Here is a 57,671-nt window from a genome sequence, read left to right as displayed (position 1 = left end):
TGACATACTCCGCCACGGATTTTGCGGAATCCTCAAACCACAAGGAGGGGCATTCCAAAATCACCTTTTGGATGGAGTCCGGGTACCGGCGCGCGTATAGGACCGCAAGCATGCCTCCATAGGAATGCCCCAGGATACTCCACCGCTCTATGCCAAAGGATTTCCGCATTTCCTCTAACATCTCCACCTGATACTCCATACTGTAGTCTTCGTCCGCGCCGATGGCGTCTGAGCGGAGGACCCCCAACTGGTCAAAGGAAATGACCTTTATTTTTTTGCTCAAAGCTTTTGCTTGATTTACAAAATCAAGGCAGCTGGCCCCCGGACCGCCATGAAGATACAACAAAATATCTTTATGTTCCGCTCCATACAGTTCATAATAAATTTTATGAGAAAAAACATCCACAAACATTCCCGCATCCTCCTACAGTATAGAGTCCTTGCGAAAAGAATTATTTGAGTAATAGTGGGCCTTCGGACGCAAAGGCCGCGCCCTCCGCTAGCCCAAGCGCCAGTGGTTCCCCTGCCAGGCAAACGAGCTGTTATAAAAAGCCGTCATGGCCTTTACCATATGCTCCAGGTCCTCCCGGCCCGCCGTCTCGTAGGGGGAGTGCATGGCAAGCTGGGCCAGGCCAATGTCTACTGTAGGGATGGACACATGGGAGCCGGAGATCAGTCCCAGGGTGCCCCCGCCGGGGTTGGAGGAGTGGTTGTAGAAGTCCTGGGTGGGCACGCCGGCCTTTTCGCAGATACATTTGAACGCGGCGGCGGTCAGGCTGTCGGTGGCGTAGCGGGTGCTGTGCTTTACCACTACACCCTGGTTCAAGTAGCAGCGGCTGGTGGGGTCGGCTTTTTCGGGGTAGTTGGGGTGCACCGCGTGGGCGTTGTCCGCTGAAAGCATCATGCCGTTCTGAATGGCCCGCTGCCGCTCCTGCTCGTCCTTACCCGCCGCCAGACAGATGCGCCCCAGCACGTCCCAGAGGAAAGTGGCCCCCGCCCCGTGGCGGGTCATGCTGCCGGTCTCCTCGTTGTCAAACACCGCGCATACGGTGCAGTTCTCGGCATTTTCACTCTGCAAAAAGGCGGTGACGGCAGAGAAAGCGCACTCTAAATCATCCAGCCGGGGCGCGGCGATGAACTCCTCCCCCGCCCCGAACACCGTGCCCCGGGCCCGGTGGTACAGGTACAGGTCGTAGTCCAGCACATCTTCCTTAGCCACCCCGGCGCTTTTGGCGGCCAGCTCTAAAAGCTCCCCTTCCTTGCCGCCCAAAAGGGGCAGGGTGTCCTTTTGGGGGTCCACTTTGCTGCCGGAGTTGGCCTCCCGGTTCATGTGAATGGCCAGGCTTGGAATCATCAGCAGGTCCCGGGAGATGTCCGTCAGCCGCGGGGCAATGCCCTCCGGTGTACGCACCGCCAGCCGCCCCGCCACTGACAGGGGCCGGTCCAGCCAAAGGTTCAGGGCCATGCCCCCATAGACCTCGGTGTTCAGCTTGGTATAGTGGTCCTCCACCCGCATCTCCGGATGCCCCTTCACCTTAAAGCAGGGGGAGTCCCCGTGAGGCGCGACGATGGAAAAGGCCCGAAAGTCCCGCTTCGGGCAGCGGAACGCGATCACCGTGCCCATCCCCCGGGTGGTAAAGTATCCCTTGCCCGGTTCCAGAGACCAGGCCTCCCCCTCGTCCAGCTGGGTAAATCCCGCCTGCAACAGCATGGCCCCCACCGTGCGGGTGGTGTGCAAGGCGGTGGGGCTGCCCTCGATAAAATCAAAAAGCCGGTTGGTTAGTTGGTCTATCATGATTTTGTCCTCTTTTTCTATTAGACCTCTTGCGAAAATAATAATTGTTTGAGTACTAAAAGGCCTCCGGGCGCAAAGGACGCGCCCTACGGCAAGGCCATGGGGCTCTGCCCCACACCCTGCCAGGGGCCCAACGCCCCTGGACCGCGTACTCTGGTTGGCTTGCAGCTATTTCGCAAGAAGTCTATTGTTGATGTAAGGCAGGCGTATATATGGAAGCGTCCCGCCGCGCTATTCTACAAACGGACTTTTTGACCGCAGAACTGAAAAGACTTCGTTAGTCTCATCAGATCTCGTCCGTCGTCTCTTCCTCTTTCCACTCGATCCACTGGTCCATGGCCGGGCCGGCGTTCTCGTTGGGCCGGGGGACAAAGCCGAACCGCTGGTAAAAGCCCTCCCGGCCCTGGTTGGCCAGCAGGTGGACCTTAAACCGCCACCCGGGCCGCAGCTGGGCCCGCAAAAAGTCCATGCAGCGCTCCACCATCTTTGTACCAATGCCTAGCCCCTGATACTCTGGCAAAACCATTACATCCGTTAAGTAGACCGTGTAGCCGCCGTCCCACAAAAGCCGGGCACTGCCCACAGCCGTTTCTCCGTCATAACAGCCTACCACATACGCGGAGCCCACCAGCCCCGCCTGGGCCTGCTGGGGACAGATGGCGCTCCAGCCCAGCGCTTCCCGAAGCTGGCAGTAGCTTTCTGTGGTCACGGAATTTTTATAGCACAGCTCCTGGGTTCCCATAATCAGGAACTGGGATCCCGTGGTTTTCTGGGTCACTCGCCGGCTGGGGGAAAAACCGCAGCGCCCATAGACCGTTCTGGCCCGCTGGTTAAACTCCGCCACAGTCAGCCGGAAGCTCCTGGCCCCCAGCTCCTCCTGGGCAAACTTCATGCCTGCCAGCACAAAGGCCTTTCCCAGCCCCAGGCCGCACAGGTCTGGCCGCAGCCCAAAGCCAATGTCCAGTGGCCCCTCTCGGTAGGGACTGCCTCCCCAGGGGCCGTCCTCTTCCACTGGTACCCTTGCCCCCTGCCCAAACTGATAAAAGCCTACCAGATCCCCGGTAATGTTCAAAACCGCATAGGTGCTGCCATCCAACAGTTCATCCAGGGGGGTGCCTTCCCGCCAGTCATAGACCGCGTACTCCCCTGGATACTGCCAAGCGGCAATTTCCTCAGCCAATGGCTGGGTCATGGGCGTAATCCTCTGTTCGCTCATACCGCATCATCCTCCATAAACAAAGTTCTCCGGCAAGCTGATATAGCCCCGGATATGCCCGTCCTTAGGGCGCTCCACTACGCCAGATACATTGCCCAGGTTTCCCTCCGCCGTGAGAATGCTGGCGCCCCGGTCCCCTAAAACAATCCCAATATGATCATGCGCCTTATTTTCAAAGACCTTATCAAAGATCACAATATCTCCTGGCTGGGGCAGGCAGGTATTGGTGCGCCAGCCAATGCGGTTATCGGCCTTTGCCCACTCCTCCCAGCCTCCACAGCCCGCCAGGTTGCACGAAACGCACTCCTTGGGGCGAATCGGAATGCCATAGCCTGCGGTAACGCAGCAATAATAGACAAAAGCCGCGCACCAGCGGCCGTCAGCCTCTTTTAGGCTCCATCGGGGGAACAAACTGACCATGGGCTGAAGGTTCGACTCCAGTCCCATCACCATGCCGTGCCAGGTCTTTAGCGCCTCTGCCCGTGCCACATATGCCAACCCGTCTCGCGTTGCCATAATACCTCATCTCTCCTTTTTGGTCCCGAAATCCGGGATATATTTTGCGCCCTTGGCTTCTCTAGACTGGACAAAACCGTCCAGCCCCAGAGAAAACAAAGCGTCCTGCACTTTGTGAAGCTCCCGCCGGGTAATGGCCCGGGAGAGCTCTGGATATCCGGGAATGCCCCCGGGCTCTTTGGCTCTACCCCAAGGGGTATACTGGGCCATCAGGCTAACCGGGACCCCGGGAAACCGCTGGCCAATGGCTTCCAACACTTGAAGGGAGTTTTTGGTGTGCCCAGGCAGAATCAGGTGGCGGATCATTACGCCCTTTACCATCATCCCCTCCCCGTTGTACTGGGGCAGGCCCGTCTGACGCAGCATCTCTCCAATCGCCTCGAAAGCCCGCTGTGGATAATCCGGCGCGGCGGAAAGATCCCCGCTAAGCTTTTCCTGGGCATATTTGTAATCCGGCAGATAGATGTCCACCAGCCCTTCCAGGCTTTGCAGGGTTTCCACCCGCTCATAGCCGGAGGTATTGTATATCACAGGCACCGGCGGCTTTTTTAGCAGCAAAGCCCTTCGTATTTGGTGGGCGAAATGGGTGGGGGTCACCAAATTGATATTGTGGGCCCCGGCCTCTATCAGCTGGAAAAATATTTCGCTCAGTTCCTCTGGGTCCACCTCCCAGCCGGGGTTTTCCGCTGTACTGATCTCATAGTTCTGGCAATACAGGCACCCCAGAGGACAGCCTGTGAAAAACACGGCCCCGGAACCATTTTTTCCGCTGATGGGCGGCTCCTCCCAGTGATGCAGCGCTGCCCGGGCAATATGCATCTGCCCGCCGCTTTTGCAGGCTCCCAGGTTCTCAGGGGGCTCTCGGGACACGCCACAGCTTCTGGGGCAAAGGCGGCAGGCCAGGGGCTTCATGGGTTCAGGGCCAGCATCGCGCAGTTGCTGCCCCGCTGGCCCCGGGTCTTTCGGTGAGAGAACACCAGGCTGCTCTCTTCCATGGTGCACAGTCCGCCCAGGGTGATGTGTTCCTCTCTCACACCCGTCCCCAGCAGAGACCGGCGGCAGCACTCCCACAGGTCCACGTGGTATTTGCCCCCCTGGGGCCCAGTAACAAAGACCTCTGCTCCAGGCAGAGCCAGGAACTCCTGGGCTACGGGCTCATCCACCTCGAAGCAGTTCTGGCAGATGGAGGGGCCCACTGCCGCCAGCAAATCGCCGGGGCAGCTGCCGAACTCTTCCGCCATGCGGCGGACCATCACCCCCGGCATCCCTGCCGCAGCCCCCCGCCAGCCCGCATGGGCCAGGCCAATAGCTTTTTTCACTGGATCTACAAAGTAGATGGGCACACAGTCTGCTCCATAGACAACAAGAGTGACCCCCGGGGCGTCTGTGCACAGGCCGTCGGCGCTGTCTATATCATTTTTACGCCAAACGCCCAGTCCCCGGTGGCTCTCATCCACCCGGCGGATGTCTGTTTTATGCACTTGGCAGCCGCATACCAGGGAGTCTGGATCAAACCCGGCAGCCACACAGAAGCGGCGATAGTTCTCCGCCACGTTTTCTTCTGGGTCCCCCCGGCCAAAGCCCAGATTCATGGCAGCGAACTCCTTTTCACTGACGCCTCCCAGGCGAGTGGAAAAGGCGTGGGTTACCAGTCCAAGTCCTTTCCAGGCCGGAAAGCGCAACACTCCCACGCCGCCGGAGACCTCCAGCTCCATATTCCCCACCGGGCCCGGGACCGCCTGACGGGGCTTTTCTATAATGGGTACAGGGAAAGTTTTCTTATTCACAGTCAATCCCTCATATTTCTCTTTGATAATCACCCGGCCCGCAAAGGGCCAGCCACAGCTTTCGCAGGAGAACTCTGCCCGAAACCCCCTGTTGCGCAGCACCCACTGGGAGGCTCTGCGGGTCTTGCCACCACAGTGAGGACAGGGAAAGCTCAGGTCCGCCTCCTTGGCCTTGGGGTCCTCCATGTCCGTAATATAATGGGTGCGGAAGGTCATTTTTTTGTAAAATTCCCGGTCGCAGTGCTGAATATAGGGAACAATCGCTTTGGGGTCAAAGGTGCGCTCCAGCACCTTTAAAGTCACTAAGCTGTCGTCCAGCGCCCGGTGCTGCTCCATCTGGGAGATGTCCAGGCCCAGCAGCTCCGCCGCTTTGGAAAGACCGGTCTGGGTGGCCGGGTCCAGGCCCAGCACGTCCTGTACATAGCGCTGCAAATCGCAGTACCGGGTAAGAAACGGCACCTGCTGGTCGCCGCTGAAGTAGCGGCAGTTTTCAATGAGTGTAAGAATATCCCCAGTGCCCCAGGTCATCAGCACGCAGTCCCCCAGCCAGTGGCGGAAGCGGCTGACTGCCCGCATAAAAGGTATGCCACCGGTTAGACTCTCGTCGGTAAGGTTGGTCAGGTCCGTAACCACCGCGTTCAGATGCTTGCTGACTTGGGGACGGACAAAACAGGCAAAGGTCCCGGCAGGGGAAAAGTCCGGGCCGCATTTAACCGCGCCGAACTCGATGATTTCGTTGATATAGCCTTTTAGTTTGCGGCTGTAGGCGGCGTTCCATTCCAGGTCTAAGATAGCAAGATTGATAACGGGTTTCCCCCTTTCGAGAAATCGTGGACTATGCAAAAACGCGGGACACAAAGCCGGCGGCCCCCAAAACGGCTAGGCCTTTTTTATTTCTTCCTGCTGGCCTGCTTCATTCTCTGCTCATGAGACAGCGTGGCTTTTCGCATCCTTACGCTTTTGGGCGTTACCTCTACGTACTCGTCCTCGCCAATAAACTCTAGGCATTGTTCCAGGCTCAGCACTGAGTGGGGTGTCAGCTTCAGGGCTTCGTCCGCTCCAGAGGACCGGGTATTGGTGGCGTGCTTTTTCTTACAGATATTCACCACCAGGTCCTCGCTCTTAGGGCTCGCCCCCACGATCATCCCCTCGTATACCTCCACTCCGGGGCCAATAAACATCCGCCCCCGGTCTTGGGCATAAAACAGTCCGTAGGCTGTCGATTCGCCGGTCTCAAAGGCAATAATAGAGCCCTGCTGCCTTTGGGAAATATCTCCCTTATAGGGCTCGTAGCCCTCAAACACATGGTTCATGATTCCGTTGCCATTGGTGTCGGTCAAAAACTCCGAGCGGTAGCCCATCAGGCCCCGGGCGGGAATTCGAAACTCCATATGGGTTACGCCAGTCTCCCGGCTGCCCATATTCACCAGCTCCGCTTTACGCGAGCCAATTTTCTCCATTACCGCGCCCACATAGTTGTCCGGGGTCTCAATCATTAAAAGCTCCATGGGCTCAAGCCGCTGGCCATCCTTCATCTTATAGATTACCGTGGGAGGCGACACCTGGAATTCGTATCCTTGGCGGCGCATCTGCTCGATGAGAATGGACAAGTGCAGTTCGCCCCGGCCCGAGACCTTAAAGGTGTCCATGCTCTCGGTCTCTTCCACCCGCATGGCCACGTTGGTCTCCACCTCTTTAAAAAGCCGGTCCCTAAGGTTCCGGGAAGTGACGAATTTGCCCTCCCGCCCGGCAAAGGGGGAGTCGTTCACTTTGAACATCATAGAAACCGTGGGCTCGTCAATCTTTACAAAGGGCATGGGCTCTATAGTATCTGGGGCACAGGCCGTCTGGCCAATGTTCAGATCCGCGATGCCGGACACCGCAATGATGTCCCCCAGCTGGGCGCTCCCTGCTTCTACCCGCTTCAGCCCTTCAAACTGATAGAGTTTTGTGATCTTAGCCAGCTTGTGGCCCTCTTCTCCGCCGCCGCAGATGGCTACCTGCTGGCCTGCTTTAATAACGCCCCGCTCCACTCTGCCAATGCCGATACGGCCTACGTAGTCGTCATAATCAATATTGGAGAACAGCACCTGGGTGGGGCCCTCCAGGTCTCCCTGAGGAGCGGGCACCTCTTTCAAAATCATCTCAAACAGAGGGGTCATATCCTCTCCCGGAGTCTCAGGGTCCAACGTGGCATAGCCCTCTCGGGCGGAACAGTATGCCACCGGGAACTCCAGCTGGTCGTCGTTTGCCCCCAGCTCAATGAACAGGTCCAGCACCTCGTCTACCACCTGGGCGGGGCGGGCCCCGGGGCGGTCGATCTTATTCAACACCACCAGGGGCTTTTTGCCCAGAGCCAGGGCTTTTTTCAGCACAAACCGGGTCTGGGGCATACAGCCCTCAAAGGCGTCTACAAGAAGCAGCACGCCGTCCACCATCATCAGGACCCGTTCCACCTCGCCGCCAAAGTCCGCGTGGCCAGGGGTGTCCACAATGTTGATTTTTGTGTCCTTGTACATCACGGCGGTATTTTTCGAGAGGATGGTAATGCCCCGCTCCCGCTCCAGATCGCCGGAGTCCATCACCCGCTCGGCCACCGCCTCGTTACTTCTAAAAATGCCGCTCTGCCGCAGCAGCTGGTCCACCAGGGTGGTTTTTCCATGGTCTACGTGGGCAATAATGGCCACGTTGCGCAGGTCGTTTCTTGTTCCCATATAAATGCAACATTCCTTTCTTTTTGGGCCGCCCTAAAAAGCTGGATTATACGTTCCAGCCGGCCCGCTTCCGCCAGGGGGAATGTCCGCCTAGCTAAAGGTGGATTCTCAATATCCTATTCTTTCTAATCTATGTATTATATCATAAGCCCGCTTTCCGTGCAAGGCTTGTGTTTTTAAGGAAGTGTTCAAAAGAAGAGTTTATGACTATTGGGTGGAGTCTCACCTGCCGCCTCAGTCGGCTTGCGGCCTGCCGGCAGACGCTCACCCCAAGGCCTGACGTAGTCCAGTCTCCCAACCCCGCAGCCTTTGAAAAGGGCAAGAATCGCCATGTGGCAGAGGGTTGGCGCAAAGCATCCACTCTCGTCACGAGCCCACCGAGCCCAGCCGATTCCATTGCCTGGCGAGACGGCGAAACTTTTACCGTTTGTTCGTCGGAGCCTCTTCTTTAAACGCTTCCTTTTGTACACGCCCGTTTTTAAGGGCGTATCCCAACGCGTTGTTTTACGAACAACATCCCAAAACAGGCTTTTACTGCCTTAGCCGCCAGCGTTCTTACGCTTATGGGCATCCTTTGTTTCCTTCCACCGCAATCACCTCTTGCGCGGCCATCAATATTCCCATCTGGCCCGCCGGGTAGTTCAGCCCCCCCTGCATCCACACTGCGTAGGGCTCCCGCAGAGGCGCATCGCCCGAGAGTTCGATGGATGACCCCAGGGTAAAGGCCCCCGCCGCCATAATCACGTCGCTGTCATACCCCGGCATAGGGCTGGGCTCCGGTACCACAAAGGAGTCCACCGGCGAGCCCTTTTGCAGCCCCCGGCAAAAGGCCACCAGGGTTTCCCGGGCGCCCAGCTGAATGGCCTGGATAATATCACTCCGCGCCTCTTCCGGGGTGGGGGTTACCGTGTAGCCCATCAGGCTGAACAGCGACGCGGCAAACGCAGCGGTCTTTAAGGCCTCTCCTGTTACAAAGGGCGCGTGGAATGCCCCCATGAACAGCTCCCGGCTGTGGCCAAGGGTGCAGCCCAGCTCCCGGCCGGTGCCAGGGGTGGTTAGCCGGTAAGAGCACATCTCCACCAGGTCCCTACGCCCAGCAATATACCCGCCGGTGGGTGCAATGCCTCCGCCCGGGTTCTTAATCAGCGAACCCACTATTAGGTCCGCCCCACAGGCAGTAGGCTCCTCCCGCTCCACAAACTCGCCATAGCAGTTGTCCACCATTACCACGCAGCCAGGAGCCTTGCGCTTAGCCAAGGCCGCCAGACGGCCGATCTCCTTCACGCTCAGAGAGGGGCGCAGACTATAACCCCGAGAGCGCTGAATGTATACCATCCGGCAGTCGCTGCTAATTTCCCGCTCCAGCTCAGCATAGTCCGGGGTTCCGTCCGGCAGCAGGTCCACCTGTTCATACACCACGCCAAACTCCTTCAGGCTGCCGGGCTCTTCCCGTCCAGGCAAACCGAACACCCCCTGTATGGTGTCATAGGGGGTCCCGGTGGCGCACAGCACTGTATCACCGGGACGCAGGATACCAAACAGAGCCACGGTTAAAGCATGGGTCCCGCTGACAAAGTTATAGCGCACCAGAGCATCCTCGGCCCCAAAGGCGGCGGCATACACCTGGTCCAATAGCTCCCGGCCCCGGTCGCCGTAGCCATAGCCCGTGCTGGCTGTAAAGCTGCTCTCGCTGACCCCGGCTTTTTGAAAGGCCGCCAGCATTTTCTGTTGGTTCCAGCGCTGGGTAGCCTGAATCTTCTCAAACTGTCCGGCAGCCCGGCTGCTGGCCTGGTCTGCCAGGCGCATCACCGGTTCACTTATTTGAAAATAGGGATAATTCTCCATGATCGACACTCCTTGATAAATGATTTGGATCCAATAAAGCAGGGAAGCCGCAAGCCCAGAAGGACTGGCAAATCGTAAAAGTTCCCTGCCCGCCAGTCTTGCTCTGAAAAAGGAACTAACCCCCTCCCTCTAACCAGGACTCTCTCTCATCATAGCCCAATCTTTGGTAAAACCGCTGGTTCTTTCCTTCCTCCCGCAGCACATATAGGCTCTTTCCAGGCAGTGCGGCCTCTATCCGTCCCACCAGCTGGCTCCCAATTCCTTTCCCCTGCCATCCGGATTGTACTGCTACAGCCGAAAGCAAAGCCCCTTCTTTGGTCACAGTGGCGGCCACCGCACAGCCTAGAAGCACCTCCCCCTTCTGATAGGTCTCTACCATTGCCACGCCATGCCGCAGCCGGTGGGACAAATCCAGATAAAAGGGCTCGAAATCTCCAGCCATATTCCACTGCCGCAGCAGCGTGTGTATCTTTTTAAGGGACTCCATATTCTGTGAATTCCGCTCTGCTCCCATTTTCGCCCAGGTCTTGGCAGGCAGGCGCTTTTTCAGTACCTTGCCTTGATTCTTTACTACCAACCCCAGACCCGCGGCAGCCTCTTTTTGGCATAATACCGAGCCCGGCCCCAGCGCTGCCAGAAACGCCCGAGCCTCTGCCGGGTCCTCCGGCCGGCCGCAAAGGACCATCTGACCTTCCAGCAGGCCGTAGGCAGCGGTCTGGCTTAACCAAAACTGAACCAGCCTTTGCTCAAACCCATAAGCTTTCACCATTCCCGCCAGTTTGCAGCCAAAAGCCGAGCCCCGGCACCGGTCCAGCAGTGCTTGCTGGGCCCGGGGCCCTTCTACAAAACAGATCATCGCCCTTCTCCTATCCGTCCCGCCTTTCGCCGCGATTGGACATAGCCAAAGCCCCTATTCCTGGGGAACCACTATGGGAAAGCCCCCTGGATCTTTTGCCAACTCCTCCCATACCCTTTGGCGAAATGCTAAAATTCAATTTTCTTAGAGGCCGGCCCCAGTATCTTCCTACAAAAAGAGCAGCGCCAAAGCGCTGCTCTCCGTTCTGTTCTCAGAATCGCTTCGTTCTGAACTTTTTGTCCGCACTGCCGTTTTTTATTTCACAAAATACATCACGGCATTGGCCACCAACACCAGCACAAAGAAGCCAATGGCAATAAACTTTGTCCAGCGGGCCAAAAACGCGTCTACAGAACGCGCCTTATTTTTAGAAAGGAACGTGTCTGCGCCGCCAGTTACTGCCCCCAAATTTTTCTGGTTGCCCTCTTGCAGCAGTACCACCAGAATAATTGCCACAGAGAAGAGCAGCAGGGCGATGGCAAAAATGATCTCAAATGCATTCATGGTTTTTCCTCCTCTATCGTTTGCGCCTGGGGCGGTGGCTTTTGCCCCGCGCCGGTTTTTTATGGCATTCTTTCGGTATTATACTATACTTCCCCTTGTTTTGCAAGGGGGTCTGGCTCATAAAAATTTTTTTGCGGCTTAGGCTTTTAGCCCGCATAAGCTGCCTGCCCTTGGGCTACACTATTCTCAAGCGGCACGGAAGCGTTTGCGTGCCCAGCGGTTTTGGTATCGCCCAATCGGGCCAAAAGAATTCAAGCCCCGCCGGGTTTGAGAATTTTGAGGAATACCCCGCGGGGCTCCGGCTGCTTTGCCCCACTGACCGGAGGGTTTTCTCCCTCTGGCCAGTGGGGCTGGTTTTTTATTTTACAAATTTTACATGTCCAGAAACTTTTTTAAGAGCCTCGTCACTTCCCGTACATCAATGGGCTTGGAAACATGGGCGTTCATCCCTGCCTCTAAGCACTTTTGCACATCCTCCGCAAAGGCGTCCGCAGTCATGGCGATAATGGGTAGTCCCGCGTCTGGGTGGTTCAGTTTGCGAATGGCCCGGGCTGCCTCGAACCCTGTCATGACAGGCATGCGGATATCCATGAGTACGGCCTTATAGTATCCCGGCTGGGCGTTTTCCAGCTTTGTCACGCAGATTTGTCCGTTTTCAGCCCATTCCAGCTCTAGTCCATAGGCAGAAAGCAACTCGCTGGCAATCTCCCAGTTCAGCTCGTTATCCTCTGCCACCAGTACCCGGATACCATTAAAGTCGGTCTCCTGTTCCTCCGTTCCCGTGGTCTCCACTTCCGGAATATCCTCCGCATACTTCCGAAGTCCATAGAACAGGGTGGACTTAAACAGCGGCTTTGGAATGAACCCACTGACGCCCGCCGCCCGGGCCTCTTGCTCAATATCGCTCCAGTCATAGGCAGAGATCAGTAAAATGGGAATATCGTCCTCCAGCCGGCTACGCAGCTCACGGGCAGTGGAAATGCCATCCAGCCCCGGCAGTTTCCAATCCAACAGAATAATGTGGTAGTTATCCCCCCGCTGGTGGCGCTCCTCTACCTTCTTAATGGCTTCCTCTCCGGAGAGGGTCCATTCCGCGTTGATGCCAATGGACTTTAACGAGCTCACAGTGCTTTCGCACAGCAGCTTGTCGTCATCTACTACTAGCATATTCCAGTTTGGCAGGGTCATATCCATCTCCGCGCCCCCGGCCCTTTCCATATCCAGGGTCAAACTGAACAGGGTGCCCTGGCCCTGGCGGCTCTCCACCCGAATATCTCCGCCCATAGCGTCCACAATGAACTTGGTAATGGCCATACCCAGGCCCGTGCCCTCGGTTTTGTGCACACGGGTCCGGTCTTCCCGGGCGAAGGAGTCGAAAATATGCTCTACAAATTCCGGCGACATGCCTATGCCGTCATCCTGCACCCACACCCGTACCCGCACATAGTCCTCTCCTTTTGGCGAGGGCTCCTGCTTCATGGTCACCTGAATGCTGCCTTCGTCTGGTGTAAACTTTACCGCGTTAGAAAGCAGATTCAGCAGCACCTGGTTCAGACGCACACTATCGCACAGCACGTTTTCGGCAGAAATATCCACAATGGACACCCCGAAGTTCTGGCGTTTCGTCTTTACCTGGGGCTGCACAATGCTCACCAGGCTCTCCATCAGCTCTCGCAGCGACACTCGGTCATAGGCCAGGGTCATCTTGCCGCTCTCGATCTTAGACATATCCAGCACGTCGTTGATCAGCCCCAAAAGGTGCCGGCTGCTGGTGGTAATTTTATGTAGGCAGCTGCGTACATGCTCTTTATCGTCTATGTTGGCTGTGGCAATGGCCGTCATGCCCACAATGGCATTCATCGGTGTGCGAATATCATGGCTCATGTTAGAGAGAAACTCGCTCTTAGCCTGGTTGGCCCGCTCTGCCTGGGCCTGGGCCTGTTCCGCTTCCCGCCGGGCCTCTACCGCTAGGGTCAGGGCCCGCTCCGCCGACTGGCGCGCGTCGTCTACCACTTTCAGCTGGTGCCGGTTGATTTTATAATATCCTATAAAAATGAAAACCAACGTAATAAATATAATCCCACAACTTACAACAGCTCCCACCATTAGATGAGAGCTTAGGTGGTCGATGCTCTCGTTTAGGGAACCATAGGGCATAAATGTCAATAGATACCACTCGGAATAGGGCAGCCGGGCACAGAAAAGATGCCTGCGCTCCCCCTCAATCGTGAACTCGCTGGTATAGCTCTCTCCCTTTTCCATGGCTGCGCTCAGCTCTTCAATATACTGCTGGGGCGGCTTGCCGGCCACATCGTCATACAGACTTTCCACTCGGTCAAAATAGCTGTCCCGGGTAGCGTCGCTAGTGCGTATTACAAAGGTGCCGTCTTTGCGTATGATAAAAGAGTACACCATGGAGTCGTTTATGTCCAAAGAGAGGGTATCTGTAATATAATCCGCCTCTATAACGCCCACCAGAGCTAAAGCAGGCTCGTCACTAGAAAGCCTATATTGGGCTGGCACACCCAGCAGCACCATATGGTTTCCCTGGGCGTCTTTTCCCACCGCCACCTTATCTTCTCCGGCTCTTAAGGAGCTCAAAAAGGGGTGGGGGTCATCCAGCGTCACCGAACTGCCGTCTACCATCTCAAACTCGCCATTCTGGCTTAGCAGCGCAAGAGATTTAAAGCCCCTGGCACGGCTGCTATAGGTCAGCTCGTCCTTCACCACTTGCCGGGCTGCCTCGTTTTCCCGCTCATCGGCAGGACGGATGTCGTTTACCATTGCCCTCACCTGGTCCAAGCGCAAAGAAACCGTGGTTTGAAAGTGCAGGGTGATCTGCTCGTTCATCCCGTGCATATAAGACTCTCCTACCTGGGCGATGGTATCGGTACTAGACCGGTCCATATAATGCGCTAAAAACAGGAACACCCCCAGCGTAACAATTGCCAGCACCACGAAGCTGCTCACTAGAAATTTATTGGGGTTGGTTGTCTCTTTCATGTGAATTACAGCCCTTCTTTATAGGATCGTATCGCCTCCGCCGTGCGCTGGTAGTCTGTCCGCACCTGCTCCAGCAGCCCCGCCGATTCCGGCGTCCGGCCGCTGCGCAAAGATTCCGTCAGCTGCGAGCTGCTTTCTTGTAGGGTAGTAAAGCTCAGGTTTTGGCACATGCCCTTGATGGTATGCGCCGCCCGAAAAGCTTCCTCGTCATTGCCGCTCTGCCAGGAATCCTCCAGCAGCTGGTAAGACTGATCGTCCAAAAATTTTAGCACAAACTTCTGTATAAACTTCTCACTGGGCAGCCGGGAGCTGACCTCCTGATAGTTTCCGCCTAGAGCTTCGTAGCATTCTTGCAGGGTCATGGTGCCTCTCCTCCATATTTAAAGATAAAGATAATTTTTCTCGCCTTCTTGCCAGCCGCCGGTCTTTTACTGACACTTTCAATCCTCCTCGGAACTCTCCTGCTCGCCAGCCTCATAGTCCAAAATCTCAGACTGGTTGGCATATACGCTCTCGCCCGCCTCCTCCAGGGAGGTCTCCGCTCCATCATAGAACTTATACTGGCCCCGCCCAGACTGCTTCACCGCATACAGCGCCTTGTCTGCCGCGCTCATCAAGGCGGTAAAGTTGGGGCCCACCTGCTGGGTAGTGGCTACTCCCATGCTAATGGAGATGGTGAACCCGCGGAAATCCGTGCCATGCAGGGCCGAATGCATCCGGTTGATAATGGGGTCCAGCTCCTGGTGATACTGGAAAAAGATAATGAACTCATCGCCGCCCACCCGCGCCGCGATGTCTCCGCTACGGATGGTTTGGTGAAGCCTTTTTGCAATGTATATTAGAAGTTCATTGCCAAACAGATGTCCATATGTGTTATTGGCAATTTTGAAGTAATCACAGTCAAAGAAAGCCAGGGCATAGCTTATGTCCGGGTTTTCCTTCAGCCGGGCCTCCGCCTGTTTTTGGGCGCTGGCCAGGTTTAAAAGCCCCGTTAGACCGTCCAGCGAAGCCCGCCGCTCCAGGTTTTCCAGGTAGCTGCGGGAGCTGTGGATGTCTATGGCTTTGCCAATGACGCCCCGCAGCTCTGGGGGCTCATCCTCAGACCACAGGGTCTGCATAATAAAGCGGTACCACTTCATGTCGCCGCCGTAGCTCATCTTTGACTCCAGGGTCACAATAGGGTCTGTTGGGGTAGCCGTGTGGATCGCGTCCCGAATCTTCTCCCCCAGCCCCTGGCCCAGGAATTCCCGAACCTTCGGCTGGTTCAGGGGGTCCATCACAACCTCCTCCAGCCCCAGACGCTTAGCGCCCCAGGCATTTAAGGAGACCATAGCCGGAGAAAAAGTATATTCAAACTGTATTTCCTTGCTCATGGCCGCAAAGAAGCTATACTTCATGCGCTCATGCTCCAAAAGCTGAAGGGTGCGGTTGCTGGCGCTAAGTTCGCTATGCTGAAAAGCCTTTTTTGCCAGGTTGCTCATGGGGTCCGCAGTGTGGCGTTTTCCACTGCTCTCTCCGTCCAGCTCCTCTTGCAGGGTATCCGCCACCTCCAACAGGCACTCTAAAAGCAAAGGGTTAAACGTTCCGCATTCATTGTTGGTGATCATTTCCACCGCCTTTTGATGGGAAAACGCGGGCTTATACACCCGCTCACTGGTCAAAGCATCGTACACGTCGGCCAGAGCCACGGTTTGCGCCGCAATGGGAATTTCCTCTCCCGAGAGGCCGTCCGGATACCCCCGGCCGTCCCAGCGCTCGTGGTGCCACCGGCAGATCTGATAGGCGATTTTCACCAGGGGCTCGTTCTGGTGTACAGAAAGGCCCTCCAGCATTTGGGCGCCGGCCATGGAGTGGCTCTTCATGATGGCAAACTCCTCGTTGGTAAGCCGGCCGGGTTTGTTCAATATTTTATCGTCAATGGCAATCTTGCCAATATCGTGAAGCGCGGAGGCCTCGCTAATAAGGGCAATGTCCGCCTTTGTCAGCTTATACTGGCTGGTCTTTTGTACCAAGCGTTTCAGCAGTACTTCGGTCAGCTTTCGCACATGCACCACGTGCCGGCCGCTTTCGCCGTTCCGAAACTCCACAATATGACTGAGAATATCAATCATCAAAAGGCTGTTTTGCTCTTTTTCATAGATCTGCTCGGCCACCAGCGCTTCCAGTTCCTGCTGCTTAGCAGAGCTTAGAAGGGTGTTCACCACCCTGCGGCGAATCACCCGGGCGTCGAAGGGGCGGCTGATAAAATCCGTAACGCCCAGCTCTAGTGCCTGGTCAATGCGGTCCGAGGTGGTCTCTGCCGAGATCATGATTACTGGGATGGTCTCAATCCACCTGCGCTGGCTCATAATCTTCAGCACCTGAAAACCGTCCATTTCGGGCATAACAATATCCAGCATCACCAGGGAAATGTCCGCGCCCTGGTTTTGCAGCACAGCCACGGCCTTTAGGCCATTTTCTACCTCGATGGTATCATATTCGTTGCCAAGCATATCCACCAGGATAGAGCGGTTCATTTCCGAATCGTCTACAATCAATATTTTCTGTCTGCGCTTCTGCCTATCCATATGTGGAAACGGCTCCTTTCAGCAAAGAGTATTCGCTATGATTATAATACAATTCCGCTAAAATAGCAAGCCCCCAAGAACCGCTTTCGGCCCTTGGGGGTGAAATTTTTTATAAGACTCTAAGGTACTAGTTTTCCCTCTTGTCTATAGGAACGCCGGATTTAGGGTGACCCCAAAGGCCCGGGCAATATCCAGTAAGTTTTCATCAGAAATCGTCTGGCAGATTTTTCCTCCTCCCGCGCTCATTGCCAGCATAAAGATCTGCGCGGCCTTTTCAATGGTATGCATCAGTCCAAAAGCAGTATCAAAGTCTGGCCCGCTGACAAACAGCCCGTGGTGGGCCCACACCGCGGCCTCATACTTTTCCATCAGCTTGCTGGTGGCCACCGCAATCTCCGGCCCGCCGGGCACCATCCAGGGCACCACGCCCACTCCGCCGGGAAATACCACCGGGCACTCGGTGGCGCTCTGCCACAGAGCCCGGGTAAAGTCCCGGGCTGTCAGGGGCAGGATATAGGTCATGGCAATAAGGTTTGGGGTATGGGCATGATAGATAACCCGGTTGGCCCCGTTCGTAGCGGCCTTACGCACACTATGGTTCAAAAAATGACTGGGGAACTCGCTAGTGGGCAAGCCGCCCTTTTCTAAGCCCCAAACAATCCGGCGGCTGGCCCCATCCGGGCTGATCTCCACCACACAAATATTGTCCTGGGGGGCAAGCTCCACGTTGCGAAAATATTTACCGCTGCCCGTGGCGATAAAGTACTCTCCGGCCAAGTTTTCCGCCCGCACACCCAAAGAGACCCACTCCTGAGGCTGGGTGAAGAAGGGGCCGCACGCCTCTGCCTCTTGGGGCGTCATGCGGTAGGTCAGGTTGCCGCCATTTCGTTCGTGCCAGCCCTGGGCCCAGCCGTCGGCGCACATACGGATAAAGGCGGAAACAGGGGCAGTGTCAGTCATGTTCATATAATGGTCACCTCGGTAGTAAATTTTCCGTTATGGTACATAGCGAACTAGCGCCGGCTGGTCACCGCAGTTTCATATCTATTGATCTCCTCCAGGAATTCCTTCCCCGTGGGCGCCCCCTGTTCCTGGCAATAGCGCTCCCACACGTCTCCAAAGGGCAGGGTCTTTAGTTCCTCCCCCTCCAGCAGCAACCGGGTGAAGTCGCTTTTATCCTGCAGGGCCTTCATATTCTCCGCTGGCTGAAGCAGGGCGTACAGCAGGGCCTTCTGCATATTCCTGGCCCCCAGCGCCCAGGCGGCCACCCGGTTAATGGACGCATCGAAATAGTCCAGGCCAATGAGCACCCGGTCCTCGGCCCCGTTGCGCACAATCTCCTTGGCGATTTCCTTCACCTCATCCTCAAACAGCACCACATGGTCGCTATCCCAGCGCACCGGCCGGGTCACATGCAGGGGGACTTTATCGAAGAAAGCCAGTAGGCTGGGGATTTTATCGCTAACCGTCTCCGTGGGGTGATAGTGGCCGTTGTCCAGCAGGTCATATACCCCTGGGTGGCTGGCAGCATAGCTAAGATAGAATTCGGCGGACCCTACGGTGTAGGACTCCATACCAATGCCGAACACCTTACTCTCTACACAGTCAATGACACCGGGCAGCTTTTCCTCAAAGATCTCGTCCAGGCTCTTCTTCAGCCGCAGTCTGGGGCCCAGCCGGTCGGCGGGAATGTCCTTATAGCCGTCGGGAATCCACACATTGCATAGGCAGTGGGTATTCAACGCCTGGGCAAAATAAGCGGCAATCCGGCGGCAGCGCCTGCCGTGTTCCACCCAGAAGGAGCGCACCCTCTCGTCTGGGGAAGAGAGGGTTAGGTTATCGGTAACCATAGGATGGCTGAAGAAGGTGGGGTTAAAGTCAATCCCCACGCCCTGGGCCTGGGCGAACTCTACCCACTTGGCAAAATGCTTGGGCTCTATTCGGTCCCGGTCCACCGCCTCGCCAGGTTCAAACACCGCGTAGCTGGCATGCAGGTTGATCCGCTTTTTCCCAGGCACCAGGCTAAGGGTCTTGGCAAAGTCGGCGGTGAGCTCGTGGAAGTTCCGGGCCCGGCCCGGGTAGTTGCCTGTGGTCTGGATGCCCCCAGAAAGGGCCTGTCCCTGGCCCTCCAGGCCTGTCACGTCATCCCCCTGCCAGCAGTGGATGCTGATGGGGATATTTTTCAGGCGTTCCAGCGCGGCGTCCGTGTCCACGCCCCAGGCAGCGTACTGGCCTTTGGCATATTGATAGCGGTCGGTCATAGCGGGTCATCCCTTCTTTAAATAATAATTAGCAGCCTCTCAAAACTTATTGCTTTAATGATGGCTATGGCGCTTTTTTCGTTATAGACAACACCGCACAAAGATTGTGCACGAGTTGCGCCGTCAATTTTTCCGTCAGATGTGTACAAGAGTTGGCAAAGCCAACTCTATTGAGCGCAGCCAATCAGACCATTTATGGTCTTGCGATTCTGGCAAGGGAAAGCTGGTGCGCAATAGCCGCAAAGCAGCTATGACGGAAAAAGTGCAAGCAAATCCTGTGCAAAGGGCGAGGGTCCCCAGCGGGGACCGTTCCGAGCCGACCGAGCCGGCAGGCGAGACACATAGGCCGGTCTTTGTGCGGTGTTGCCTATAGATTCCTTTAAAAATTCTGGCCTGTGCTTTTTTAGGACGGCATGGCCTTTGTCGCTCTTCTTATTGTGGGTAGTATTCTTTTATTTCGAAACTGTTCCGCTCCACTTCCCTGGCCTCGTCTAGGTCTTTCAGCTCCTCTTGGGCCATCATCTGTACCATTAGGTTTCCCAAGGCAGTGCCCTCGGTGGGGCCCGCGTACACCGGCAAGCCCGTGGCATTGGCGGTCAGCTGGTTCAAGTAGCCGTCCTGGCTGCCCCCGCCCACAATATTCACCGCAGTGATTTCTCTCCCCGTCAACTGGCCCAGCTGCTCAATGGCCCCAGCGTATCCCTCGGCCAGGCTGTGATAAATGCAGGCCGCGGTCTGTCCCCCGGTTTCTGGCGCAGGCTGGCCCGTCCCGCGGCAATAGTCCGCTACGGCCTGGGTCATGCTCTCTGGGGCCAGAAAACCATTGTCGTTTACATCTACCCGGCTGGCAAAGTCAGCCTCCTTTTGGGCCATTGCAGCCACCTGGCCAAAGCTCACCTCTTTTCCCTCAACAGAAAGCTCCCGCCGCAGGTTTTGCAGCATCCACAGGCCCATAATGTTCTTAAGGTACCGGTAGCGGTACTGGTACCCACCCTCATTGCTGAAGTTGGCTTTCCGGCTCTCTTGGGTGGTAATGGGCTCCGGCAGCTCGGTCCCCAGCAGGCTCCAGGTGCCACTGCTCAAGTAGGCGGCGTTCCCGTCCTTAGCCGGCACCGCCAAAAAAGCCGAGCCTGTGTCATGACTGGCGGGCAGCACCACCTGGCAGTTGTACCCTATCCGTTCTTGAATTTCTGGCAATAAGCCCCCCAGCCGTTCCCCGGGGGCGGTGGGCGGCAGGAAGAGATCCCCCGGCAAGCCCAGCCGGTCCAGCAGGGGCTGGTCCCAGGTTTTCGCCGCGGCGTTCAGCAGGCCAGAGGTGCTGGCCTCTGTATACTCATTTACCTGACGCCCTGTTAGCAAATAATGGAGATAGTCCGGTACCATCAGCAGGCGGTGGGCCCGGTCCAGCAGCCCAGGCTGGGTGGTTTTCACCGCCATCAGCTGATAGATGGTGTTAATCAGCTGCTTTTGAATGCCTGTTATTTTGTACAGCTCCTCCTGCGGCACCAGGCCCTCCACCACGCTGTCCATCCCCTGGGTCCGGCTGTCCCGGTAGGTCACCGCGTCGTCCAGCAGCCGGTTGTTTTTATCCAGCAGTACAAAATCCACACCCCAGGTGTCTATGCCTACAGTGGCGGGAATCTTTCCCAGCTTTTTACAGGCGGCCATGCCCTCGGTTACGTGGCTGGCAAGGGCCTCCAGGTCCCAGGTCAAGCGTCCTTGTTTCATCTTCGCGCCATTGGGAAAGCGGTAGACCTCTTCTAAGAAAACCTGCCCCCGCTCCAAATGGCCGAGAATATGCCGTCCGCTGGACGCGCCAATATCTACGGCGAGAAAGTACTTCATGCAATAGCCTCCTTTTTCAGGTTTATTGTAACACGCTTTGCGGCCGGGGGAAAGGACTTGCCTTTTCAAAAACACCGACCTAACTTTTCTTTTTTGCTGATGTCCGGCTTTACGGGAACGCAGGACCTTTCAGGCTTTTTTGTAAGCCTGTGTTACAACGGAAGTTTCGGCGGGGGCGGGCGGCCCAATCTTGGGTTTTTCAGAGATTTTGGCGCGGCGCTCTTTGGCTCCTCGTTGCGCCGCCTTAAGGTCAAGACCGTGGAGCGCCGCACTCGGCCTGTCGGCTTGGCCGGTTCACGGCATGTCTGCCGCTGGCAGACGCTCATTCCACCTCTCGCCCGAGGAACTACCCCCCTGGCCCCCGTCTGTCTGCCTGTATGGTTAGCTTTTTCGCCTTTGGCCGTCTTTTCTCTTTTGGGCTTGCCTTATGGCGTCCCCTACTGTGCCGCCCCGGAGGGCCAGTCTTTTTTCCCGCAGAATTTCCGCTATCTCCCCCTGGGCCCTTTCTACTTCGGCTCGCAGCTCCTGGGCCGGCATCCGCAGAGCCCCGTGGCCCAGAATAATCAGCTGCTCCGCAAAGTCCGCGCTGGCCACCAGCACCCGTCTGTGCTCTTTGGTCAACTGGTAGCTGGCCTTTTCAATATATGCGTCCGCGGTTTCGGCCTCTTTGGTATAGACCACATGAATGTTATGGTACTTGAACACCGATCCCGTGCCCTTTGGCACCTTATAGGCGTCGAATACTAAAATCACCCGGTTCTGCCGGAAGCCCTGGTAGTTGCTGAGAATATCCATCAGCGCCTGCCGCGCGGACTCCAGGTCCTCTCTAGCAATGGCGTTCAGGTCTTTCCATGCAAAGATCATATTGTAGCCGTCCACTAGAAGATATTCCGGGCCCAGGGCGGGCAGCCGCACCTTGTCGGGGCCCGGGTCCGCGTCCTGCCGCTTTTCCTGGGGGAGGAACCCTCTGGCCCGCACTGGGCCATAGGTCTTTTCAAAAATAGCAAGCAGCTCTGCGTCCTGTTCCAGGGTGGCGGCAGGCCCGCCCCGGGCGGCGGGGGCAGGGTCAAAAGGGCGGACCGGGGCCGCCTCCTCTTCAGCCGGGGCGGCGGGCTCTGGGCCAGGCAGACGCAGGGCGGGCAGGTGCATATAGTCCTCTACCCGGTCCCAGGGTACTAGGAACCCGGCTCCGTGGGCACAGAACACAGACCCCGCCGGGTCCTCTGTGTCCCCTTCCGGGTCGTAGCCAATGGCCTCTACCACCTTCTGCTGGTCTCCACAAGGCCGGTACCCCTCCAGGGTACAGGCCACCCGGCCCATTCCTTTTGTATAGGCGGCCACCTGGGCGGCATAGTCCCCAAAAGCCGCCACCGGTACGCTGGCCTCCAGCACGGTCTCTTCTCCCAGGGTTTCGGGGGTTCCGGCCTGTCCCCCCATGCGCTGGATGTCTGCCAGGGCCCGGCCCAGGCTGGGGGTGGGCAGCTCCAGCCGCAGGGCGTACCAGGGCTCCAGCAAAATGGAGCGGGCTTTCATCAGGCCCTGGCGTACCGCCCGGTAGGTAGCCTCTCGAAAATCGCCTCCTTCGGTATGCTTTTCATGAGCACGGCCTATAATCAGCGAAATCTTTATATCCGTAATGGCAGAGCCTGTCAAAACCCCCCGATAGATCTTTTCCCCCAAGTGGGTTAGAATCAGCCGCTGCCAGTTCCGGTCCAACACATCCTCCGAACAAGCGCTGGCAAACACCATTCCTGTTCCTCTTGGCATAGGTTCCAGCAGCAGGTGTACCTCGGCGTAGTGGCGCAGCGGCTCGAAGTGGCCCACCCCCTCCACCGGGGCGGCAATGGTCTCTTTATACACCACGTTCCCTGGACCAAACCCCACCTCAAGGTCAAACCGGTCTCGAATCACCCGCCCCAGCACCTGGGCCTGAATCTCTCCCATCAGCCGCAGAGTAATCTCCCCCAGAGCCTCGTTCCACTCCAGATGAAGCTGGGGGTCCTCCTCCGCCAGCTGGCGCAGCTTGGGCAGCGCCGCGTGGGCCTGGACTCCCTCCGGCAAAATCAGCCGGTAGCTAAGGGCCGGTTCCAGGGCCGGGGGACGCCCGGCCTCTCCGCTGCCCAGGGCCTGGCCCGGATAGGTGGAACGCAAACCCGTCACCGCGCAGACTGTCCCGGCGGGGGCCTCCTCCACGGCGGTGAACTTGGCTCCGGAGTAGATACGGATCTGGTCCGCCTTCTCTGGCCCTCCGGGCAGGTCCACATTGGCCTTCACCCGCAGGGCGCCCCCTGTTACCTTTAGATGGGTAAGCCGCGCCCCCTGGCTGTCCCGGGAAATTTTGAACACCCGGGCCCCAAAGGCCTCTCCCCAGACAGGCCGGGGCCCGAACCGGCACAGCCCGTTTAGCAGCTCCTCTACCCCTTGGGCCCGCAGGGCGCAGCCGAAAAAGCAGGGGAACAGCCGCCGCCCCGCCACCAGCCCCCGTAGGGTGCTATCCCGCAAAGCGCCTTTTTCCAGGTATTCCTCCAGCGCGGCTTCGTCCCCTAAAGCCGCCGCTTCCCAAAAAGCGGGCTGCCCGTACTGGGCAAAATCAACAATATTATCAGAAAGAGAGGCCCGCAGCCTTTCCAGCAGGGCGGCGCGGTCCACGGGCTGGTCCATTTTGTTCACGAACAAAAATACCGGCACCTGGCAGCGCTCCAGCAGCCGCCATAGGGTGAGGGTGTGCCCCTGGGGGCCGTCTGGGCCGGAGACCACCAGAATGGCGCAGTCCAGCACAGGCAGGGTGCGCTCTGCCTCGGCGGAAAAGTCCACGTGGCCGGGGGTATCCACCAGGGTGATCTCCACTTCTGGCAGGGGCAGTACCGCCTGCTTATCAAAAATGGTAATGCCCCGCTGGCGCTCCAGCTCCTCGGTGTCCAAAAATGCGTTGGCGTGGTCCACCCGGCCCATGCCCCGCAGCACCCCGCCCCTATAGAGCATGGCCTCGGTTAAAGTGGTCTTTCCCGCGTCCACGTGGGCTAGCACCCCGGCGGTCAGCCTGCGCATATGCGTTCCTCCTTAGCAAAGATAATGTCCTTATTCTGTCGTCCGCTTTCAGAGAAAGCCGGCGCTTCGCGCTTTCAGGGCTTCTCCGTGTGTTCGAAAGCCTGCTTTTGAACACATTTCGTTAGAACATATTATACCACAGCTTGGGGGAAAAGGGAATGAGGGCTGGGCATGTATTCAATTTCGGAAAAGTATGTTTCTATAAATTTTCCGAACTCCCCTTATTTTTCCCATCTATCAGCCGAATATAGTGGTGTAGACGCCACACGGCGTATTGTTTGCAAACCTACACTTTTTTGAACGCCCATCCACCAGGCCAGTGGGCGGGCGTATTCCCGGCGAGGAACGCTGGAAGAACACACGCAAAATATTTTTGAAGGAGACAAAATTATGCGTATTCAGCACAATATTATGGCGATGAACGCCTACCGGAACTACAACACAAACACCTCCGCTCTGTCCAAGAACCTGGAGAAGCTGTCTTCCGGTTACAAGATCAACCGCGCGGGCGACGACGCGGCCGGTCTGGCCATCTCTGAGAAGATGCGCGCCCAGATCACCGGCCTGAACGCCGCCCAGAAGAACGTAAAGGACGGCATCAGCCTGGTAAAGACCGCAGAGGGCGCCATGCAGGAGATTCAGGACATGCTTAACCGCATGGACTACCTGGCCACCCAGTCTGCCAACGGCACTTATGACAACGAAGTGGACCGCTTGAACCTCCAGAAGGAAGTCGATGCGCTGAAGAGTGAAATTAACCGTATCGCGGACTCTGCCAACTTCAACGGCATCAAGCTACTGGACGGTAAGGCCGGCGTAAACACCACCGCGTTCACCGAGTTCAAAAATGTGGATGGCGTCAAAGGGCACAATGGTACCGTTGATATTCCCGCCGCCAGCTGGGGCACAACGGGCACCGGTATGCACACCGAGGGAGCTGGCGCCAAGCAGGTAAACGCGGAAGCCGTTGTTGACCTTAGTGGGGTTACCATCAGTGCAGCAGCTGCTGGTGACACTGTGACTGCAACGCTCAATATTTTGGGCCAAGACATTGATATCTCTTTGACTGGTGATACTTCTTATGACAAGTCAGATATTGCTACGGCTGTCTTGAAAAAGCTTGAAACGATTGGCGTTGACCCTGCCACTGGCGCAAAAGACACCACAACGGCAAATAATAATACCGCTATCAAAGTCGGTGATAATGTATATAATGTTACAGCCGATACCGACGGCATAAAGCTGACTCTGGCGGGAACTTTTAAGAACACCACCTATACAGCTGTAACCGCCACTCCCACAGACGCGACCAATGATTTTGACGCAGCTGCGGCCGAGCAGATTAACAAGGACCTGGGTTCCGCCGTAACGCTAAGCGGTATTACCGGCGCTTCCGGCAGCTCCGGCGACGCTGTGCACATGACCACCAAAGTAACCCAGGCTGTGGCCCACAAAGGCAGTAGCCTGGCTGGTATTGACCTGAAGCTGGACAGCACCATGGTGGCGGATGGCAATGTGCTGGAAATAGACGGCAAAAAGTTTGTTTTCCAGACCGATGCCACTGAATCTGACACAGTTAAGGCTGCCGTTGCCGATGGCGCAGTTAAAATTGATGTCAGCGCTGGCGCGGATGATGCGGCAAAAGTTCATCTGGCCGCAGATAAGTTGAGCCAACAGACAAAGTTTACTGGTACAGATGGCCGCGAGTGGAAGATTGGTTCTAAGGGTACTGATACCATCCACTTCGAGCAGGTCAAAGCAACTGATGCTGGTGCGGAAAAGCTGGATAGTGCCGATGATATTAAGTCCAAGATTAAGGTGACCGGCACTCCCACCACCGACAAGGGCGCTGGCGTGGCCATTACCACTGACATCGACAAAGTTGCTGTTGGCAACAAGCTGACCTTTACTCTTGGCGATAAGTCCGTAACTTTGGAAGTTGTAGAGAGCGGCGCCGACGCAAGCAAGCATCAGATCAACAAGGCTGACATTGCCGATGCCACAAAGCTTCAGGCTGCTTTGGGCTCTGACTATACCGCTGAAGTGGCAAACGGCACCAAAGCCAACGAAAAGATTATTACTGTTCGTTCCAAGCTCACTACTACTGCCGATGCCGCTGCTGTAGCCGCTTCTAAGGCCCCCATTGTAAGCGGTACTGGCCTGACCCTGCAAATCGGCGATACTAGCGATAGCTATAACCAGCTGGGCGTGAAGATTGGCGATATGCACACCTCTGCTCTTGGCATTGATAAGCTAGACATTAGCAACCCCGAAGGAGCGTCCGCTGCTATCCAGACTGTCCGCGATGCTATTAACTATGTTTCCGGTGTCCGCGGCGACCTGGGTGCAGCTCAGAACCGTTTGGAGCACACTGCCAACAACTTAAGCGTCATGGCCGAGAACATCCAGGACGCCGAGTCCACCATCCGCGACACCGACGTGGCCGAAGAGATGATGGCCTATACCAAGAACAATATCCTCATCCAGTCTGCCCAGGCCATGCTGGCCCAGGCCAACGCCGTGCCCCAGGGCGTGCTGCAGCTCCTCGGTTAACGAACCGCTGGGATCATTGTTCTACCCCAGACTTACCCTATGTACAAAAAGGAGGACGGGCTCAACGCCCGCCCTCTTTTTTTATTTTCCCTGGCCAATGGCCTCGCCCAGCTGGGCCAAAGCCATTACGTAGATCTTCACAGCCTTTTTTAAATTGCTAATGCTTTGCAGCTCGTCCGGCGCATGGCACCCGCCGTGGCCCGGGGGCAGCCCCAGTTCGCTAGCGTCCGTGGGCAGTCCCGGTCCAAAGGCCACCGCCCGGGGAACCTTCCGGGCATAGGTGCCCCCGCCCATTACAAAGGGCTGGGCACTGCTGCCGGTAGCCTGGTTGTAAACCTGGGTCAAAAGCTTTACATAAGGTGATTCCGGGTCAAAGTAGTTGGGCGGGTTGTCCTGGCATTGAGCGATGGTCCAGCCCTCTGCCTGGGCCCGGGCCCCCAAAGCCTGGGTCAGTCCGGCTATATCCGCAGTAATGGGATAGCGGATGTTCACCTCTACCTCCAGCCGCCCCTCTTCCAGCCGCACCACCCCGGCCACACAGGTCAGCGCCCCGGAAAGTTCGTCCCGGCAGGCAATGGAAAGGGCGCTGCCGTCCGTAGAGCCGCACAGGGTCCCTAGCTTTTCAAAGACAGTCTGGGTCTGGCCCACCAGCAGTCCGGCGTCCAACATAGCCCGGCAAAGCTTCGCCGCCGCGTTCACCGAGCCCTCGGGAAATGCCGCGTGGCCAGCCATACCGTGGGCTGTTAAAAGAACCGCTCCGTCCCGGGTTTCCCGCTGAATCTCTTCCGGCAGGCGGTCCAGCCCTTCCAATACCGCGGGGGTAGCTGCCAGTTCTGCCACCGCCAGGTCTGGCACAATGTTGGAAACGCTGCCGCTGTGGAAGGAGCGCACCTCTGTGCCGGGCAGCGGGCCTTGCAGTTCTACCTCTAAAATGCCCTTTTCCCCATAGCAGACTGGAAAACCGCAGTCTGTGATCATGTTGAAGTCCGGCGCGGAGTACTTCTGCACATAATGGACTACATCGTCCATACCCCTCTCTTCCGCACAGCCCACCACCTGTTCAATAGAGCAGTTCATGGGCAGGCCCAGCTCTTTGATGCACCGCATGGCATACAGGCCGCCTACGCAGGGGCCCTTGTTGTCCTGCACACCCCGGCCTATGAGAAAGTCCCCTTTGCGCGTGCACTCATAGGGGGGATATTGCCAGCCGTTGCCCGCAGGCACCACGTCCAAATGCCCCCAAAGGCCAATGCTCTTTTGTTGGTCCCCAAAGCGGATGACCCCACAGCGGTAACCAGCGTTCTCTGTCTCAAATCCGTACTTCTTCCCCAGCTCCAGCATGGCGTCCAGGGCCTGGGCACAGGCTTCGCCGTATACATGCCGCCCCTGGCTGGGAACCGAAACGCTTGGAATACCCACCAGCTGGGCAATATCTCTCAACATTTCTTCCGTATGCTCTTCAACCCATTGGTCGATTTTCTCTTCTAACATGATTCTTCTCCTTTGGCTACTTATGCAGCATCATGTCCAAAATCGCGGAGTTCGCCGCGCCCATTCCTTGGTTGCCCAGCATTCCCAAATTTTTCAGGGTCTGTTCCACGTCCACCGCCACAATACCGTCATGGGCGTTGGCTCCCAGGCCATTTAGGGCCATCGTAGCCGAGCGGATGGCAGAATTTACCGCTGTGGCAATCTTCAGGGCGCAGCCCGGCTTGGCCCCGTCGCATACCACCCCGGAAATATCTGCCACCATGCTGTTTATGCCAATCTTCATGTTCTCCAGCCCACCGTCCAGCAGATAAATGATTCCGCAGCAGGAACCTATGGCCGCGGCAATGGAGCAGCCGCATAGCACCGAGAGACGGCCTATGTACTGCTTGGTGTGAATGGTCACCAGAATACTGAGCGCCAGGGCATGTAGTACCTTTTCCTCCGGCAGCTCCAGCTTCCATCCAATGACAGCCACGGGCAGCGAGGCTGTCAGCCCCTGGTTGCCGCTGCCCGCTGTGCTCATCACGGGCTTTTCGCAGCCGGACATGCGGGCGTCCGCGGCGGCCGCTGTGCAGGCCACGGTAAAGTTGGCCAAATCGTCAGAGACCAGACCAGTCTTGCTGCTCTCTAAAATGCTTTTGCCCACTTTCAAGCCATAGTCGTGGGTTAGGCCCTCTTCCGCAATGGTCCGGTTAATGCGGATTACCTCCCGCAGAAACAGCAGCTCTTCGGTGGGCACACTGCCCACAAAGTCCACAATGCTCTCCAGGCTCATGTTCTCCGGTTCCTGGGGCGCGGCAGCCTGCTGTTCCTTGGGTTCCGGCTCATCTGGGGCGTTATTCACCAAAGTCTCGCCATTTTTGACAATTTTCGCCAGCCCCACATGGGTGCGCAGCACCAAAGCCTCTGCCTCTTGGCCTCCGGCTCGACAGATAGCCCGCAGGTATACCTTCTCCTCCGTCTCGGCAATTTGAATGCGCACCTGCTTTTTAGCCACCATCTCCTTGGCCCATTCCTTTTGTTCTTCCGACAGGTCGTTAAGCACCAGCAGCTGCTTTTCCGGCTGGGCGCTGATTGCTCCTAAAGCCGCCGCAATCTCCAGGCCCACCATGCCGGTGCCAGGAATCCCCACGTTCATCCCATTTTTAAAGATATAGGCGCTGACGCTCATCTCTACTGTCTCTGCTCTGGTCCCCAGCGCATGGGCGGCGTATGCAGCCGCCAGGGCTGCCGCGGCGGGCTCGGTACAGCCCATGGCAGGGGATATTTCTCGTTTCAGCAGTTCAACATATTCCCGCGTTGTTTCTCTCTCCATGATTACCCTTTCCCGCAAGATCCCGGCGTCCGGGCTCTGCGCTGTAAAAATTCATTTTCCATCCGGCTTGCCGCCCGGTTCCGCCCCGGCAGACTGTTCCCGAAACCTTCGGGGCGTCATGCCCGTTTCCTTTTTAAATATGGCAATAAACTGGCTGGGGTCGTTATAGCCGCACAGGGTGGCCACCTCTGTAATAGGCAGGTGGCTGTCCAGCAGCAGCTCTTTGGCATGGGCGATGCGGATTTCTTTTAGATAGCTGGTATAGGTCTTTCCTGTCTTTTTGCGGATCAGGTAGCTTAAATAGCTGGGGTTCATAAAGAACACCTTTTTTGCCAGGTCTTTTAGGGAAAAGTCCTTGCTGTAGTTCTGCTGGATGTACTCAAATACCTGGTCCGATACGCTTCCTTCCAGCCCCGCCCGGTTGCTCTCTATTTCCACACAGACCTTTGTAATCTGTGTTCGCAGGTCTTCCAGGAGATTTGAAAAATCTCCATAGGCCGTTACCGGAAACCACTGCTGCTCCAAAGAATCGGGGCCGCTTCTACCATGGTCCGCCATAGCCATTTGCAGCTTTAGCAAAAAGGTCTCGTAGGCCTCTATTTGCAGAGCATGGTCCTGGTACATTAGCAAAAGCTGTTCCGAGGCAATGCGGTATGCCTCCTCAGCCTTACCCTGCTGAATCTGGAAAGCAAACTCGTCCTTTCCAGGAAAGGGCACCTTGTGCACGGTCCGCCGCCGACGCAGCTCGTCAAAGGAGTAAATCTCCCGCTGCTCCAGCAGCCGGTATTTTTCCGCATAGCAGGCCTGGGTGTGGGCTGTCAAAAAATCTGAAAGCCTGCGGTGCTGTCCGCTGATGCCGCAGCAGTGCCGGCCCTGCTCCCCTAGAAACTCCGTCAGGGTCCGCAGCATGGCCGCCATGTGTCCGCTCTCTTTGAACACAATCTCATACCGCAGAGACGACAGAGGCAGTACCCGAAAGTCCACATCCAACGCTTTAGAGAGCACTTGACTCATCCCCTGCAAAAAACCCTCCGGCAGCCGCCGGTCTCCTGGCAGAAAGGTGATACTCACTACCCGAAAGGGCACAAAGATCCGGGAAAAGGACTGCTGCACCACATAGGCGTCGTCCAGCTTGTTTTCGTTAATGGCCTCTGTCAGGCAGACGGTCAGGGGGTCTCTGGGCCTTTCCTGGGCAGCGGCGGGGCTGGGGCTTTCCACCAAAAAGCGGGAAAAGCAATCTTGTAGGCTCTCGTCGCTCACGGGTTTTAGCAGGTAGCCAATGGCCCCTTGGTTCACCGCCTGCTGGGCAAACTGGAAGTCCGCAAACCCGCTGATCATCACCACCCGGGTAGTGGGCAGAAGCCGCCGTATCTCTCCCAGCAGCTCCAGGCCGTTCATAAAGGGCATCTGTATGTCAGAAAGCACCAGCTCTGGCCGCTGAGACCGCACCACCTCCAGGGCCTCTTTCCCGTCGGCCGCCTCTAAGATGGTCATGGTTCCCGCTGCGTCCATGGCCTGCACCTGTTTAACCAGAGACTTGCGGGAATACACTTCGTCCTCTACAATCAGCAGCTTCAAAGCGCGCACCTCCTTCACCTTGGTGTAAAGGTCGTGGGCGTTCCCCCCACCAAGGAAACTTTTTCTTACATTCCCACCGGTCAGCCGCTGCCATAAGCAGGGGGACCGGCAGAAACGAGAATGTCTAGAGCGTCAAGAACGCTTTTCGGAGAACACCAGCGAGAGTGGGGGTTCAGAGGCTCCTGTTCTCCTGGCGGAGCGCGGGGACGAGGCTTGATCCTCCCCAGCTGATTCAGATGACAGGTAAAACGCAAAGTCTTGCGCATGATCCCGTCAAACGCCCCACATTCCCCTGTCACCCATATTTTAGCTTTTTACCGCTCCTGCGGTCAAGCCAGAAATAATATATTTCTGTCCAAAGCAGTATACTGCTATGATGGGGAACATGGACATGAAATATGCTGTAAAGGCCATGGTATAGTTAAAGGAATACTCTGTCTTAAAGTTGTACTGGAACAGGGGCAGGGTCCAGAACTCTCGAGACTTGTTCAACAAGAGTAAGGGCAGCATAAAGTCGTTCCAGAACCACAAAGCGTCCATCACCACCAGGGTGGCCAGCATGGGGCCCAAAAGGGGCAGCACCACTTTGGTGTAAACCTGAAAAGTGTTGCATCCGTCAATGCGGGCCGCCTCCTCAATCTCCAGAGGCAGACTGCGGATGTAGTTTACAAACATGAACACTCCTTTCGAAAGGCTGAGGGCTGTATAAAGGATAATCAAACCCCCAGGACTTAGCAGGTTCATGTCTGTCATAATTTTGGTCAAGGGCAGCATGATCACCTGGAAGGGCACGAACAGGCCCATAATGATCAAATAATACACCGTTTTGTAATAGGGCCGGCGGAAGTTGCGGGAAATGGCATAGGACACCGCCGGGTTCACGATGATTACCAGAATAATGCCTACAATGGAGATCACCGCGGAATTGCGTACATAGGCCCAGTAGTTGTTCTTTGTGAACAGTTCCATGTAGTTGGAAAAGTCCAGGCTTTGGGGCAGGCTGAAAAAGCTTTTGCCCGCCTCGTCCAAAGACTTAAAGGTATTAACCACCACCAGGTACATGGGCGCCAGCACCATGAAAAATCCCAGCGCAATAAGAATGTCGCGGGCAATGCGCCAGCCGAGGGCTTCCTTTTTCATTCGTTCACGCCTCCTTTGCTGTTAAGTTTGATCTGTACAGCGGAGAGGGCCGCAATGATTATAAACAGCACCATAGATTCCGCATTGGCTAAAGAGAACTTCATATTGTTAAACGCGTCATTGTAAATCATAATGCCTATCACGTTAGTGGACCGGGAAGGCCCGCCCTGGGTCAGTGCCCAAACATAGTCGAACGTGACAATGCCTGCCTTAATGGTCAACACCATATTAATGGTGAAGGTGGGCATTAAGTAGGGGAATGTAATGTAGCGGAAGCGCTTCCAGGCGCTGGCCCCGTCCAGCATGGCCGACTCGTACAGGTCGCCGGGCACAGACTGAAGTCCTGCCATAAAGATCAAGGTGGGCATGGCCGTGGCCTGCCAAATGTTCACCGCCACAATCGCGATCAGAGCGGTCTTCGTAGTGGCCAGAGGGCTTTGAGACAACATGCTAATGCCCAGGTTCTGCCCAATAACAGGCAGCACACGGTAGTAGATCTGGTCAAAAATCAGGGCAATGGTCACGCCGCCGATCATGGCGGGCACAAAAAACACGGACTTTGTAAGGGTCTGAAAATGCTTTAGGGAATTCAGCGCTAAAGAGAGCACCAGGGCCAAAAACATGACGCCAACCACCAGCATCAGGGTATACATCAGGGTAACCTGCATGGACTGCCAGAAGAAAGCATTTTTGAACAGGTTAATGTAGTTTTGAAAGCCCACATAGCCATACTCTTTGGCAATGCCGTTCCAGTCCGTAAAACTATAGTTAATGCCCAGAGCCACTGGGTAGATGAAGAACACACAGTATAGGAGCAGCGCCGGAAGGGTGAACAGTATGTTTGTCGCCCGATCAGCGAAAGACTCCCTGTTAGATTTTTTCATAGGGGGACTCCTTTCTGTAGCAGAGTTTTAAAGAGGGGGAGAGGAATATTCGGTCATGCGGAGTGGACTTTATTCACACAGGATCTCTCCTGCCGCTTTGGCCAGCGCCGCACAGGGGTAGCGCTCCTTACCACTGGCATTTAGCGCCCTAAACTCCTTTTCTCTTTCCATCCTTTTTTGTCCTTACTACACTTAAATAAAAAGCAGGGGCGGCGATGGAACCATCACCGCCCTTGCTTCAGCTGTTCAAATGAGCCGTTTTTACAGGGTAATCTTACTGCATTGCGGTCTCAATAGTGGTGTCCATGTTCTTCAAGAATTCATCCACCGGCTGTTTATCCAGCAGGAAAGCCTGCACGGTGTTATACAGCTCGTTAACCACATTGCTATTCAAGGTAGAAGCCATCCAGTCGTGTACCTGGCCCGTCTCGTCAATGAAGTCCAGCATCGGCATGCAGTTTTCGTCATTGTACACAGTGCCGTTGATAATGGAGGGTTCGCCGGAAAGGTCGGACCACTTCTGGGCCACCTCGGTGCGGGAGATGTACTCCAGGAACTTTAGGCCAGCGTCCTTCTCGGCGTCACTGGCGGAGGCGGAGATGCACTGGGCGGCGTTTACACCGGTCAGGGCCTTTGTAGTCTCTTTGGTGTCGCCGGGCAGGGGGAAAGCGCCGAACTCAAAGTCGCCGTTAGCCAGGATGATGTTGCCCCTGGCATAAGAGCCGGCAATGATCATGGCGCACTGGCCGTTGGCAAAAGCCTCCTGCATCATGGTGCCGCTCATGCCGAAAGCGTCCTCGTTGCCATATTCCAGCAGTTCCAGCATCTTATTGGCATAGTCCTCAAAGTCGGCATTACCCACCAAAGAACCATTACCGTTTGCCACCTCTACCATGTCCTCTACACCCTGAGGCGTCCACGCCACTGTGGTGGCTTGGAAGATGTGTCCCACGCCGTCTTTCAGAGGCAGGTACAGGGGGGCGATGCCCTTCTCTTTAAAGGTCTTGCATACGTTGATGAAATCCGCGTAGGTCTCAGGAGTCTCAATGTTGTTGTCCTTGAACATCTGGATGTTGTAGAACACGGTCATGTAGTTCCGGGCATAGGGCATAGCATAGTGCTTGCCGTCATCTGCCGGGGCCATGGCCAAATAGGACTCGTTGACACGGCTGAAGAACTCCTGGCCGGTCAGGTCCATGTAGTAGCCGTTGCGTACCTTCTCCTTAAACTGAGACTGGGTGGGCCAGTCGGTAAGCAGCGGAGGCACGTCGTCTGTGGCAATGCGGGACGCCAGAACCTTCAGAGAGTCCGGCACGGTGTTCTGGGTAATCTTGATATTGGGATATTCCTTCTGGAAATCCTCGATAATGGCGTTGTAACCGGCCTGAATGGCCTCTTCACCCTGTTGCTGGAAGAACTCAATCTCAATAACCTCACCGGAAGCGCTTTCATCGCCGCCGGTCTCACTGGAGCTGGGATCTTCCGCTTTACTGCTAGAGCTTTCGCTGGAACTGGAGCTGTCGGCTTGAGACGAGGAAGAGCTCCCCGCGTCGTTGCCGCAGGCTGCCAACGCACTAACAAGAAGCGCAGAGCTAAGAAGCATGGCAAAAATTCGTTTTTTCATGATGGTTTTCTCCTTAACATATATATTTTGGTGCATTAGTGCCTAAAGTAGTATAAACCTTTGCATAAGTCCTTATTTCACCGAAAAGCTGTGTGCTGCCTCAACCGCTGTCTGAATGCGGTCCAAACTAATGCCTTCGCCCTGAATCGTGCAGTCTGCTCCAATCATCATGCTGGCAGAACCGAAACTCTCAATGGAGGCCTTCACCTCCGCGCAAATTTCCTCATCGCTGCCGTTAAGGATATTCCCCTTATTGTTTAAGCCGCCTAAAATAGGCCGCTTGAACAGCTCTTTACCTTGGGCCAGGCTAAAGTCATTATCTTTCACAGACCAGTTTACCATTGCGCCCGGATACTCCGCAAAACGAGAAAGCTCTGTCTTAAAAGCATATTCCGGTTCACCGCAAATATGTAGGATATTCAATTTGTCCTCCCGCTTTTCCGCAGCGGAAAGCGCCAGCAGATCCGAGGGCTTCACCAGCATTTCCCACTCTTCGTCTGTAAAGCGTCCCGGTTCGCCGAACTGGGCCGAGAAGTAGATGCCGTCCACGCCCAAGTCCATGTAGGCGTTGGCCCACTGGACCCACATCTCCGCAATAATCTTTACCCCCGCGGCCACCGCTTTGGGGTAGCGCTTGGCATGGTCCATCAGCAGCTGGTCCCCAAAGGCAAAAGAGGCGGCCTTGAAGGGGCCAAACATCGTCTGCACTGTATATGCCTCATCGCCCATGTCATCCAAAATTCGCTTGATAATCTCCGCCGCTTTTTGGAATGTCGCTGAAGAGGACGGAGCTTCAAACCTAATGTTGTACCAATCAGATTCCTTGGTAATCGCGCCGCTGATGGGATACATGAAATCCTGCATGATCTTCATAATATCCTCGTCCGTGTGATGAAACAGCTTCAAATGCTCTTCCGCCGTCTCTTGGGCGCTTAGGGAGGCAGGGTAGTGGAACCAAAAACCCGCGGGGACCCGGTCGGGGGTTTTCCCCTCTAAAACAGCCCGTACTCTCTCTTTTTTTGTCATAAATTGTTTCCTCCCTTCTTGATTTGCTTTATGATACCACAAAAAATTAAACAAAAACATAAAAAAGTTTAGAAAAGAGATAGGTGGATTTTTAGGTCGTGACTGCCTCCGCAATTTATTTTTCTATTTTTTATGCCCTCTTTAGGGTGCTCCTCCCTATCAAAACAAAAAAAGAGACAGCGGCCTTTCTTTTGGCCGCTGTCTCTTTTTTCTCTCTATTTTGTCAAAGTTTCGGCAATTTCTGCCTCGGTATTCATTTTCATCGCCTTTTCCGCTATGGCCTCCGCCTCTTCTCTGGTCCATCGGGAAATCAGCCTGCGTACAGCTAGTACAGACGCCACCGGCACACTGAACCCGCTAAGGCCAAAAGCCATAAGCAGGGGGATCAGCCGCTGATCCGAAGCCGCCTCGCCACAGACGCTCACTGGAATCCCCCTATGCACGCCACACTGAATCACGTGCCGCAGTCCTTTCAGCACTGCTGGCTGCAAGGGGGAATACAGATGTCCAACAGCGGGGTTCCCCCGATCACATGCCATAATGTATCCTGTCAGGTCATTGGTGCCAATGCTGAAAAAGTCCGCCTCCTGGGCCAGCTCCTCCGCCAAAAACACCGCTGCCGGAGTCTCTATCATAATACCCACTGGCAGGTTCTGGGCATAGCGAACACCTTGAGCCTTTAGCTGTTCCCCAGCCTCTTGCAGCAGAGCCCGGCCCGCCCGCAGTTCCTCCAAAGAGGAAATCATGGGCAGCATAATGCGCAGGTCCCCTTGGGTCCCAGCCCGCAGCAGCGCCCGCAGCTGGACTAAAAATACCTCCTGGTGAGCCAGACACCAGCGGATGCCCCTTAACCCTAAAAAAGGGTTTTCCTCTTCTCCCATGCTTAGGCATGGCACCACCTTGTCGCCGCCCACATCCAGGGTGCGCGCTACTAGGGGCCGGCCTTCCAGACCTTGCAGCGCCTGGCAGTAGGCCCGGTATTGCTCCTCTTCCCCAGGCGCCTGTTCCCGGTTCATAAATAAGTACTCTGTTCGAAACAGCCCCACGCCCTCGCCGCCGGCTTCCACTGCTCGGGCCGCCCCGGTGGGCATGCTAATATTACAATAAAGATGATATTCCTCTCCACTAGCCGAAAGCGTTCTTTTATCCCGGAAGGACTGGGGGGCGTACTCTTCCAAAAAGTCCGTCTGCTTTTTCATGTACTCCTGGATCTGCTCTTGCCCTGGCTCGCAGATGACTTCGCCCCTGCTCCCGTCCACAATGACAAATTCCCCGTTCCAAAGCTTGGCTGCCGCGCCTTCTATTCCACACACGGTGGGCACGCCCATTGCCCGGGCCAAAATAGAGAAATGGGACATTCGCCCGCCGGCCTCTGTCACCAGACCCGCAATACGCTCTTTATCAATCGCCGCCATAACCGAAGGGCTCAGCTCTTTTGCCACCAGAATGGTGCCCTTGGGAGCCTGGTGTACCTCTGTTTCTTTCACCCCCAACAGCAAACAGAGCAAGGCATTGCAAACATCCCGAATATCACTGGCCCGCAGCCGGGTTAGCTCATCATTGGAACTTGTGAACATTTCCACATACTGGTCACACTTTTCCTTGATGGCAAATTCCGCACATTTTCCCTGGTCTATCAGCTGCCCCACCTGTTCTTGCAGTTCCGGGTCTCGTACAATATTGATATGGCTCTCTAAAATACACGCATCCTTTTGCCCGGCGGAGGCTTTCAGCAGCTCCATCTGTCCAGCAGTATTGGCGCAAAAAGTGTCCACAGCCTGTAGCAGTCGTGCCTTTTCCGCTGCGGCGTCTATGTCTCGCTTCTCTTCATATATTAAGCTGCTTTCCTCTAGCAGCATAACTCTTCCCAAACCAATGCCCTCTGACACTCCGATTCCTCGCAACATAGCTTCCACCTCGCTTTTTGTTTGCACGTTTTGTGCTTTTGGCCGGTTTGGCCTTTTTTAGTATTACTAGAGTCTGTTTTGAAACCGGAGAAATACTGGCCCCTTTCCAGGCTTTTTGACGCCGAAGCCACCATTTCTGGGCAAAACTGACCCTGTTTTGGAGTTTTTTAACAGACTCCAGGACCAGCAAGACCAAACAATGCCGCTGCAAGGAAGCAACCGTCTCCTTTGACCTGCGGCGCCGCGCGCTCAGCCTATTTACCAGACAAATTTTTTCTTTTCCGCCTGCCTTTTGTGGCAGACTGTCTTTGCGCACATGCTTAGCAGACACGCTGCCGATATGGCAAAGTAAATGGTCACATTGGGCCGGCGCAGCACATAGCCCGAGTACTGGGCCGCTATCACCGCCAGCAGAAAGCTCATCCCCATGGCTCCTAGCTCCACCGTCAAAAAGCCCTTCAGCCCCCGGTACAGGCTAGCGGCGGTCCGCTTTAGCCAGTTTCCCGGCTTGCCCGCATCCGCCCGGAAGGTCCACAGCATGCCAAGGCCAAAGGCTCTAAGCACCGCCAACACAAATATGGCAAAAAACAGCATATACAGACCAAAACCAATGTATCCGCAGCAGTAAAAGACCGCCGGAAAATCGTTCTCCAAATCATAAATAATGCCGTCCACCACAAAGTCGCTGTATTCCACTCCTAAAAACTTGGTGAACAGGTCTTTTTCGCTCCAAATCAGTTCCGCAAAGAAGGTCTTTGTGGCCCGAAAATCCGAGAGCAGACCTGTGGCGGCAGAGTGGTGGAACACCTCCATCACATTGTACACCCCAAAGCGCTCATTCATATTGTTCAGCTGCTTGCCATAAATCTCTTCATCCGTATAAATCCCCATCAGGCCCTGGCGCATTTTGGCCCGCACCTTCTCCGGGGGAGTTACCGGCACATTCTCCTCTGGCTTCTCCTCCTCTTCGCCCTCGTTTTTGATAATATCAATGATCTTCTCATCCACGCCGCTGTTTTCCAAACTCTCCTCCACTGCCTCGCCCAAAATCCCCTGCGAATAGGCAGACATCCGCTCCCGCAGGGCCATGGGGGACTGGTGCCTAAAGGCAAACACCAGTCCAAACAGTACCAGCATGGGCAGAGCATATTTCAGGCATCTCTTTCCCATTTGCACCACAAATAGGAAAGCATAGGCGCCCGCAATAATAAAGATGGAGTAAAAGGTAAACTTCGTGCCAGTGGCAAACATCATACCAAAGCATAGCACCGCTGCGGCCAGATATAGCGGATATTTTCCCGTGCTATAAGCCCAATAAATGGCAATGGGAGCGGAGAGCACCAAAATAACCGCCTGGGCGTTGGGGATTACAAACCAGCCCATAATGCCCACTGGCAGGGCAGGATACGTGTACACCGGATTTCCGGTCAGCCAGGGCAGGGCTGTAAAGAGGATCATCTCCCCAAAGGCAACGGCGGTCCCCAGGTAAAAGTATTTCCGCAGGCCGCTGTCTATGCTTAAAACCGTAATAAATGTTAAAGCAAAGATGGGAAAATTTAGGATGCGCAGAAAATTCGCCGTGTCCTGCACCACCGAGATATATCCCACCCGAAAACCATTGGCCACATGCACTGCCCAAAATACCGCCACAATGCCGTATAGGATGAGATAGTACCGCTTAGTCTCACTAAGGAAAAAGCCAAACAGGGCCACCAGCATCAGCATTCCAAAGCGCAGCACGGTAGAAAAGGCGTTGCTGCCCATTTCGCTTAGAAAATAGGAGAGTACATCCAGCAAAGGCTGTATGGCCACAAGGACCAGCAGAATCATTCCCAACCGGTCCACAAGGAATTGCTTTGTCTTCTGTAATTGCTTTGGCAAATGGGCCGCCCTCCTTATAATTTTTTCATAGTTACCCCGGGGCGGCGTTCATACCTGGCAAAAAGTTTGCCCTCTCCGGAGTGGGCCCCAGTATACAGCTGTGCCGCTGCCAGGGCCAGGTACACAGTCAGGCTGGGTTTGCGCAGAGCCTGGCCCGAAAATTGAGCCGCCCCAAGCCCCAGCAGATAGGTCATGCCATAGGCCAGCAGCTGGGGTGAAAGATAGCTCCGCAGCCTCCGCCAGTTTCTCAGCGCGCCCCATGCAGCCCCCAGCAAAAAACAGACCGCAAAGGCCCCATATAACCCCACACCCACATAGCCGTAATAATACAAAAGCGCGGGGAAGTCATTCTCTGGGTCATAATGGGTACCATTTAAGGTAGCTGTTGCATATTCCATGCCCAGCAGTTTTCCAAGAAAGTCCTGCTCCTGCCAGGAAAGGGACATCACTGCCAATTTCTTGCTGCGGGTATTATACAGGTCCGAAGCTTTGGTGGAATACTGGTACTGCTTCATAACCCGTTCTGTCCCAAAGCGCTCCAGCAGATCCCCCAAAAGAGGGGTGTCCGCCAGACTGCGCTGGGTGTAGACTTCCTCATACACGCGGGTGATTTTTTCTATTATCTTAGCGGGCACCTCCCCGCTTGTATAGACAAAATCTTTGTCCTCTCCCATAATATGGTCGCTCTGCTCTTGGTACAAGTCATAAGATTCCCCAGTAAGGGCCTGGCGCCGCTCCATAATGGACATGCTCCGGCATAGCACCAAAAGCGCTAAAACCACAGCCAAAGGCACACAGCACCAGCGCATACGTCCTCCGGCAATAAGCACAAGAGCCAAGAAGCCCGCGGCCACCAGGATTGCCGAATAGTATGCCAATCGAGTGCCGGTAAAGTACAGCAGTCCAAACCCCGCCGCACATCCCAGCGAGAACACCCACACCCGCCCAGTGCGGTAAGCCCACAGCAGCAAGCAGGGGGTGAGCATAGAGACAATGGCACTTTGGGTATTGGGAACTCCAAACCACCCCAGCAGCCCCATCTTGACCCCCAGCGCTGGAATGTCATAGGTGTATTCCGGCCGGCCGGCGGCATAGGAAAGGCCGATAATCAGTAAAATAACGCCAAAATTCGCCGCCAGTATTCCCACCACCCGCAAATCCAGCCTGTCATGGCCCTTAAAAAAGGTGATGAAAGCCAGGGTCCACAGAGGGAACTGCACCAGCTTCAGGTACTCGGCTGCATCTCCTACTGGGTCCCGATAACCAAGACGCAGGCAGTTTAGCATATGCAGCAGCCAAAAGCCGCCAATGACCCCATAGAACACCCAATACACCCGTCTTTTTCCGCTAACCGCCAGCCCGTATAGGCTAACAGCCATCAGCAAAACCGTGCGCAGGGTGGTTGTCACCGCAGTGGTCCCGGTCTCCCGCATAAAATAGGAAAGCACGTCCAGCAGGGGCTGAATCAAGAGCAGCGCTGCCATAAAATCTCCTATATGCGGCGCGAGTTTTTCTTTAAGGTGGATTTCCTTCATGTCAGTTTCCTTTTCCAGTCAAAAAAATGCCGGCGCGTTCTTCTTTGCAAATTCTGTTCCGAGTCATTATAGCATATTTTTCGACAGCACACAAGCATAAATACATGGCTTTCTTAGGCGCCCAGTCTTTACCCTACCCATCCAGCCTGTCTCATAATGGCAAGCTTCCGCGCCCACATTCCTCTATCCTCAAACAAAAAAGACCGGCACGCCTGTGCCGGCCTTTCTTATTCTGTCCATTTTTATCAGGTCAATCAAAAATTACCGCCAGTTAAGTCCTCTACCACCAAGGTACGAGGGCTATTGTCATTGGCTACAGCAGCCGGAGCAGCCGCAGGTGCTGCTACAGCCGGAGCGGCGCTTGTCTCGGGCTCAGCCGGATGGGGATGGTCCCGCCAGGCGAAAAACTTGCTGGCCACCTGGGGGAACAAGGCGTAGCTTAGGGTGTCCTCTTCGCAGTGGCCCAAACCCTTCTCCTTGCACTCGGCCCTCAGCTTCTCCATCTCAGGCTCCAGCAGGTCCGCAGGACGGCAGGTAATCACCTCATCGTTGCCAATGCACTTCTTGCGCACTTCCTCGTTCACCTGGCCGGGCAGGTTGCCATATTCACCCCGGAGCAGACCCTTGGACTCCTTAGAGACCATCTTGTACCGCTCGCCGGAAAGCACGTTCAGCACCGCCTGAGAGCCCACAATTTGGCTGGTGGGGGTGACCAGAGGCGGATACCCAAAGTCCTGGCGGACACGGGGCACCTCTTCCAGTACCTGATAATATTTGTCCTCGGCGTTGGCCTGCTTCAACTGGCTGATCAGGTTCGAGAGCATGCCGCCGGGCACCTGGTACAGCAGGGTATTCACGTCCACTTTCAGCACCTTGGGGTTAATATCCAGCTTCTGGGCCACATTCCGGAAGTGGGCGGCAGCCTCGGAAAGCTTGCCCATGTCCAGGCCAGTATCCCGGCTGGTACCCTGCAAGGTGGCCACCATAGCCTCGGTAGCGGGCTGGCTGGTGCCGTTGGCCAAGGGAGACAATGCGCAGTCCACTATGTCCACGCCAGCCTGGGCGGCCATCAGATTGGTCATGTCGCCAGTACCAGTGGTGTTATGAGTATGCAAGTGAATGGGCACACCCACATTCTCCTTCAGCTTCTTTACCAGGGAGTAGGCGTCATAGGGCAGCAACAGGTTCGCCATATCCTTAATACAGATGGAATCAGCCCCCATCTTCTCCAGCTCCATAGAGAGCTTTACAAAGTAGTCCTCGCTGTGCACAGGGCTCTTGGTATAGCTGATGGCCACCTCGGCAAAACCGCCGTATTCTTTGACGAATTTTACCGCCGCCTGGACGTTCCGGGGATCGTTAAGGGCGTCGAAAATGCGCACTACGTCAATGCCGTTTTCCAGGGACTTCTTCACAAAGGCCTCTACCACATCGTCCGCATAGTGCCGGTAGCCCAGCAGGTTCTGGCCCCGCAGCAGCATTTGCAGCTTTGTGTTAGGCAGGCCTTTCTTCAGGGTACGCAAGCGCTCCCAGGGGTCCTCGTTCAAAAAACGCATGCACACGTCAAAGGTGGCGCCGCCCCAGCACTCTAGAGACCAGTAGCCAATGCTGTCCAGCAGGGGCAGCACGGGCACCATGTCCTCCAGCTTCATCCGGGTAGCCGCCTGAGACTGGTGGGCGTCGCGCAGGATGGTATCCATAATCTTCAGGGGATTTTTAGCCATAATTCAGTATCCTCCTTCTTAGCCGAACAGAGACATCAGCACACCGGCCGCTACAGCCGAGCCAATCACACCGGCCACGTTGGGGCCCATGGCATGCATTAGCAGGAAGTTGCTGGGGTCCTCTTTCTGGCCCACCACCTGGGAAACCCGGGCGGCCATGGGCACAGCGGAGACGCCGGCGGAACCAATGAGGGGGTTGACCTTCTCTTTGCTGAACACGTTCATCAGCTTGGCCAGCAGCACGCCGCCGGCAGTACCAAAGCCAAAAGCAACCACGCCCATAGCCAGAATCGCCAGGGTCTTTAGGTCCAGGAAGTTCTTGGCCGTAGCGGTAGCGCCCACAGAGATCCCCAGGAAAATAGTGACAATGTTCATCAGCTCGTTCTGCACAGTCTTGTTCAGGCGCTCTACCACGCCGCACTCGCGCATCAGGTTGCCCAACATCAAGCAGCCCACCAGGGGAGCCGCGGAGGGCAGCATGAAGGACACGAAAATGGTCACGACGATGGGGAACAGAATCTTTTCGGTCTTGCTTACATTGCGCAACTGCTTCATCTTAATCCGGCGCTCTTCCTTGGTGGTCAGCGCCTTCATGATGGGCGGCTGAATTACCGGCACCAGGGCCATGTAGCTATAGGCTGCCACAGCGATGGGGCCCAGCAGATGTGCCGCCAGGTTGGCGGTGGTATAAATAGCCGTAGGACCGTCCGCACCGCCAATAATGCCGATGGACGCGGCTTCCTCTGGGGTAAAGCTTAGCAGGTTTGCGCCAATATAAGTAATGAAAATGCCCAGCTGGGCCGCGGCGCCCAGCAGCAGGGTCTTGGGATTGGCAATCAGCGGGGCAAAGTCCGTGCCCGCGCCCACACCAATGAAGATCAGGCAAGGATAAATGCCCAGCTTAACCCCCAGGTACAGGTAGTCCAAAAGGCCGCCGTGGCCGGTGCCCAGCTCCTGCCAGTTAATAACGCCGTCCGCGAAAAACTCGGCATGGTACATGCCAGCACCCGGCAGGTTGGTCAGCAGCATGCCAAAGGCAATGGGCAAAAGCAGCAAGGGTTCGAATTTTTTAACAATGGCCAAGTAAAGCAGTACGCAGGAGATGAGAATCATTACCAGGTCCAGCGGCTCCTTGACCACCTGGGCAAAGCCGGTGCTTTGCAAAAAACTGTTAATTGCTTCCATTCAGGTTACACTCCTTTTCTATTTGTCTGCGGTTGCGCAGGGGAGTTTTCCCCTTAAGCAATGGTGCAGAGGAGCGCGCCGCTCTCTACAGAAGCGCCCTTGGAGGCGGCCACAGAGGTCACAGTGCCGTCCTTGGGGGCCATAATCTCGTTTTCCATCTTCATGGCTTCCAAGATCATAAGCACGTCGCCGGACTTTACCGCCTGACCAGCAGTGACCTTCACGTCCAGGATGGTACCGGGCATGGGGGCGTTAACAGGCTCACCCGCGCCAGCCGCGGCCGGAGCAGGGGCCGGCGCGGGGGCGGCCACAGGCGCGGGAGCGGCTACGGGGGCTGCGCCGCCCTTTACCTCTTCTACGGTAACTTCATAAGCAGTGCCGTTTACGTTCACATTATATTTTCTCATAGCGATTATTTTCCTTTCTAAATAGATGCCGGGGCGGCTCTTCTGGGCCAACGCCCGCTGGATTTTAGGGGCGGACAGCCGCAACGGCCCCTGCCCGGACTAAACTGGCAAAAACAGCAAGGCCTTGTTTACAGCCTTTTGATGGAATGAATCTTAATGTGGTTCACGTCGCTGCCCATCTCTTCCGCTATGGCGGCAGAGATAGCGGCCACCAGCTGCTGCTTATTGGGCTGGGCGGCAGGCGCGGGCACAACCCGCTGGGGCACTGGCGCAGGAGCCGGGGCGCTGGAACTGGCCGAAGCGCCACCTATGAGCGCTCCCATTATTTTGATCAGGATGATCAGGCAAATGAGCACCACGAACACCGTGATAAGGCCCATGGCCACCACCTGCAAATAGCCGGGGGTCGCCGCCGTGGACAATAAGAACTGATTCATTGCTTCTTGACCTCCTTTCGCAAGATATTATAAGAAATATAGCTATAGCAAAACATTTTTAGATCCTGAAAAAACACCATTCTCCGGCATTTTATCAAAATCAAGTAAATCATACCACGGACCAGGCTTTTTTACAAGAGGTCATTCACAATTTTTTAAAAATGTATTCCAGAAAAATTCAGAAAGCTATTGTGCCCGTACCAGCCCCGCCGCCCGTTCTCGGGCCGCCTCATAGACGAATTTGTCAATGAGATAGGGTTTGGTGGGGCGCTCTGCCTCCGGGTCCCTGGGCGAAAGGCTGTAATACATGGCCACCGCCTCGTTTCCGCCCGCCTGTGGGGTAAAACCCATGGCGGAAAAGAAGCCCTGGGCCGCGGCATTTTCCCGATTGAAATAAGCCAAAACCCGCCGCCGGTCCCCTTCCTCCATAATGTCCCGCATCAGGCTCCACAAAGCTGTACCCACACCCTTGCGCTGCCATTCCCTGGCCACATAGAGCTGGAACTCTACAGAAAAAAGGTCCTTGGGGGCCAAACGGTTCTCGGTTAGGTGGGCAAAACCCACCGGATGGCAGTCCACCTCACAAAGCAGCCACCCCAGGCCATAAGTATATGTATCAATACGCTGAATATACGCCTGAAGATCCGGCGCTTCTTTTTCCGGCGCGGCCGGCGTGCCCGTAAAGGGCGCGTAAATTTTCAGCATGGACGGCCCGTCCCATTCATTGACCCGCCGCACAGCCACCAGTGACATTTCATCTACTCCTCTCTATAAGGCCGCGAGACGCTGTCTCGCGCTCTGCAAACTTTTTGAAAAAAGTTTTACTCCGACTTTTTCCAGATGCCGTCCAGTCAGCCCCTTCCCCGAGCCGTCAGCTAGGCCTTGTTTGAAAATAGATGAAACGAGGTCCTTTTGCCCAGAAGAGGTCCATTTCAAGGAAAAAACGCAAGTTCATCTTCCGATTCACGAGGATTTTGGACGGGGAAAGGGGCCGCTTATGGGCATAAAGACGGCGTTTTCCATGGTTCAAACAGGGACTAGGTGGAAGGTGGACATCCTAGGCCACCCGAATCGGGGCTTTGGCCTCGCCAAATACTTCTGTTACCCTGCCCTCTTCGTCAAAGGCGTTGTTGTACTGCATCACCGCGTACTCGTTCAACAGTTCCCTATACGGCGTGGCCGCCCCCTGGCGGTACAGGTTGCCCTGGCTGTCCATGTGCCCAATGGCCGTAACTACTGGCAGGGTCTGGCGCAGCTGCTCTAGGTAGTTGGTATAGGCATTGCCTTCCAGCCCAGCAGCCCTTAGCAACAGGCCCGAGAGATAGTTTAGGCTCACCGCCTCGATTTCCTCTCCCTCCAGGGGGTAGTTCGCCCAAATGAAAAAGGGCACCTGGTACTGGCTCATGGTATACTCAAAGCCATTCTTGTCCTTGAGCAGCGCCCGGGTAAATCCCTCCTCCAGCTTGGGCCAGTGATCCCCAAAGTACAGCACCACCACCGGGTCCGGCTGTCTCTCAAAATAGGACAAAAGGTCCGAAAGGGCCTGGTCCGCACGGTTGGTCAAGGTCAGGTACTGCTCCGCCTGGGGCCACTTGCCCTCGTGCCCCTTTACCTGCACATGGCGCACCCGGGCCCGGTAGGCCTCGTCCTCATAGCCGCCGTGGTTCTGGATGGTCACTCCAAACAGAAACAGCGGTTCCCCCCGCCAGCGCTCGTACTCATAAATCAGCTGGTCATAACAGGACTTGTCACTGGTCAGCCGGTGCTCAAAGGTTCTCTTTACGTCAAAGATCTCCGCGTCTACAAACTCGTCAAATCCCAGGCACGGGTAGGCGTCCACCCTTTCCCAGGCCTTGCGGTCTCCGGGGTGCACCGCCACACTGTGGTAGCCGTACTCCTTGAGGATAGAGGGCAGCGCGGTCTGGGGGCTGTCCACATACTGCTGGTAGGGTTTGCTGCCCGCAGGCAAAAATGCCATGCTGTTGCTGGTAAGAAACTCATATTCGCTGTTGCAGGTATTGCCCCCGTAAACCGACGAGTAGGCCTTGCCAAAAATGCAGTTTCCTGTGTTTTGCAAAGCATGAAGCATAGGCTGGTTGTCCTGGGAAAACTCCAGGGTGCCAAAGCTGCCAAAGTCTGTTGTAGACTCGTTCATAATGGCTACAATGGTGGGCAGGCCTGAGGGGCTGCCCACCAGCCGGGGGGCAGGCGCCCCGGCCGCCAATTCTTCTACTTTGGCTGGGGAGTATCCCTCGGGCTTATCCACCAGCATGAACTGCACATTGGCAAAAAAGCCCGCCGCAATGCCCGTTAGCTCAGAGCTGGCCTTTTGGTTCCAGGCCCATACCGAGATGCCCAGGTTTTCCAGGCCGTTCAGGGGGAACAGCACAAAGGCCAGCGCCGCCGATACCCCAAAGGCTGTCAGCCGCTCGGTCAGGCGAAAACGCCGAGTGGTGGTAAGCCCATCCTTTGGCACCAGCTTGGCGCAGAGAATCACTGAGCAAATATATCCCAGGGCCGCCACAGCCATTTTTCGGGTAGGCGCATACTCATACCCGCCGGAGACCATCAGGGCAGTGGCAAAGGAAGTGAAGTCCCAGGGCAGGATGGGCTGCCCGCGGAACTGCACCACAAAATAATTGGCAATACCGAAAATAATAGACACTGCCCCGCCAATGGCCGCCGCCGCCCAGGCCCGCCGGGTCAGCCCAAAGGCCAGAGCAAACACCAAAAGGTAGCACAGGTAGTTGGCCAGCCACCGGGCCTGAGGAAACTCCCACAAGCGGGTGCCGTTAATGGCGTCCACCGCGATGAAAGAACCTAAAGGGAGAACCAGCAGCATCAGCCAGCCCAAAGACTGGCGTATGCCCGGGGGCAGGTCAACGCCCGTTAGGCACAGCACAGCACTGGCGGCGGTAAGGCCGCTGTAGGTAAATATGTACCACCAGGCCGGCGTCTGCTTTCCCGCGCCATCCTCCATAAAGGCCAGAGGCCACTCTACTGCGAAAAAGGCCACCGAGACCACCAGCAATGCCCCGGCGGCAAATAGGTTCCTTCGGCTGCGCTCCAAGCGCAGATGTACTTTTCCCTTCATAGGCATCCCCCTTTGCCGCGGTTTCTGTTTCCGCGAGTTTTGTTACAGTTTACTGGGCCCGACCCTTCATATATTCCACAATGGCGTCCGCAATGCGCCTGCTGGCCTGGCCGTCGCCATAGGGGTTCCCTGCCTGGCTCATGCGTTTGTATTCGGCCCCGTCCGTCAGCAGCTGGCGCACCAGCCCATAGATGGACTCCTCTTCTGTGCCCGCCAGCTTTAGGGTCCCCGCCGTCACCCCCTCGGGACGCTCCGTGGTGTCCCGCAGCACAATTACTGGCTTGCCCAAAGACGGCGCCTCCTCCTGGATGCCGCCGCTGTCGGTTAAAATCAAGTAGGACCTGGCCAGCAGGTTGTGGAACTCCACCACCTCCATGGGCTCAATGAGCCGGATGCTCTGGCAGCCGCCCAGCTCCTCTTCCGCAGCCTGGCGTACCAGGGGATTTAGGTGTACAGGGTATACCACCTTTACGTCTGGGAATTCTTCCGCTACCCGGCGGATGGCCCGGAACATGCGGTGCATGGGCTGGCCCAGATTTTCCCGGCGGTGGGCGGTGAGCACGATCAGCCGGGAGTCCTTGGCCCATTCCAGCACTGGGTCCAGCGCCGGGGCACAATAGTCCTCCCGCACTGTGGTGGAAAGGGCGTCAATGGCAGTGTTTCCCGTCACTACAATGGACTCCGCCTTCTTGCCCTCGTCCAGCAGGTTCTGGCGGCTCTGCTGGGTGGGGGAAAAGTGCAGGTCCGCCATGCAGCCCACAAACTGCCGGTTCATTTCCTCCGGGTAGGGGGAATACTTGTTGTGGGTGCGCAGCCCAGCCTCCACATGGCCCACCGCGGTCTGGCAGTAGTAAGCGGCCAGGGCTCCGGCAAAGGTAGTGGTGGTGTCCCCGTGGACCAGTACCATGTGGGGCTTCTCCTTTTGGATAACCTCTTCCAGGCCCTTCAGCACCCGAGCGGTGATGTCTGAAAGAGTCTGGCCCGGGCGCATAATATCCAGGTCGTAATCTGGTACAATATGAAAGGCCTCCAGCACCTGGTCCAGCATCTGCCTGTGCTGGGCAGTCACACAAACTTTGCAGTCAAACTCAGGCCGGGCGGAGAGCTCCTTTACCAGAGGGGCCATCTTAATGGTTTCGGGTCGGGTACCGAACACTAACATTACTTTAATCTTATCCATTGCGTCCTCCTTCATCTACGAAATAATGCATTATTAAGGCAACCCCGCACAATTCGCAGCTAAGGCCTTAAGCACCGTCTCGCTTGCGTAGTTTCCGTCATATCTCCCAGATCCCCGTGTCCATCTCCAGCTTGACCGCCCTCAATCTGTACAATTTAACAAAAAATCTGGCTGCGCAATACAGTACTTAGAGCGGCGCGGCATTGCCGCCTTAAAACAAGTTTCGGTGGCACACGGTCTGCCAACATTTTCCCCCACACCCAGACCGCGCCATGCGCCCAAGCCCGCTGCTTTATGGCGGAAGCCTGCCGGGTTGGACCCAAAAGCCCCTTAGCGGGGACTAGAGGCGGAGTTTGCGGCGCTCTTTTTCACTTGGCGCAGAAACTGAATATTGTTCCGGTAAAACCGCCCTAGCCGGGAGGGCTCACGTGCAATACGGTACAGCCACTCGGTGTTGGTTTTTACAAACAGGGCCGGGGCCCGGCGCTTACTGCCGCTAAGCACGTCAAAGGAGCCCCCCACCCCCATAAACACCCCTTTGGAAAACTCCTTTAGGTGCCGGTAAATGAGCAGCTCCTGGGCCGGAACTCCCAAGGCCACCAGCGTAAGGTCCGGGGCCTGGGCAGCAATCTGGTCAAAAATGCCGTCCTTATCCTTTTCATAACCGTTGCGGTAGCGTACCGTCATGGCGGGGTAGGTCTTTCTCAGCTTCTCCGCCAGGGCCGAGACCACCTCTTCCTTTGCGCCCAACAAAAAGACGCTTTTCCCTGCCCGTCCGGCCTCCCGCAGCAGCTTTTCCGCCAGGTCCACCCCAGTAATGCGTTCTTTCGCGGGCAGCCCCAGCATTTCCATGGCTTTTACCACACTGATGCCGTCCGGAACGATCTCCGCCTGATCCCAGAGCAGCAGTTCCCGGATGGCGGGGTCTTTTTCGGCATGCATAATAATTTCGGGGTTCGCGGTTACAATGAACTTCTTTTCCCCGGCCAGCATCGCTCTGGCGGCCTCTTTCGCGTAGTCATCCGCCGTGCCGCCATAGGCCCGGCACAGATAATCCTCAATCGCCATATCCTAAAAATCCCCTTTCTTTATATTCTTCATTTTCTTGGCTTTTTGGCCCCATCCACTGTGGGAAAGCGTCTGCTTTCCGGCCGTTTCAAGCCCAGCATACCGTGTCCATCCGCTTCCTGTTCACGCGGTGGCGCGCCTAGCAAGGTCAGCTGCCTACAGGGCCGGTCCAGGAACGCTGTTTTAAAGCTGCCGCTTTCCCCATTCAAGGCAGCTTTCGCTATCCTCAAAAGCTCTTTCTGCCGCTGGGTGGTTCTCTTTTTTTAGTTAGTCCGCTTCTTTTTCTGCTTTCTTCTTTTTTCGGTCCCGTTCCCGGTCTGTGTCAAAATCATATAGCTCCTCCTGGCCAAAGGCCTCTGTACTCTCCGAGGCTTTCAAAAACACGGTAATGGTCTGGAAGATCAGCTTAAAGTCCTGCCAGATGCTATAGTTCTCAATATACATCAGGTCCATCACCAGCTTGTCCTTGGGCGAAGTATTATACTTGCCGGAGATCTGCGCCAGGCCTGTCAGTCCTGCCTTCATCCGCAGCCGGTAGGAAAACTCCGGCAGCTCACTGGTGTATTTTTCTACATTTTCCAGCATCTCCGGACGAGGCCCCACCACGGTCATGTCTCCATTCAGGATATTCAGCAGCTGGGGCAGCTCGTCCAGCCGGAACTTCCGCAGCACCTTACCTACCCGGGTAATCCGGTCATCGTTGGCTGTTACTGACTTATGGATGGAGTTCTCTTCCTTCATGGTGCGGAACTTGTACACCTCAAACACCCGGCCGTATTTGGTCAAGCGTTTTTGCTTATAGAACACCTTACCGTGGTCGTCTAACTTGATGGCCACAGCGCAGGCCAGCATAATAGGGCTGGCCACTACCAAACCCACCACAGCCACGGCCAGGTCTGTCAACCGTTTGATGATGCGCTGTTCCATGGTCAGGTCCTTGGCAGTATACATCACCAGGGATTTGTCATCCAGGGCCACGTACTTTGCCCCTTGGGCCACCACGTCAATGGTCTCAAAATTATAATAAATATTTTTTTGGGTCTGGTAACAGAAGGAGATCAGATCATTGCGCTCTTTGGCAGGCACGTCATACAGAAACACGGTGTCATTGCGCAGGATAATGTCCAGCACCTTTGGGTCGTCATAGCGGATCATCTCGTCAATCTGGTACTGCTTTGGGAACCGCTTAATCTTTGGGATAATACTGCCCAGGCTCTGCCTGGAGGAGGAGATAACGCAGCAGTTCTCCGGCGGCTCCAAAGAAAAATAGACATAGTTGCCAAAATAGGCGAAAAAGATGATCACAAGGACCTGCAAAAACATCACCAGTAGGAGAAGGTGGGGGGTTTCGTAGACAAAGTGGTCGTTATTAAACTGGCTGGTGTTCATAATAGACAGCTGCAAATGGGTAACCAGGTCTGTAATAATAGTGGCTAAGGCCATGGAGTGAATAATCGGTTTACTCTTCTGGGTACCCACCGCGTAACCGCCGTATACGGACATCAGCGAAATGCCCAGCACCACAAAGGTAACCATGGTAACACCCGTGGTACGGGAGAGGTTGAAAAGCCATGGGTTGTGTATGCTAAAAATGCCGAAAAAGATGCCAAAAAGGGAGGCGAACAGGGCCATCTTCAGTAAAAAGACCACGGTTCGTTTTAGTTTCTTTATCATTCCATGCAAAGTAACATCATTCCTTTATATATAAACCACCCTTACGGTGGAGTATTCTAGAAAGTATCCAAAGGCAGACACATCGCACGGTCAAGGGGCGGCCTTTTGCTGGGAACCCACATATTACACGGCATGATGGCTTTGAGCAACATTAGAACGCTGGTCTCGCCCGACGCCTTTGCTCAGTGATAGGGCCTTTATTTACCAACTTCCCAAATATTCTTTGGACATTATAGCACATACTGCCCGTAAATGCAAAACACTGTTTATTAACATTTCTTTAATATGGCTTTTTCCTGTCTATTTTGCGGGGAAAAGCTAGAACTATACTAGACCAAGGGGCAAAACGGCGGCCTTTATCCGTTTTGCCCCTCCAGCCAGTCCGCCACTCTGCTGGCGGCATGGCCGGCCTCTTTGATGCCAAACTCCTTACAAAATGCTCGGGTCCTTTCTAGCTGGGCCTTCTGATCAAACGTCAGAATCGCCTGCTCCAGCCCCTGGTTGTCCTCTGCCCGGGCAAAGGGCAGCTTGTCCAGATCAAAGTAGAAATTCCGGTCGCTTTTATAGTCCTCCAAATCATTCACGTACAAAAAGCAAGGCTTGCCTGTATTCATATAGTCAAACATCACAGAGGAATAGTCTGTCACCAGCCCGTCACAGGCCATATAGAGCTCTTGAATGTCTGGGTAGTCCGAGGCGTTCACTACCAAAGCTGGGTCCAGGTGCATCTCCCGGGCTTTTTCCGCAATGTTGGGATGCAGCTTCGCCACCACCAGCCACTGCCCCCCAAAGCGCTGCCCCAGGGCCGCTGCGCACCGGGCGTAGTCCATATCATAAACGGAAAGGCCCTTATCCTTGCGGAAGGTGGGGGCATATAGCACCAGGCGCTTGTCTCCTTTAATTCCCAGAACTTTTCGCACCCGGGCGGCAGCCTCTTCTTTTGGGCCAAAGAGCTGGTCGTTGCGGGGAAAGCCGCACTCCAGCACCTGGCCCCCATACCAAAAGGCCCTATGGTAGATCTCTGTGAGGAAGCTGCTATTAGAGATAAACAGATCACACATCGCAGAGTCCCTTTTCGCTGCTTGCAGGTAGTCCTCTGGCAAAGCTCCGGCGGCATCCCCCTCAATACGCTTCAAGGGGAATCCATGCCAGGTTTGTACATAACGGGTAGCTCCCCGCTTCTGGGTATAGGCCCATTTGCGGCAGTTGTCCACCCAAACCCCAGCGGTACAAAGGTGATAAATGGCTTTCGGGCTGTCCAGCAGGACAGGCTTTACCCCCTGGGGAAGGCTGACGGCGTCCCCGGGGGAGCCCACCACCCAATAAACTTTCCAGTCCCGGCGGAGCAGCTCTTCAGCAATGGCCCGGGGGCTGTCAGAAAAACCCCGGCCATAGAAGCTTTGGCATACAACCTTGCGGGGGTCTTTGGGCAGGAAGGAAAGAGTCTTCCAAAGCGTGTTACGAAGAATTTTCTGAAATAGGTTCATAGTGGATTCTCCCTATAGATGATAGGATCGGTTTGGGCAGATAGAGGAGCCCAGCTCCAGCAGAAACCTGGCCACCCCGTTTTCTTCATTACTGCCGATTATCCCGGTGGCCGCAGCCTTTACCGGGTCCATGGCGTTGGCCACCGCATAGGCTTCGTCGGCTGCGGCAAACAGCGGCAGGTCGTTCATGGCGTCCCCAAAAGCCACCAGCCGCCCGCAGCCCAAGTCTTTCTTTAGCCGCAGCGCCGCCTGGGCCTTGGTGGCCAGCTTTGGGGTCAGCTCCAGCCAGTATTCCTCCCGGTACAGGTCCTGCTGAAAGGTCCCATTGGCCCAGTTCAACCCGCCTAACTGGTCCCAAAGGGGAGCCAGCGCGGCCTCATCCTCAATAAACGTAAAATAATAGGTCTCTCCCGCCAGCAGTTCTTCCGGGGAATATACCGGCCGCAGGCGCTGGTCCGTACGGCGGCTATCCAGATAGTGCCTCATCCCCGGATGGTCTGTCTTACTGGTTAAATATAGCACCCGCTCTTTCCCCTCTACCACAGCGTACACCAGGGGCCAAAGTCCCAGCTTTCTGCTAGCGGAGAGAATATACCCCCGCTGGTCTGGGGTGAAAAAGGTTTCGAATACCCGCCGGCCACTGCTGCCCTCCACCATAAACGCGCCGTTGTGGACAATCCATGGAATTCGGGGCGCCAGCCCTTTTGCCACCACCCTGGCCGAATGATAGGACCGGGCTGTGGCAAAGGTAAACAGCACCCCCTGGTCCACCAGCCGGTTCAAGACCTCCAGTGTAAAAGGCGGCAGACGGTCCCTTTGGTCTAATAGCGTGCCATCCAGGTCACTGATAAAAAGAGTTCTTTCCATCATATGAGGTATCCCCCGTTCACCCCCAGCACCTGACCGGTGATGAAAGGATTTTCGGCCAAAAATACCGCTGCCTGGGCCACCTCCTCCGGCCTGCCTAGCCGCAGCAGGGGAGTGTCCTGGCACAGAGCCGCCTTTTCTTCTGGAGAGAGGTGGCTGTTCATAGGCGTGTCAATAGCCCCTGGGGCAATACAGTTTACCCGAACGCCCGAAGGACCCTCCTCCTGGGCCAAAGCCTGGGTCAAGCCAATCAGCGCTGCCTTAGAGGCGGAATAGGCCGCCTCACAAGAGGCCCCCGACTGCCCCCACATAGAGCTGACATTTATAATACTGCCCCGTTTTGCCTGGATCATGGGCCCCAAAGCCCTGCGGCAGCAGAGGAATGCGCTGGTACAATTGGCGTCCATCACCCGCCGCCAGTCCGAAAGACTCATGTCTGTTAGCAGGCCCACCCAAGAGACGCCCGCATTATTCACCAATACCTCCACTGGTCCCAAAGAGCCCTCCACCTGCGCAAACAGCTCCGCTACCTGGTCCTCATGGGTCAGATCCGCCCCAAAGACCTGGGCCCGCCCACCGTCCTCTATAATTTGTTTTGCGGTTGATACAGCCTCTGCCCGGCGACTGTTATAGTGGACGGCCACCGAATATCCCTTTTTGGCAAAGGCCAAAGCCAGCGCCTGGCCAATGCCCCCGGACGCCCCTGTGACCAGCACGGTGCTCATCGTTCCCAGTCTCCCTTCTCATAAAAAATCGCGGCCAGCGCGGCCAACGGCGCGGTCTCTGCACGTAAAATCCGGGGCCCAAGGCTGAGTACCTTTGCCCCCAGGGATCGGGCCAGCGCAGCCTCTTCTGGGGCAAATCCCCCCTCTGGCCCCACAAAGAGAAAGAGCTTTTGCCCCGCGGTTTGCAGCGCCGTCTTAAAGCTGTCCATCCCCTCTTCATAGAGAAACAGGGCCTCTCCCTGGGCCGCGGCAGCTTTTAAAGCGGCCTTTAGTGGGGCCGGAGGCAGAATTTCCGGCACAATTCCCCGGCCGCTCTGCATGGCTGCCTCCAGGGCGATCTTTTGCAGGCGGGCGGTTTTCTTTTCCACCGCTTCCGGGCTCCATCTGGCCACGCAGCGGCTGCTCTCAATGGGCCAAACCGCAGCGGCGCCCAATTCCACAGACTTCTGTACCACAGTTTCCAGCTTGTCCCCCTTCGGCAGGCATTGGCAGACTGTGACCCAGGCGGCAGGTTCCCCCCGGCTGGGCGTGGGTGGGGCAACATCCAGCAAAAGACCCCCGGGGGCAGTTTCCAGGACCACGGCGGGATAGTCCTGCCCCTGGCCATTGCACAGCGTAACCGCCTCGCCTGGGCGCAGGCGCAGAACTTTGGCCGCATGACGTCCGGCTTCGCCCTCCAGCAAGAAAGGGGAGGCCGGTGGGCCGGAGATAAAGAATCTGGGCATAGGGAACTCCTTGTCTTGTTTTTTTATAGCCTATAGGCCCACAGGGGATTGTTTACCGGCTTGGTAGAGGCATTGCGCTTATCCGCCCGCTTTCCCCAGACCCACACCGTCCTCCTGGTCCCCCCTGTCTTATGCTGCTTTGTGCGATCATTCAGATAAAACCCGTGTATCGGGTGTTCCACTGGCTCTATGGTCAAGCCGGAAAGCTTCTCTTAGGCCTTTGTTTGAACATAGGGAGAATGGCGGATTTTTAACCAGGGGAGGTCCATTACAAGGAGAATTCCGCAAGTCAACCCAGCGGTTGACCCGGATTTTTCACGCGGAACGGGGCCTCTTCTGGGAAAAAACGGCGTTTTCCATGTTTCAAACAATCCCTAGAATCTGTTTTTCAAATCGGAAAAATGCTGGATTTTTGCTCAGAAACAAGTGGGTTCCAGGAAACAACCGCAAGAAATGCTGGCACCTTTCCAGGCTTTTTGATGCCGAAGCCACCATTTCTGGGCAAAACTGACCCTGTTTCGGCGTTTTCTAACAGACTCTGGCCCTTTACAAAACACAATATTTTTCCATATACCCCTCCATGGCCGCCACCAGGGCAGGGTCTGCGCCATTCTCCTTTAGATATTCGTGAATATCCACCACTGTCACAATGGGGTGCACCTTCAGGCCAAACTCCTCTTCCACCTCCATAATAGCGGTCTTGCCCGGGGTTTGGCCCACCTCGCAACGGTTTACGCTGATGAACACATCCGAAACCCTCACGTCCCCGCAAGCCTTTAAAATGGACATGGACTCCCGCACCGCGGTGCCCGCTGTAATCACGTCTTCAATAATTATTAGGCGGTCGCCGTCTTTGGGCTGATACCCCACCGTGACGCCGCCCTCGCCGTGGTCTTTGGCCTCTTTTCGGTTGAAGAAGTACGGCTTGTCCACCTGGTGGTCCCGCCACAGGGCTGTAGCGCAGGCTGTGGCCAAAGGGATTCCCTTATAGGCCGGGCCGAACAGTGCGTCAAAGCGGCCGCCTGTGGCCTCCATTACCAAAGCGGCATAGTAGCTTCCCAAGCGCGAGATCTGGGCCCCAGTGCGGTACAGGCCGGTGTTGACAAAGTACTGGGTATTCCTGCCGCTTTTTGTAACGAACTCTCCAAAGCGCAGTACATTGGCGGAAAGCATAAACTCGATAAATTCCTTTTTCTTTTGGGTAAGCATCCGTAGGCTCTCCTTTTCAAAATTATGATAATTTCATGATATTGGTGACAATGCCCTGGGGCGTAATGTCCAGAATGCCGTAGGTGGCCCCCCAGCCGCTGAGCCGCCCGGGGTTCATAATGTACAGGCCGTCCTCATAGTCCTCCCGGGGCAAATGGGTGTGGCCAAAAAGCAGCACCTGGGCCTTGTGTTCCCGGGCCGCCGCAAGGATATGGTAGTCTCCAGACTTTACCCCGTACAGGTGGCCATGGGTGTAGAAGATTTTCACGCCCTGGGCCTCAAACTCTCCGGTTACCGGCAGGGTGGAGCCCCAATCGCAGTTGCCCCGCACCGGCAGAAAGGTCTTTTCTGGAAAGTTCCGCCGGGCCCGTTCCATTTCTTCTTCTCCGTCTCCCAGGTGGATAACAGCCTCGGCCTTGGGCTGGGCAAGAATGGCCCGGCGCAGGCTTTCACTGTCCCCATGGGTATCGGACATCACTAAAATACGCATTTCTACTCCTCCCAAATTTTCGTCAGGCGACGATTCCGCCTGTTCTGTGTTCCGTCGGATGAATCAAACCCGCCGCAGACGCATAGTATGGAAAGGGCCAGCATCCTCTTTAATAGCTGGAACATTTGCCAAAATCCCTTTTTCAGCAGCAGACAGCGTCAAAATATCTATCTGCCTATTATCTCTATTCTAACCAAACCCCAGAAAAAACAGATGGAAGCCGCAAGAGGGACAAGTGACGCTTTTAAAGCGGGCGATCAAACTGGCTCTTCACCATATGTTCTCCCATTTCCATGAGAAAAGGAGGTTTTCCCAATGGACAATAATGGCTCCAACAACCGGCTGGAAGCCCTGTTAAAAATAACCGCCCAGCGCATGGGGTCCACTCCCGAAGCGCTGAAAGAGGCAGCCCAAAACGGCCAGCTGGCCAAACTGCTGGGCAATGTAAGCGCCCCAGAGAGTGAAGCCATGCAAAAGGTACTCTCAGACCCCCAGGCGGCCCAAAAGC

Annotated in this window: 44 protein-coding genes (2 of these 44 cut by a window edge); 2 read left to right on the top strand and 42 right to left on the bottom strand. The window is 55.8% G+C overall.

Features of this window, described 5'->3' with window-relative positions; genetic code table 11:
• The 17 genes from U8U68_RS06130 to U8U68_RS06050 all read right to left on the bottom strand — a co-directional run.
• Positions 1 to 412 carry the beginning of an alpha/beta fold hydrolase gene (locus tag U8U68_RS06130; RefSeq protein WP_322199952.1) on the bottom strand. The gene continues 512 nt to the left of window position 1, outside the view, so only the first 412 of its 924 coding nucleotides appear in the window; it begins with the start codon at positions 410 to 412; its stop codon lies beyond the left edge, outside the window.
• A gap of 87 nt (positions 413 to 499) precedes the next feature.
• Positions 500 to 1,795 (bottom strand): M18 family aminopeptidase, encoded by a 1,296-nt coding sequence (locus U8U68_RS06125; protein WP_322199951.1) that lies wholly within the window; start codon positions 1,793 to 1,795, stop codon positions 500 to 502.
• Between the two features lie 286 nt (positions 1,796 to 2,081).
• Positions 2,082 to 3,011 carry a GNAT family N-acetyltransferase gene (locus tag U8U68_RS06120; RefSeq protein WP_322199950.1) on the bottom strand — a complete coding sequence of 310 codons (930 nt, stop codon included), beginning with the start codon at positions 3,009 to 3,011 and terminating at the stop codon, positions 2,082 to 2,084.
• 6 nt (positions 3,012 to 3,017) lie between these two features.
• Positions 3,018 to 3,527: a CHAP domain-containing protein gene (locus tag U8U68_RS06115; protein ID WP_322199949.1), complete on the bottom strand. Its 510-nt coding sequence runs from the start codon at positions 3,525 to 3,527 to the stop codon at positions 3,018 to 3,020.
• Between the two features lie 6 nt (positions 3,528 to 3,533).
• Entirely contained in the window at positions 3,534 to 4,397 is an 864-nt protein-coding gene (locus U8U68_RS06110) for a radical SAM protein (protein WP_322199948.1), read from the bottom strand.
• Positions 4,398 to 4,435: 38 nt separating this feature from the next.
• A complete protein-coding gene (gene pgeF / locus U8U68_RS06105; protein ID WP_322199947.1) occupies positions 4,436 to 6,157 on the bottom strand; it encodes a peptidoglycan editing factor PgeF in 1,722 nt (573 codons plus the stop codon).
• Positions 6,158 to 6,204: 47 nt separating this feature from the next.
• Positions 6,205 to 8,028 (bottom strand): translational GTPase TypA, encoded by a 1,824-nt coding sequence (typA, locus tag U8U68_RS06100; protein ID WP_322199946.1) that lies wholly within the window; start codon positions 8,026 to 8,028, stop codon positions 6,205 to 6,207.
• Positions 8,029 to 8,589: 561 nt separating this feature from the next.
• On the bottom strand, positions 8,590 to 9,873 hold the full coding sequence (locus U8U68_RS06095) for a methionine gamma-lyase family protein (protein WP_322199945.1): 1,284 nt from the start codon (positions 9,871 to 9,873) through the stop codon (positions 8,590 to 8,592).
• Between the two features lie 115 nt (positions 9,874 to 9,988).
• Positions 9,989 to 10,729, bottom strand: a complete 741-nt coding sequence (locus U8U68_RS06090) for a GNAT family N-acetyltransferase (RefSeq protein ID WP_322199944.1) — start codon at positions 10,727 to 10,729, stop codon at positions 9,989 to 9,991.
• A gap of 255 nt (positions 10,730 to 10,984) precedes the next feature.
• Positions 10,985 to 11,233 carry a preprotein translocase subunit SecG gene (gene secG / locus U8U68_RS06085; RefSeq protein ID WP_322199943.1) on the bottom strand — a complete coding sequence of 83 codons (249 nt, stop codon included), beginning with the start codon at positions 11,231 to 11,233 and terminating at the stop codon, positions 10,985 to 10,987.
• A gap of 372 nt (positions 11,234 to 11,605) precedes the next feature.
• Positions 11,606 to 14,236, bottom strand: a complete 2,631-nt coding sequence (locus U8U68_RS06080) for a response regulator (protein ID WP_322199942.1) — start codon at positions 14,234 to 14,236, stop codon at positions 11,606 to 11,608.
• Between the two features lie 5 nt (positions 14,237 to 14,241).
• Positions 14,242 to 14,598 carry an Hpt domain-containing protein gene (locus U8U68_RS06075; RefSeq protein WP_322199941.1) on the bottom strand — a complete coding sequence of 119 codons (357 nt, stop codon included), beginning with the start codon at positions 14,596 to 14,598 and terminating at the stop codon, positions 14,242 to 14,244.
• Positions 14,599 to 14,676: 78 nt separating this feature from the next.
• Positions 14,677 to 16,803, bottom strand: coding sequence for a bifunctional diguanylate cyclase/phosphohydrolase (locus U8U68_RS06070; RefSeq protein WP_322199940.1), 2,127 nt, complete (start codon positions 16,801 to 16,803; stop codon positions 14,677 to 14,679).
• A 144-nt stretch (positions 16,804 to 16,947) separates the two neighbouring features.
• A complete protein-coding gene (gene rhaD / locus U8U68_RS06065; protein WP_322199939.1) occupies positions 16,948 to 17,769 on the bottom strand; it encodes a rhamnulose-1-phosphate aldolase in 822 nt (273 codons plus the stop codon).
• A gap of 47 nt (positions 17,770 to 17,816) precedes the next feature.
• Complete coding sequence (locus U8U68_RS06060) at positions 17,817 to 19,064, bottom strand: L-rhamnose isomerase (protein ID WP_322199938.1); 1,248 nt, start codon at positions 19,062 to 19,064, stop codon at positions 17,817 to 17,819.
• Positions 19,065 to 19,496: 432 nt separating this feature from the next.
• The gene (rhaB, locus tag U8U68_RS06055) at positions 19,497 to 20,909 is read right to left on the bottom strand and encodes a rhamnulokinase (RefSeq protein WP_322199937.1); all 1,413 of its coding nucleotides are present in this window, start codon (positions 20,907 to 20,909) and stop codon (positions 19,497 to 19,499) included.
• A 381-nt stretch (positions 20,910 to 21,290) separates the two neighbouring features.
• Positions 21,291 to 23,957, bottom strand: coding sequence for an NYN domain-containing protein (locus tag U8U68_RS06050; protein WP_322199936.1), 2,667 nt, complete (start codon positions 23,955 to 23,957; stop codon positions 21,291 to 21,293).
• Positions 23,958 to 24,347: 390 nt separating this feature from the next.
• Between U8U68_RS06050 and U8U68_RS06045 the strand changes: the two genes are divergently transcribed.
• Entirely contained in the window at positions 24,348 to 26,510 is a 2,163-nt protein-coding gene (locus U8U68_RS06045) for a flagellin N-terminal helical domain-containing protein (protein ID WP_322199935.1), read from the top strand.
• Between the two features lie 81 nt (positions 26,511 to 26,591).
• Here U8U68_RS06045 and U8U68_RS06040 read toward each other — a convergent pair whose 3' ends face one another.
• The 25 genes from U8U68_RS06040 to U8U68_RS05920 form a co-directional block, all read right to left on the bottom strand.
• Positions 26,592 to 28,001 carry a Sapep family Mn(2+)-dependent dipeptidase gene (locus U8U68_RS06040; protein WP_322199934.1) on the bottom strand — a complete coding sequence of 470 codons (1,410 nt, stop codon included), beginning with the start codon at positions 27,999 to 28,001 and terminating at the stop codon, positions 26,592 to 26,594.
• Positions 28,002 to 28,017: 16 nt separating this feature from the next.
• A complete protein-coding gene (locus U8U68_RS06035) occupies positions 28,018 to 29,316 on the bottom strand; it encodes an L-cysteine desulfidase family protein (protein WP_322199933.1) in 1,299 nt (432 codons plus the stop codon).
• 51 nt (positions 29,317 to 29,367) lie between these two features.
• On the bottom strand, positions 29,368 to 30,894 hold the full coding sequence (locus tag U8U68_RS06030; RefSeq protein ID WP_322199932.1) for a response regulator transcription factor: 1,527 nt from the start codon (positions 30,892 to 30,894) through the stop codon (positions 29,368 to 29,370).
• A gap of 306 nt (positions 30,895 to 31,200) precedes the next feature.
• A complete protein-coding gene (locus U8U68_RS06025; protein WP_322199931.1) occupies positions 31,201 to 32,034 on the bottom strand; it encodes a carbohydrate ABC transporter permease in 834 nt (277 codons plus the stop codon).
• Positions 32,031 to 32,918 carry a carbohydrate ABC transporter permease gene (locus tag U8U68_RS06020; RefSeq protein WP_322199930.1) on the bottom strand — a complete coding sequence of 296 codons (888 nt, stop codon included), beginning with the start codon at positions 32,916 to 32,918 and terminating at the stop codon, positions 32,031 to 32,033. Before U8U68_RS06020 ends, U8U68_RS06025 begins: the two co-directional genes overlap by 4 nt.
• 274 nt (positions 32,919 to 33,192) lie before the next feature.
• Positions 33,193 to 34,542 carry an ABC transporter substrate-binding protein gene (locus U8U68_RS06015; protein WP_322199929.1) on the bottom strand — a complete coding sequence of 450 codons (1,350 nt, stop codon included), beginning with the start codon at positions 34,540 to 34,542 and terminating at the stop codon, positions 33,193 to 33,195.
• A 72-nt stretch (positions 34,543 to 34,614) separates the two neighbouring features.
• Complete coding sequence (locus tag U8U68_RS06010) at positions 34,615 to 35,568, bottom strand: uroporphyrinogen decarboxylase family protein (protein ID WP_322199928.1); 954 nt, start codon at positions 35,566 to 35,568, stop codon at positions 34,615 to 34,617.
• A 215-nt stretch (positions 35,569 to 35,783) separates the two neighbouring features.
• On the bottom strand, positions 35,784 to 37,475 hold the full coding sequence (gene ptsP, locus U8U68_RS06005) for a phosphoenolpyruvate--protein phosphotransferase (protein ID WP_322199927.1): 1,692 nt from the start codon (positions 37,473 to 37,475) through the stop codon (positions 35,784 to 35,786).
• Positions 37,476 to 37,733: 258 nt separating this feature from the next.
• Positions 37,734 to 39,356, bottom strand: a complete 1,623-nt coding sequence (locus U8U68_RS06000; RefSeq protein ID WP_322199926.1) for an O-antigen ligase family protein — start codon at positions 39,354 to 39,356, stop codon at positions 37,734 to 37,736.
• A gap of 14 nt (positions 39,357 to 39,370) precedes the next feature.
• Entirely contained in the window at positions 39,371 to 40,840 is a 1,470-nt protein-coding gene (locus U8U68_RS05995) for an O-antigen ligase family protein (protein WP_322199925.1), read from the bottom strand.
• A gap of 305 nt (positions 40,841 to 41,145) precedes the next feature.
• Positions 41,146 to 42,615: a pyruvate carboxylase subunit B gene (locus U8U68_RS05990; protein WP_322199924.1), complete on the bottom strand. Its 1,470-nt coding sequence runs from the start codon at positions 42,613 to 42,615 to the stop codon at positions 41,146 to 41,148.
• Between the two features lie 18 nt (positions 42,616 to 42,633).
• Positions 42,634 to 43,800, bottom strand: a complete 1,167-nt coding sequence (locus U8U68_RS05985; RefSeq protein WP_322199923.1) for a sodium ion-translocating decarboxylase subunit beta — start codon at positions 43,798 to 43,800, stop codon at positions 42,634 to 42,636.
• Positions 43,801 to 43,853: 53 nt separating this feature from the next.
• Entirely contained in the window at positions 43,854 to 44,207 is a 354-nt protein-coding gene (locus U8U68_RS05980) for a biotin/lipoyl-containing protein (RefSeq protein ID WP_322199922.1), read from the bottom strand.
• Positions 44,208 to 44,335: 128 nt separating this feature from the next.
• A complete protein-coding gene (locus U8U68_RS05975) occupies positions 44,336 to 44,644 on the bottom strand; it encodes an OadG family transporter subunit (protein ID WP_322199921.1) in 309 nt (102 codons plus the stop codon).
• Positions 44,645 to 44,830: 186 nt separating this feature from the next.
• Positions 44,831 to 45,397 (bottom strand): GNAT family N-acetyltransferase, encoded by a 567-nt coding sequence (locus tag U8U68_RS05970; RefSeq protein WP_322199920.1) that lies wholly within the window; start codon positions 45,395 to 45,397, stop codon positions 44,831 to 44,833.
• Between the two features lie 304 nt (positions 45,398 to 45,701).
• Positions 45,702 to 47,738 carry an LTA synthase family protein gene (locus U8U68_RS05965; RefSeq protein ID WP_322199919.1) on the bottom strand — a complete coding sequence of 679 codons (2,037 nt, stop codon included), beginning with the start codon at positions 47,736 to 47,738 and terminating at the stop codon, positions 45,702 to 45,704.
• A gap of 49 nt (positions 47,739 to 47,787) precedes the next feature.
• A complete protein-coding gene (gene wecB, locus U8U68_RS05960) occupies positions 47,788 to 48,918 on the bottom strand; it encodes a non-hydrolyzing UDP-N-acetylglucosamine 2-epimerase (protein ID WP_322199918.1) in 1,131 nt (376 codons plus the stop codon).
• Between the two features lie 330 nt (positions 48,919 to 49,248).
• A complete protein-coding gene (locus tag U8U68_RS05955) occupies positions 49,249 to 49,986 on the bottom strand; it encodes a WecB/TagA/CpsF family glycosyltransferase (protein ID WP_322199917.1) in 738 nt (245 codons plus the stop codon).
• Between the two features lie 267 nt (positions 49,987 to 50,253).
• Positions 50,254 to 51,660, bottom strand: coding sequence for a sugar transferase (locus tag U8U68_RS05950; protein WP_322200016.1), 1,407 nt, complete (start codon positions 51,658 to 51,660; stop codon positions 50,254 to 50,256).
• A 356-nt stretch (positions 51,661 to 52,016) separates the two neighbouring features.
• A complete protein-coding gene (locus tag U8U68_RS05945; protein ID WP_322199916.1) occupies positions 52,017 to 53,147 on the bottom strand; it encodes a CDP-glycerol glycerophosphotransferase family protein in 1,131 nt (376 codons plus the stop codon).
• 12 nt (positions 53,148 to 53,159) lie between these two features.
• Positions 53,160 to 54,017 carry an HAD hydrolase family protein gene (locus U8U68_RS05940; RefSeq protein ID WP_322199915.1) on the bottom strand — a complete coding sequence of 286 codons (858 nt, stop codon included), beginning with the start codon at positions 54,015 to 54,017 and terminating at the stop codon, positions 53,160 to 53,162.
• Positions 54,014 to 54,739, bottom strand: coding sequence for an elongation factor P 5-aminopentanone reductase (gene ymfI, locus U8U68_RS05935; protein ID WP_322199914.1), 726 nt, complete (start codon positions 54,737 to 54,739; stop codon positions 54,014 to 54,016). Before ymfI ends, U8U68_RS05940 begins: the two co-directional genes overlap by 4 nt.
• Positions 54,736 to 55,464 (bottom strand): 16S rRNA (uracil(1498)-N(3))-methyltransferase, encoded by a 729-nt coding sequence (locus tag U8U68_RS05930; RefSeq protein WP_322199913.1) that lies wholly within the window; start codon positions 55,462 to 55,464, stop codon positions 54,736 to 54,738. The genes ymfI and U8U68_RS05930 overlap by 4 nt, the downstream gene beginning before the upstream one ends.
• Positions 55,465 to 56,010: 546 nt before the next feature.
• On the bottom strand, positions 56,011 to 56,673 hold the full coding sequence (pyrE, locus tag U8U68_RS05925) for an orotate phosphoribosyltransferase (RefSeq protein WP_322199912.1): 663 nt from the start codon (positions 56,671 to 56,673) through the stop codon (positions 56,011 to 56,013).
• Positions 56,674 to 56,695: 22 nt separating this feature from the next.
• Positions 56,696 to 57,163, bottom strand: a complete 468-nt coding sequence (locus tag U8U68_RS05920) for a YfcE family phosphodiesterase (protein ID WP_322199911.1) — start codon at positions 57,161 to 57,163, stop codon at positions 56,696 to 56,698.
• Between the two features lie 315 nt (positions 57,164 to 57,478).
• On the opposite strand from U8U68_RS05920, the gene U8U68_RS05915 reads away from it, so the two are divergent.
• On the top strand, positions 57,479 to 57,671 hold the 5' portion of the coding sequence (locus U8U68_RS05915; protein WP_322199910.1) for a hypothetical protein. It continues 56 nt past the right edge of the window; 193 of the gene's 249 nt are visible here — the first part of the coding sequence; the start codon lies at positions 57,479 to 57,481; the stop codon falls past the right edge of the window.

This window comes from Acutalibacter intestini, from assembly GCF_034334985.1.
Taxonomy (GTDB): Bacteria; Bacillota; Clostridia; order Oscillospirales; family Acutalibacteraceae; genus Acutalibacter; species Acutalibacter intestini.
The sequence above is the reverse complement of the archived record's forward strand: the minus strand, read 5'-3'. Positions and strand labels throughout refer to the sequence as shown.

Coding starts and splice junctions, on each gene's coding strand:
- U8U68_RS06125 (WP_322199951.1), bottom strand. CDS start 1,795: ATGATAGACCAACTAACCAACCGGCTTTTTGATTTTATCGAGGGCAGC.
- U8U68_RS06120 (WP_322199950.1), bottom strand. CDS start 3,011: ATGAGCGAACAGAGGATTACGCCCATGACCCAGCCATTGGCTGAGGAA.
- U8U68_RS06115 (WP_322199949.1), bottom strand. CDS start 3,527: ATGGCAACGCGAGACGGGTTGGCATATGTGGCACGGGCAGAGGCGCTA.
- typA (WP_322199946.1), bottom strand. CDS start 8,028: ATGGGAACAAGAAACGACCTGCGCAACGTGGCCATTATTGCCCACGTA.
- U8U68_RS06095 (WP_322199945.1), bottom strand. CDS start 9,873: ATGGAGAATTATCCCTATTTTCAAATAAGTGAACCGGTGATGCGCCTG.
- U8U68_RS06090 (WP_322199944.1), bottom strand. CDS start 10,729: ATGATCTGTTTTGTAGAAGGGCCCCGGGCCCAGCAAGCACTGCTGGAC.
- secG (WP_322199943.1), bottom strand. CDS start 11,233: ATGAATGCATTTGAGATCATTTTTGCCATCGCCCTGCTGCTCTTCTCT.
- U8U68_RS06080 (WP_322199942.1), bottom strand. CDS start 14,236: ATGAAAGAGACAACCAACCCCAATAAATTTCTAGTGAGCAGCTTCGTG.
- U8U68_RS06075 (WP_322199941.1), bottom strand. CDS start 14,598: ATGACCCTGCAAGAATGCTACGAAGCTCTAGGCGGAAACTATCAGGAG.
- U8U68_RS06070 (WP_322199940.1), bottom strand. CDS start 16,803: ATGGATAGGCAGAAGCGCAGACAGAAAATATTGATTGTAGACGATTCG.
- rhaD (WP_322199939.1), bottom strand. CDS start 17,769: ATGAACATGACTGACACTGCCCCTGTTTCCGCCTTTATCCGTATGTGC.
- U8U68_RS06060 (WP_322199938.1), bottom strand. CDS start 19,064: ATGACCGACCGCTATCAATATGCCAAAGGCCAGTACGCTGCCTGGGGC.
- rhaB (WP_322199937.1), bottom strand. CDS start 20,909: ATGAAGTACTTTCTCGCCGTAGATATTGGCGCGTCCAGCGGACGGCAT.
- U8U68_RS06050 (WP_322199936.1), bottom strand. CDS start 23,957: ATGCGCAGGCTGACCGCCGGGGTGCTAGCCCACGTGGACGCGGGAAAG.
- U8U68_RS06045 (WP_322199935.1), top strand. CDS start 24,348: ATGCGTATTCAGCACAATATTATGGCGATGAACGCCTACCGGAACTAC.
- U8U68_RS06040 (WP_322199934.1), bottom strand. CDS start 28,001: ATGTTAGAAGAGAAAATCGACCAATGGGTTGAAGAGCATACGGAAGAA.
- U8U68_RS06035 (WP_322199933.1), bottom strand. CDS start 29,316: ATGGAGAGAGAAACAACGCGGGAATATGTTGAACTGCTGAAACGAGAA.
- U8U68_RS06025 (WP_322199931.1), bottom strand. CDS start 32,034: ATGAAAAAGGAAGCCCTCGGCTGGCGCATTGCCCGCGACATTCTTATT.
- U8U68_RS06020 (WP_322199930.1), bottom strand. CDS start 32,918: ATGAAAAAATCTAACAGGGAGTCTTTCGCTGATCGGGCGACAAACATA.
- U8U68_RS06015 (WP_322199929.1), bottom strand. CDS start 34,542: ATGAAAAAACGAATTTTTGCCATGCTTCTTAGCTCTGCGCTTCTTGTT.
- U8U68_RS06010 (WP_322199928.1), bottom strand. CDS start 35,568: ATGACAAAAAAAGAGAGAGTACGGGCTGTTTTAGAGGGGAAAACCCCC.
- ptsP (WP_322199927.1), bottom strand. CDS start 37,475: ATGTTGCGAGGAATCGGAGTGTCAGAGGGCATTGGTTTGGGAAGAGTT.
- U8U68_RS05995 (WP_322199925.1), bottom strand. CDS start 40,840: ATGGCAGCGCTGCTCTTGATTCAGCCCCTGCTGGACGTGCTTTCCTAT.
- U8U68_RS05990 (WP_322199924.1), bottom strand. CDS start 42,615: ATGGCTAAAAATCCCCTGAAGATTATGGATACCATCCTGCGCGACGCC.
- U8U68_RS05985 (WP_322199923.1), bottom strand. CDS start 43,800: ATGGAAGCAATTAACAGTTTTTTGCAAAGCACCGGCTTTGCCCAGGTG.
- U8U68_RS05980 (WP_322199922.1), bottom strand. CDS start 44,207: ATGAGAAAATATAATGTGAACGTAAACGGCACTGCTTATGAAGTTACC.
- U8U68_RS05975 (WP_322199921.1), bottom strand. CDS start 44,644: ATGAATCAGTTCTTATTGTCCACGGCGGCGACCCCCGGCTATTTGCAG.
- U8U68_RS05970 (WP_322199920.1), bottom strand. CDS start 45,397: ATGTCACTGGTGGCTGTGCGGCGGGTCAATGAATGGGACGGGCCGTCC.
- U8U68_RS05965 (WP_322199919.1), bottom strand. CDS start 47,738: ATGAAGGGAAAAGTACATCTGCGCTTGGAGCGCAGCCGAAGGAACCTA.
- wecB (WP_322199918.1), bottom strand. CDS start 48,918: ATGGATAAGATTAAAGTAATGTTAGTGTTCGGTACCCGACCCGAAACC.
- U8U68_RS05955 (WP_322199917.1), bottom strand. CDS start 49,986: ATGGCGATTGAGGATTATCTGTGCCGGGCCTATGGCGGCACGGCGGAT.
- U8U68_RS05950 (WP_322200016.1), bottom strand. CDS start 51,660: ATGATAAAGAAACTAAAACGAACCGTGGTCTTTTTACTGAAGATGGCC.
- U8U68_RS05945 (WP_322199916.1), bottom strand. CDS start 53,147: ATGAACCTATTTCAGAAAATTCTTCGTAACACGCTTTGGAAGACTCTT.
- U8U68_RS05940 (WP_322199915.1), bottom strand. CDS start 54,017: ATGATGGAAAGAACTCTTTTTATCAGTGACCTGGATGGCACGCTATTA.
- ymfI (WP_322199914.1), bottom strand. CDS start 54,739: ATGAGCACCGTGCTGGTCACAGGGGCGTCCGGGGGCATTGGCCAGGCG.
- U8U68_RS05930 (WP_322199913.1), bottom strand. CDS start 55,464: ATGCCCAGATTCTTTATCTCCGGCCCACCGGCCTCCCCTTTCTTGCTG.
- pyrE (WP_322199912.1), bottom strand. CDS start 56,673: ATGCTTACCCAAAAGAAAAAGGAATTTATCGAGTTTATGCTTTCCGCC.
- U8U68_RS05920 (WP_322199911.1), bottom strand. CDS start 57,163: ATGCGTATTTTAGTGATGTCCGATACCCATGGGGACAGTGAAAGCCTG.